Source organism: Sulfuritalea sp. (assembly GCF_031426875.1).
Classification (GTDB): Bacteria; Pseudomonadota; Gammaproteobacteria; order Burkholderiales; family Rhodocyclaceae; genus Sulfuritalea.
Window position 1 is genome coordinate 55,427 of sequence record NZ_JASJPC010000003.1, and the last position, 57,068, is coordinate 112,494.

Genomic DNA, 57,068 nt, shown 5'->3' on the forward strand with positions numbered 1-57,068 from the left:
TGAAGAGTTCCCCGGCCGTGGGCTCTTGGATGATCCTCGGCGTGTTCGTCTTCGCCTTCCTGACCTTCTTCGGCGTTCCCTTCATTTCGGAATCGCCGCACAAGGGCGCGGTATGAGGATCGATTGGTCATGAGGCTGGAGCACATGCTGGCGCCGGAGCGGGACGAGGCTGCGGCGCATCTGGCCCTCGGCTGGCTGTTGCTGGCCACGGCAGCGGTGGCGGCATCCAGCCTGTTCGCGATCCTGATCGTGATGGCGCGGGTTCCGGGGCTGGGTTCCCTGTTTCCGGGAACCGAGTTCTATCGCGTGGCGCTGACCCTGCATGTCGATCTTTCGCAATGGGTCTGGTTCATGGCCTTTGCCGGCACGCTGTGGAGCCTCGGCGCGCGCCGCGCACCGGGTGCGTGGCAATGGACCGCACTCGCGCTGGGCGCCCTGGGCGCCCTGTTGATGGCGCTTTCCCCGGTGCTCGGCGCGATTCGTCCGCTCATGAGCAATTACATTCCCGTGCTCGACAGCCCGTGGTTTCTTGCCGGGCTGGGGATTTACGGCGTCGCTGTGCTGATGGTGGCCCTGGCGGTGGCCACGGAGGGGGCGAACTTCGACCTGCGCCGTGTCGCCAGCGCCAACTCCTGGCCCGATGTCCTGCGCCTCGGCCTGTTTCTGGCGGCGGCCGTGGTGCTGACAGCGCTGGCGGTACTTATCCATGCCTATGCGACGATGCCCGCCGCCTTGGGCGGGCACGCCTTTTTTGAAGCCCTGTTCTGGGGCGCGGGCCATGTCTGGCAGTTTTGCCTGACGACCCTGATGCTGTTGGCCTGGCTGGGGCTTTGCTCGCCCAGGCTGGCATTGCCTTCCGGCCGAACGCTCAAGTTCCTGCTGCTGCTGGGCGCGCTGCCGGCGCTCGCGGCACCCTTGCTGCTGGCGCTGCTGCCGCCGCTGCCACTGAGTGCGGCGACTACCGAGTATTTCTCGGCCTTCACACACCTGATGCAATGGACCAGTTGGGAAGTGCCCTTGTTTCTCGGCGGCCTCCTGCTGATCCTGCATTGGCGCCAGCGGGCAGTGCCCGCCACGGGTCTGTCCCTGTCCATGTTGCTGCTGGTCTCCGGGATCGTGCTGGGCGCCGTGATCGACGGCCAGACCACCCTCGTCACCGCGCACTACCACGGCACCATCGGGGCGGTGACGCTGGCCTTCATGGGCCTCACCTATGGCGTTCTGCCGGCGCTGGGCTATGCCATGCCGCCCCGGCCGCGCATCGATCTGCAACTGCGTCTCTATGGCTATGGCATTCTGCTGATGATGTCCGGGCTGGCCGGCGCCGGCCTGATGGGCGCGCCGCGCAAGATGGCCGGCAACGTCGGCGTCGAATTCAGCGTCGAAGCTTTGTCGCGCATGGTTCTCGGCCTGGGCGGCAGCCTGGCGACGATCGGCATCCTGATGTTCCTGGTGCTGGTGCTGCGCCATCTTTGGCCCGCATTTTCTCCGCGGGCGGTGCGCCATGGCTGAGTCCACGCTGTCGGCAAGGCGCAGCCGCGACGCCAGGATCATCGGCCTGGTGGCGACGGTGCTCCTGGTGGTCGGCGGCGGATACTTTCTCGATCGATGGATCAACCAGGGCGACCGGCCCGATCTCCAGGCACATGTCGCCCAGAAGCGCAACGAGGAGATCGATACCCGCTTCAAGCAGGGCGTGGTGATGCTGCACGCCAAGCAGTACGAGCATGCGACCACCGCATTCCACCGCGTATTGCAACTGGCGCCGACCATGCCGGAAGCCCACGTCAACATGGGGTTTGCCATGCTGGGACAGAAACGCTATAAGGAAGCCCTTGAATTCTTTGACGGCGCCACCGCCCTCAATCGCAATCAGCTGAATGCCTACTATGGGATGGCGGAGGCTTACGAGGGACTTGGCGACTACCGTGGCGCGCTGGAATCGATGGAGGCCTGGCTGCACCGGGCACAGGCCGACGATCCGTTTCGCCGCCGCGGCGAGGCCGCGGTATGGGAATGGCGCGATCGCCTGACGCGGGATGCGCGCACCAAGTCCGTTCCCAAGTAGCCGCTGGCACGCCGTTTGCGTCTAAGTCGCCGGTCCAACAAGGTTTGCCCCTGCAATCCAACCTGCACGCGGAGTAATTGAATGTTCCCTGAACTTGGTCAGTTTTCGTTGATCCTCGCGCTGGCGGTGGCCCTGGTGCAGGGGATCGTGCCCATCGTCGGCAGCCTGCGCGGCGACGTGCGCCTGATGGGCATGGCGCGGCCCGCGGCAGCGGCACAGTTTCTGGTGATGTTGACGGCCTTTTCCTGTCTGGTCACGGCCTTTGTCACCAACGATTTTTCGGTGCTCTACGTCGCCCAGAACTCGAACTCGATGCTGCCCACGTTCTACAAGGTCACGGCGGTTTGGGGCGGTCATGAAGGCTCGATGCTGCTCTGGGTATTCATCCTGTCGCTGTGGACGGTGGCGGTGGCGGCGTTCTCCCAGCGCCTGCCCCTGCAGACGGTGGCCAATGCGCTGGGGGTGATGGGGTTGATCACGGTCGGCTTCGTGCTGTTCCTGCTGCTGACGTCGAATCCTTTCGAGCGCCTGCTGCCGGCTGCCATGGATGGCCGCGACCTGAATCCGCTGCTGCAGGATCCCGGCATGGCGATCCATCCGCCGCTGCTGTATATCGGTTACGTAGGATTTGCGGTGGCCTTTGCCTTTGCCATTTCCGCGTTGATTTCGGGGCGCCTGGATGCCGCCTGGGCGCGCTGGTCGCGTCCGTGGACCACGGTGGCCTGGCTGTTCCTGACCCTGGGCATCGCAATCGGTTCCTGGTGGGCCTATTACGAACTGGGCTGGGGCGGCTGGTGGTTCTGGGATCCGGTCGAAAATGCATCCTTCATGCCCTGGCTGGTCGGCACGGCGCTGATCCACTCCCTGGCGGTGACCGAGAAACGCGGCGGCTTCAAGAACTGGACGGTGCTGCTGGCGATCATGGCCTTCTCGCTCTCGTTGCTGGGTACTTTCCTGGTCCGCTCGGGCGTGCTGACCTCGGTGCATGCCTTCGCCACCGATCCGAAACGCGGCGTGTTCATCCTCGGCTTCCTGGTGGCGGTGATCGGCATTTCCCTGCTGCTGTATGCGTGGCGCGCGCCATCGGTCGGCCTGGGCGGCAAGTTCGAACTGCTGTCGCGCGAGACCTTCCTGCTGGTCAATAACGTGCTGCTGGTCGTGGCGGCCGGCGCGGTCTTCCTTGGGACGCTATATCCGCTGTTTCTCGATGCGCTCGGCCTGGGCAAGGTTTCGGTCGGGCCACCCTATTTCGAAGCGGTTTTTGCACCCCTGATGGCGCCCCTGGTGCTGCTGATGGGACTCGGCCCCTTTGCGCGCTGGAAGCAGGCGCGTCTCATCGATTTCTGGCCGCGTCTGCGCTGGGCTGTGGGTTTCGCTGTCGTCGCGGCGCTTGCGCTGCCCCTGCTGCTGGGGCGCTGGTCACCGTTGGTGGTGTGCGGCCTGCTGCTCGCATTCTGGGCGGTGGCTTCGAGCCTCACCCATCTGGTCGAGCATTTGCGCGAGCGCGGCGGCGATTCCAGTATTGCGCAGCGGCTGAAGTCCGTACCACTGGCGAAATGGGGCATGCTGACGGCCCACATCGGAATTGGCGTGTTCATCCTCGGCGTCACCATGGTCAAGGGCTATGAGACGGCGAGCGAGGTGAAAATGCAGCCGGGAGAAAAGGCCTCGGCGGGGGGCTACGAGTTCCAGTTGATGGAAATCGGCGAACGGCGCGGGCCGAACTACATGGCAGTGCGCGCGACGATGAACGTCACGCGCGGCGGTGTTCCGGTGACCGTCATGCATCCGGAAAAGCGCATGTATTTCGTGCAGAAAATGCCCATGACCGAGGCGGCGATCGATACCAATGTGTTTCGCGACCTGTATGTTTCCCTCGGCGAGCCGGTGGACAATGTCTCGTGGATCGTGCGCGTCCAGCACAAGCCCCTGGTCAGCTGGGTCTGGGTCGGCTGCCTGCTGATGGCGCTGGGCGGCTTGCTGGCGGCATCGGACCGTCGCTACCGGATTCGGCAGCGTGAAGATGTTGCGGACACCGGCGCCGCGGTTACGGTGTGACGCTCATGGCTCCGATGGACTACCCCGCATAATGAAATTCCGTAACGTCGTAATGCATCAAGCTGGCAAATGGGCCCGCCCCCTCCCATCCTCCCCCTCGCGGGGGAGGCTACTGATTCGCTCGCTGCGCTCGAACCTGACACAGCGCACTTGGCGATGTATTTCACGTTAAGGAGTCTTGATGCGGCGTTTCCTGTTTCCCCTGGCAGTCTTTATCGTTCTTGCGGGCTTTCTTGCCGCCGGCCTGCGCCTGAATCCGCGCGAGGTTCCGTCGCCGCTGATCGGCAAACTGGTACCGGCCTTCCGCCTGGCGCAGTTGCAGGCCAGCGACAAGTCGATCGGACCCGAAGACTTGCGTGGCAAGGTCTGGCTGCTCAATGTCTGGGCTTCCTGGTGCGTTTCCTGCCGGCAGGAACATCCCGTCCTGATCGAGCTGGATCAGCAGAAGAAAATCACCATCGTCGGACTCAACTACAAGGACGAAAGGGTGGCGGCGATCAACTGGCTCAACCAGCATGGCGGTGATCCTTACATGGTCTCCGCGGTCGATGCCGACGGCCGCGTCGGTATCGATTTCGGCGTATATGGCGTGCCGGAAACCTTTCTGGTCGACAAGAACGGGGTGATCCGCTACAAGCACATCGGTCCGGTCACGGCGGAGGCCTTGAAGACAAAGATTCTTCCCCTGGCGGAGGAGCTTGCGCGTGGTTAGGGAGATCATGAATTTGTCTGCCGGCTTGCAGAAGTTGGCGCTGGCGCTACGGCGATTGTTTATCGTGTTGCTGCTGATTCCGGGACTTCAGCCCGCGCTGGCGGCGGACGGCATGGCGCAGCCGATGGGCGATCCGGTAGTCGAGGCGCGGGTCAACAAACTGGCCGAAGAACTGCGCTGCCTCACCTGCATGGGACAAAGCATCGCGGATTCGCAGTCCTCGTTTTCCAGCGACATGAAGCGGGAAATCCGCAACATGATCAAGGCCGGTAAAAATGACAAGGAGATTATCGGGTTCATGGTTCAGCGTTACGGCGATTTCGTGCTCTACCGCCCGCCGGTGAAGAGCACCACCTGGCTGCTCTGGGGCGGGCCTTTCCTGCTGCTGATCCTGAGCCTGGTGTTCCTGCTGGCGAAACTGCGCAAACGCCGCGGGCAGGCTGCAACGGAACTCACGGAGACCGAACACCAGGCAGCAGTGCAACTGCTGGGCAAGCGCGAGGGTGATCGCCCATGACCTCATTCGTTATCGTCGCCATACTTTTGACTGCGGTAGTGCTGGCGCTGTTGCTGCTGCCCTTGCTGCTCAAGGAGCGCAAGCAGCGCGTCGGCAGCGCCAGCCAGTTGAGCATCGCCGTACTGCGCGACCAGTTGAGCGATCTCGAAGACCAGCGCAAGGCCGGATTGCTGGATTCCGAGCTGTTTGTCGAGGAGCAGGCGGAGCTTGAACGCCGCGCACTCGAAGACGGCGCCGCCACGCGTGCGACAGCGTCGTCGTCGCCGGCACGCAAACGGACGCTGGCGGCGGCCATCGGCCTGGCCCTGCCGGCATTGGCCGTCAGTTTGTACTTCCTGCTCGGTAGCCCGGACACCATGAAGCCGCAGCAGGCGGCGGATGCAGAGGGTAATCACGCCTTGTCGCCACAGCAGATCCAGGCCATGGCCGCCAAGCTGGCCGAAAGGCTGCAAAGCAATCCGGATGACGGCGAAGGCTGGCTGATGCTGGGGCGCTCCTACGCGGTCCTCGGCCGCTACCCGGAATCCGCGGCAGCCTTCGGGCGGGCGACCACCTTGCTGTCGCCCAGCGCCAACATGCTTGCGGACTACGCGGATATCATGGCCATGGCGCAGGGCCGCAAGCTCAGCGGAGAACCGGAAAAGATCATTGCCCGCGCCCTGAGCATCGATCCGCGCCACATCAAGTCGTTGGCGCTGGCCGGTTCGGCGGCGTTCGAGCGTGGCGATTTTGGCGGGGCGATCCAGCAGTGGCGCACCATTCTGACTTTGGTCCCGCCCGATTCCAGCGTGGCACAGAGCATCGGCAAGAGCATCGCGGATGCGGAGAACCGGATGGGAGTCGGCAGGGTGCCGACCGCCGGTGCCGCGGTGACGCCACCGGTTGCGTCGGCTGCCGCCACGGTCTCGGGCACGGTCGTGCTGGCACCGGAACTGGTCGGCAAGTTACCGGCGGATGGCACCTTGTTCGTGTTTGCCCGTGCCGTCGATGGTTCGCGAATTCCACTGGCAATGGCGCGGATGAATCCCGCCACGATGCCCCATGCCTTCAAGCTCGATGACTCGATGTCGATGGCGCCGACTATGCGCCTTTCGTCAGCAAAGTCCGTGATCATCGGCGCGCGGGTCTCCCGTAGCGGGGAGGCGCTGGCGAAGTCCGGCGATTTCGAGGGTTTTTCCGCACCGGTCACGGTGGGCGCCAGCGGCGTGGTGGTGACTATTCGCGGCGTCGTGAAGTGACGCGGGGCAGGGGATCGCGCAGTAGAGTGCTGCGCCAGCCGGATAAGGATCAGCGACGCGGCTTGGCGCGAGAGACAGGAGAGACGGATTTGTCGGCGGTCTCCATCGCCTTGCGTGCTTCAATATGACCTTTGCTGGCCGCGCTGCGAAACCAGCGCATGGCTTCGTTGCGGTCTTCGACGACGCCCTTGCCGGCGAGAAACAGCAGCCCCAGGGTGTACGCGGCTTCGGCATGGCCGGCACTGGCCGCCTGGAAGTACCAGATGGCGGCTTCCCGGTCGGGATCGGCGACGTTTTTCGCCGCACTGCTGCCAAACAGGTAAGCATGCGCGATCTGGTACATGGCTTCGGCATTGCCGCTGGCAGCGGATTTCTTCCACCAGTAGATGGCCATGTTCTCGTCTTCGGTGACGCTCTGGCCATGGTAATAAAGGCTGCCAAGACGAAACTGGGCCAGCGGGTTGCCTTCGTTGGCAAGCTTGAGCAGAACCTCCACCGCTTTGGGACTGTTACCGGCATCCAGCGCCTTGAGTGCGTCGTCGAGAGACGATGCATTCGCTGGAAGGTTCGGCAGAAGTGCGAAGAGAACTACCAGCGAAGCGACCCATTTGATGGGCATCGGGATTTCCTTGTCGAGAACGCATTGCAGACAAATCATACATTCTCGATAATTGTACCTTCCATCCTGACGGTTCTGGAACACGGACCCGTACTTTGATCAATGTCGCAGCGCGGCCAATCCTCTGTCAATGATCCGCAAGTACCGTCCGATTCCGAGGCAGGCGGGGTGTGGGGGACAAGCTTCGCCCAGAAGGGTTCCCGGGTCCTCGGCGGTCTGGTCATATACCTGATCCTGGCGACGGCGATAATCGGCTGGGAAAGAAAACTGCTCTTCGACGCGGTGAATCAGTTGGAGGTCGTCCATGCGCAGGAAGAGCAACAACTGGCGTTGAATTTTGCCGTCTCGCATGCGATTCTGACAATCAATGAAAACTACTTTTCGGAAGACCTGGCCGTCGCTGCGAGGTTGCTGAATCTGGAGATCGATGGCGTGATTTCGAAACTTGTCAGGATGGATGCGACCTCCGGAGGCTTGGGCGACCCCGTTGCCAGCCTGAATCGATTGAACGCGGAACTGCAACGTGATCCATCGCGTGCCACGATTGCCGACCTGCGGGAGCAATTCCATAAACTGGTGCTTCGTCTCGATAGTATGACGCTTGGGATACGCCAGCAGAAAGCGGAGGTGATGAGCGGCTATCGGGATGTCTTTGGGCGCTTGACCGCCGAACTGTTCGTTCTGATGATTATCGGTGTGGCGATGATGGGCGGTGTTAGTAGCTTTTTTTTCAGGCGGCTTTCCCGCGATATCGGTTTGGTCAAGCTGCGGGCTGGCGAAATAGTCAGGGGCTACAGGGGGGCGCCGCTCACGGTGACCCGCAAGGACGAGCTCGGAGTCTTGATGTCGGCCGTCAACGACATGGAGGCGGAACTCAGGATTCGCGACAACCAACTGGAATTGAGCCGACAACAGCACTTTCACACCGAGAAGATGGCCGCCGTGGGTTCGCTGGCAGCGGCTGTGGCCCATGAGATCAACAACCCCCTTGCCGCCATCGTCGGCCTTGCCGAAAATCTGGTCTTGGATCGGAAACAGGGGAACAACTCGGCGCGCAGCGCCGATCACCAGATCGACCTGATACTCGAGCAGGCGCGACGGGTAATGACGATTACCCGTCAGATCGGGGAGTTTTCATTGCAGCGCCCTCTCGAACCGACATATATCGACTTGAATACTTTGGTCAAAAGTACGTGTACCTTTATCAGTTTCGACAAGCGTTTTCGCGGTATAGCGCTCAAACATGAGTTCGCCGACAACCTGCCGGCCCTGCTTGTGGTTTCCGATCATATCGTTCAGGTATTGATGAATGTGTTGATCAATGCCGCCGATGCCCTGGAGGGACGAGAGGCGTTTGCGCCATCCATCGTCGTTTCGACACGGCCCGAGGATACCTCGGTGGTCCTCACCGTTTCCGATAATGGCCCGGGAATTGCTTCGGAAAACTTGGGTAGGGTCTTCGATACGCATTTCACCACCAAGCCGCCGGGGCGAGGTTCCGGATTGGGACTATCGTTGTGTCGCAGCCTCGTGCAGCAGGACGGAGGGGGTATCGAAGTGCAATCCGTCTACGGGCAGGGCGCCACGGTGCGGATCATTCTGCCGGTTCCGGCTGAAACAGTACATTAGGAGAAACTGGATGCATGTACTGATCATAGACGACGAGTTGGCCCTGAGGCAGATCATTGCAGTCACGGTGCGTCGCGCCGGGTACTCGGTAGATATGGCGGTCGGCGTCAAGGATGCGGCGGCCAAGCTGGTTCGTGGCGACATCGATGTGGCGATCTGCGATATCAGGATGCAGGATGGCGACGGTGTCGATCTGGTGCGCAGCATGAAAAGTGCCGGCGTTCCGACCCTTTTCATAATGGTTACCGCTTTCGCTTCAGTACAGACGGCGGTGGAAGCATTGCGTGCCGGCGCCATGGATTACATGGTCAAGCCGGTCGACAGCGAGGAACTACTGTACAGATTGCGTCAAGCGCAGACATTGCTGGGTTTGAAGGCTGAAAACGTAGCGCTGCGAAAATTTGTCAGTGGCGAACGGGGTAATGACCGGTTCAAGTTTACCTCGGCCTCCATGGCCGCCGTTGAGAGGCTTGCCACGCGGGTTGCAACAATTGACAGCACCGTCCTGATCACCGGCGAAAGCGGAACCGGCAAAGGAGTGTTGGCACGATTTATCCACGATCAGAGCTTGCGGGTGGAAGCGCCATTCATACCAGTGAATTGCAGCGCGATTCCCGAGAATCTTCTGGAAAGCGAACTGTTCGGACACACCAAGGGAGCCTTTTCGGGTGCCGCCCAAGCGCGCAAGGGCTTGTTTGCCCAAGCGGACACGGGAACGCTGTTCCTCGACGAGATTGGCGAGCTTCCCCTGCACATGCAGACCAAGATGCTGCATGTGATTGAAGACAAGGAAATCCGCCCGATCGGCGGCGAGCAGCTACGCAAGGTCGATACGCGAATCGTGGTGGCGACCAATCGGGATCTGTCGGCGATGGTGGCGGAGGGAACCTTCCGGGAAGATCTTTTTTTCCGGATTTCACAGTTCCACATCGACCTTCCGCCGCTGCGAAACCGCGGGGAAGATATTTTGCGTTTGATACATTTTTTCCTTCAGACTGCGAAGCTCAAGGGTGAAACCAACGTCGAGCTTGATCCGGCAGCCGAGGAACTCCTGCTCGAGTACCACTGGCCAGGCAATGTGCGTGAACTGGAAAATGTAATCGGCCGGGCCATCATCATGGCCGACGGAGGCCGCATTACCATCGGCGACCTGCCCCCCGGCCTGTCGGCCCGCAGTGGAAAATCGGCGCGCGAACAGAAAGCGGCTTCTGCGAGCGGAAGTTTGCGGGAGCAAGTTCGGCGCGCCGAAGCTGATATTATTTTCCGCGTGCTGAGAGAGTGCGGCGGAGATCGCAAAGTCGCTGCGCAGCAGCTTGAGATTGGGCTCTCCAGTCTTTACCGAAAACTGGAGGAGTTTGAGAATCTCGGCGTTACCTTGTAGTGTCGATCGTAGTGTGCAGGCTTGGCCGAATCTGGCGTTGAAGAGGTGAGTTGAATGATCGTGTTTAAATCGTGCAGGAATTTTTGGCGGGTAGCTGTTCTGGCGTTCCTGATGTTTGCGGCCGGCACAGCGTCGGTATTCGCCGGGCCGGATGAGGATTATGCGGCCGGTATGATTCAGTATGAAAGAAATGATTTCACGAATGCCATGCCCTTGATGCGCAAGGCTGCCGACGCCGGCCACGTCAAGGCCATGATCATACTGGCGACGATGCTCGACGCCGCCGAGGTCGATGACCAAGCAGCGACCTATTACCGCAAGGCTGCCGACGCAGGCAGTCTGGATGGAGTCTATGGATTGGCCACCATGTACGCTTCGGGAGATGGAGTCAAGAAAGACGTTCAGGAAGCACGGAACCTCATCATTCGCGCTGCCGAGGGCGGACATCAGCAGGCAACCTGGGTCCTTGCGCAAGCTTATATCCGCGGGGAACTGGGTATCCCCGAAGATCAACGGAGTGGCAAGGACGCGCTTAAATGGATCACGCTCGCAGCCGACAAGGAGTTCTTGCCGGCATTGGAGGCGTTGGAGAAAGCCTATCGTTCAGGCGGTTATGGCTTGGCGCAGGACATCGCCAAAGCCGACGAGCTGAAGCTGAAAATCAACAAGCATAGGGGAGTCACGGAGAAGAAACCTCGTCGTCGCGGAGAGAAGAAATGAGGTCGCGAGCCCTTGAATTAGCGGTTGCACTGGGTGTCGCCGCCATGGTGGTTCCGAGGATTTCGCTTGCGCTTGACCTGTTGCGAGGGCAGCGTGTATACAACATGCATTGTTCGGTCTGCCATGGCATGAACGGGGTCCCGGTAATTCAGCAGGCGCCAAGTTTCGCCACCAAGGAACGCCTGATGCAGCCGGATATGATGCTTGTCCAGTCGGTCAAGACCGGGAAGACCCTGATGCCGCCATTCATGGGGATACTCAAAGATGAGGAAATCCTCGAAGCCATTCACTATGCACGAACGCTACGCTGAAGGAATTCGCCAGATGATGTTCTGGAACACCCACAAAAAAACTGCATTCTTCACAGCATTCATATTCTTTTTCACGGGTGCAGCTTTCGCACAGGGAAATGAAAAGGTAGTCGACCGGTTCGAAACCGGAAGCGGTACCTATGTCCGTTCCCTGTTGCACGACAAGACGGCCAATTCGCTTTGGGTCGGAACTTCGGTAGGGGCTATGGAGATCGACCTGAAATCCAGTACTCCGCTGCGCACCTTTACGCGCAATGATGGCTTGGCGAACGAATATGTATTTGGGATGGGAATCGACTCGCAGGGCTACACCTGGTTCGGCACCAACGCCGGGGGCGCGTCGCGCTACAAGAACGGTAAGTGGAAAACCTATTTTCCTATGCACGGCTTGGCTGACTACTGGATCTATTGTTTCGCCAATGACAAGGACGGCAATCTCTGGATAGGCACTTGGGCTGGTGCAAATCTTTTCAACGTCAAGACCGGAAAATTCAAAACCTTCGTCAAAGAACTGATCAACGAGTGGGTGTATGGACTGGGTGTCGATAAGGATGGACGTGTCTGGTTCGGTACCGAAGGCGGCGTATCGATGTTCGATGGAAAACGCTGGAAATCGTGGACCCATAAGGACGGCCTGGGAGCCGACAATCCGGAAGGACTTCCGACAAGTCCGAATACCGGCCTCGGAACCCGCTCCCGCCATGACCTGACTACCGAAGTGCAGGGGATGGGAACCTACAACCCCAACTATGTATTCTCGATCCTCATCGCTCAGGACGGCAGCATTTGGGCGGGTACCTGGGGCGGTGGCGTCAGCCGCTGGGATGGAAAAAAATGGACGAGTCTGTCGTCCAAGAACGGACTTGCCGGAAATATCGTTTATTCGATTGTGCAAGACGATAGTGGCGTGTACTGGTTTGGCACCGACAAGGGCGTATCGCGATTCGACGGAAAGAACTGGAAAACCTTCGGAGTCAAGGATGGACTATTCGACGAGCATGTTTACGCACTTGCCCTGACTCCGGGGACCAATCTGTGGGCCGGTACGAAACGTGGTGTGGTGAGGATAGCGGCAAAGTGAAAACAATCAAATCTTCGGAGTTCAATATGGGTGTGGTTCAGCGTTTCCTGCTTGCTTCCCTGGTCTTAGTTGCTGCAGGGATCGCTGTTGCAGCTGACGCGCCGCCGCGCGCCCCGGTTGCAGGCGCCGCTGGCGGCGCAGTGCCCCATCCGCCGGTTGCTCCTCCCAGCCGTGAGGGCAAGGTGAATGTCGACCTGACACAGAAGTTCACCCACTTTCGCGTCGGCGGCAAGAACGTCAAGTCGCTGTACTTCGATCGCGGCATTGCCTGGGTCGGAACCTCGGGTGGCGTCGTACGCTATGACACGAAGAATGACAGTTTCAAGTTCATCGATACCAAGGATGGCCTGCTGTCCAACGGCATGTTCTACGTCGGCCGGGTCAAGGGCCGAATTGCTGTCGGCACCTATGGTGGCGGCCTTTCCTTGCTCGATGAAAATACCGGCAAATGGCAAACCTACAATATCCCGGAAGGGCTCGGGGACGCCTTCGTCTATGACGTGATCACTGCCAAGAACGGTGATATCTGGATCGCGACATGGTCCGGGGCGAACCGCGTTCGCGGTGGCGATCTCGACAACCGCAGCAAGTGGGATCTCTACACGGTCGAGAATACCAAGGGCGGGCTGCCCAATGACTGGGTTTATGGGCTTGCCGAAGGCAAGAATGGAGACATCTGGCTGGCCACCGAGGGCGGCATGGCGCGCTTCGCTAACAATCGCTGGGAAAACTGGAACCACGCCAAGGGCCTCGGTGCGTCCTATGATCGAGTAAAAAAGGACATTGCATTCAAGAACGATCCCGGCAAACAGTCGGTGCATCACGCCAAGCAGAAGGAAGAAATGGGCTTGCTGGACGTCGATGTTGCCTACAACCCGAACTATGTGGTTGCGCTCGAGGTTGATGCCAACGGACGAGTATGGGCGGGTACCTGGGGTGGCGGCTTGGCGCGGTTCGACGGGAAGCGCTGGCACAACTACACCACAACCGAGGGATTGCCCGGAAACCACGTCTTTTCCCTGCATCTCGATCCCAAGGGACAACTCTGGGTAGGCACCAACAATGGGCTTACACGGTGGCAGAACGGAAAATTTGCCAAGGCGCTGACTACAGCCGATGGCTTGTTTGCGAATAACGTGTTTGCCATGACCTCGTCTCCGGATGGGGCGCTTTGGATCGGAAGTTATGGTGGAGTGGCACACTTACGCCCTGGCAAGTAGCCTCGGCAGTTGAATCCGGGTTGGTCCGTCCTGGCCCGGATTGTTGCCAAAATTCGATGCAGGGCCTTTCCCGGTTGCTTGCTTGCATGAGGCCTCTGGCGGTTTTGTGCGGACTGCTTTTGATTCCGCCGGCTAGTTGGGTTCTCGAACCGGCGGCGGCAGCCGGCACCTCGGCATTTGTAAAGCCTGCGCCAAACGTGGTGCCCGTGGAGGATCCGCCGCGCGTCAGCGCCGAGAGTTCGACTGGAGAAACGCATCCAGCGCGCCTTGCCTTGGAACGAAACCCGATTCACGACGAGTCGAATCCGGATTACCTGCGGCTGCAGCGTATCGATGAGGCAATGCGCTTCGTCAAGCGTGACGCCATCGGATTCCCGGACTGGATGGCAGCCCTGCGTTCTGGCGCAATTTCGCCGCGCGCAGGACTTTCCGCGACTGAGAAAATGGACGTGTTCGATCTGGATATCGTGATGAAGAACACCAAGGAAATGCCTCATGTTCTTTTTCCGCACCAGTCCCATACGCTTTGGCTCGATTGTTCCAACTGCCATCCCCGGCCATTCTTGCCCAAGGCCGGATCCAATCCCGTTTCAATGAGCCAGATTTTTCGCGGCGAGTATTGCGGCATGTGCCATGATCGCGTCGCCTTCATAACCTTTTTCTCGTGCGATCGCTGTCACAGCGTGGCTCAAGGCGTTCCAGCACAAAAATGACTGACGTTGCAAATTCACCAGAAAACAGGTGACGCCATCTGGCGCCTACTCAAGGCCGCATAGAGAAGATATAAAAAACATGGTGTTGTGTAGGGTTATTGCGGTATAGGCTGCTGCCGATCAAGAAAACCACGATAGCTTGGGTTCTCATTTACAGGAAGCATTCCCGTACTTGGAAATCTCTATGCCGCGATGTATAGGCCGAAAGCTCAGATCAGGCCCAATATCCTTGTTTCGACCCTGACATGATTTTTGCTAAGCGTTAGTCGGCTCCCAATAACTGGGGGACTTTACTGGAGAGTTGAAATATGGATCTGTCTCGTCGCAACATGCTTAAGCTGGGCTGTGCCGCCCTGGCAATGATTCCCGTTGTCGCGCTGGCCGCGAAAAACGATGCAATGCGCTCGGCAATGAAGTACAAGGACACACCTGAAGGTGACAAGAGCTGCTCCACCTGCGTGCAGTTTGTCCCGGGCAAGTCACCGGCAGACGCAGGCGGCTGCAAGATATTCCCCGGCGACACCGAAGTTTCGCCGAAGGGTTACTGCGTGGCGTGGGCGAAGAAGCCATAAGAGTCCGCACCTGAAAATGAAAAGGGCGGCGACGTCCTTTTCATTTTCCGTCGTTTAAATATCCGACACTGTATTTGCTACCTCCGATTCTCAAGGTTTCGAGTCGGCACCCTGTAGGGACAATGACCCGTCAAGCAGATTGGATGCGTAGCCGACGAATTCGTCGCCACGCTGAATAATCAGGCTTGGCATACACCGGGACGGACGCTTTGGCGGCAGTCCAGGGCTGCACGTCAGATCAGGCTCCAGCAAAATTGCGGTCATTGCACGCTGCGCGTGGACGGCCGCTCGCTGAGCGCAAGGCTCCCATGGCTTGAACTTGGCAAAAGCACAAGTCTTGCGCTGCCGCGGCGGCGAAAGCCCATACAATAATAGTCAGCATCGATTTGACTGTCCTTTCCTCAGCCCGGATATTCCATGCATAGTCGTATCCGCCGTTTCTGCCGCCAAGCGTTGCGCGTGAGCAATCAGCGCCAATGTACGGGCTGGCCGACGGCGGGATGATGGCGATGCAGCGACCCCGCTTGCACGTCCGGGAAGCGGTTTTGGCGTCTTTGGTTTTTTTTCTGGCTGCCACTGTAGCAGCTGGCTTGATCTGGTATTCGGAGAAGCATCGCCTTGAGGTTGAACGCGCGCGAGTCTCCATTCTTGCCGGACACGCTCATGAACTTCAACGCAACATCGAGAACGCGCTCTCGGCCACCTATAGCCTCGCCGCGCTAATTCGCCAAGGCAGGGGCAATATCGAAAACTTCGAGGCCGTAGCGAGCCAGATGCTGCCGTTCTATCCCGGGGTGACGGCCCTGCAATTGGCTCCAGGTGGAGTGGTGCGGCATAGCGTGCCGCTCGCGGGGAATGAAAAGGCCATTGGTCACGAATTATTGAAGGACCCGGCGCGAACCAAGGAGGCTTTCCTCGCTCGTGACACCGGAAAGCTTACTCTGGCCGGGCCGTTCAATCTGATTCAGGGGGGGCTGGGCGTTGTCGGACGCTTGCCCGTATATCTTGACGGCGAACGAGGTACATCGACATTCTGGGGATTTACCACGGTCCTGATCCGTTTCCCGGATGTGCTCGAAGGCATCAATCTGGATAAGTTGATCGCGCAAGGTTTTGCCTATGAACTTTGGCGCATCCATCCCGATACCGGGTTGAGGCAGACCATTGCGACATCGTCGCCGGAGCTGCGGCTGAGCGATCCGGTCGAGGCTATGCTTCAGGTACCCAATGCGACCTGGACATTCAGTCTGGCACCGATCAAGGGATGGGGGGATCCACTCGGCCTCTCGCTCAAGCTTGCCCTGGGGCTGATCTTCAGTCTGTTGTTGGCGCTCCTCGCCAAGCTGGTGCTGCAACTGAAGGCGCACCAGCAAGGACTCGAACGGCTGATTGTGGAGCGCACCAGTCAAATTCTGGCGACCCAGACGCAGTTGCAGGCGACACTCGATGCCATTCCCGATGTCTTGCTGGAGCTAGGGCTGGATGGCCGCTGTTACGACTGTCATGTACCGCGTACAGGGCTGTGGGAGGGATTTGCCGACGATCCTGTCGGCAAGCGTGTGGCCGATGTCTTTCCGTCGACGGCTGCAGAATGCATTCTTTCATCATTACGGCAGGCGAACACGGCGGGCTACTCGCGCGGCGTGGAGTTCGAACTGCAGGATGCCGCGGATAGGCGCTGGTTCGAGTTATCGATTTCCGCCAAAGGCGGGGAGCAGGGTCAGGCGCCGCGCTTTGTGGCCCTGCTGCGCGAAACGACCATGCGCAAGCAGGCCGAGGAGGCATTCAAGGCCTCGGAGCAGCGCTTTCGGGACATGGTCAATACGACGGACGGAATTGTCTGGGAGGCCGATGCAGCCACGCTGACGTTCAGCTTCATCAGCAAACAGGTGGAGCGTCTGCTTGGCTACGCAGTCGACGATTGGCTTAATCCGGGTTTCTGGGTGGAGCACCTGCATGCCGAGGATAGGGGCTGGGTGCCGGCCTATTGCGCCGAGCACGCACGACGCCAGGAACCGTACGATTTCGAGTACCGGGTGATCGCAAAGGACGGACGTACGGTTTGGCTGCGCGATATCGTCACGGTCGTCGCCGAGAACGGCGAGCCGCGCTGGCTGCGCGGCATCAAGGTGGACATTACGCGCAGCAAGTGGACTGAGGTCGCTTTGCAGGAAAGCGCTGCACGTCATCACGCCATTACGCAATCAGCCAACGATGCCATTGTCACAGGTAACAGCGCCGGCAATATTGTGGGCTGGAATCGACGCGCTGAAGTCATTTTCGGTTACGCCGAGTCCGAGGTCATCATGCAACCGCTGACCCTGCTGATGCCGGAACGCTATCGTGAGCAACATCGCGCGGGCATGAGTCGGCTGCAAACCGGCGGTGAGGCGCGGATAATCGGCAAGGCCGTCGAATTGACGGGGCTGCGCAAGGATGGCAGCGAGTTTCCGATGGAACTTTCGCTGGCCAAATGGGAGGTTGCGGAAGGCCGGTTCTTCAGCGGAACCATACGCGATCTCACCGAACGCAAAATGGACGAAGCGAGCCTTCGCATCGCCGCTACCGCTTTCGATTCCCAGGAGGGCATGGTCGTCACCGATGCCGCGACCAGGATCCTGCGGGTGAATCGCGCCTTTACCGATATCACCGGCTACGCCGCGGAAGAAGCCGTTGGACAGACACCGCGCATGCTCAACTCCGGCCGGCACGGCAAGGCGTTCTATGTGGCGATGTGGGAGCATATCCAGCGCACGGGAGGATGGCGGGGAGAAATCTGGAATCGACGCAAGAACGGAGAACTGTATATCGAATGGCTCACGATCACTGCAGTGAAGGGGAGCTGCGGCGATGTGACTCACTACGTTGGGACCCTGACCGACATAACCCGGCGCAAGGAAGCTGAAGATGCGATCCAGCATCTGGCGTTCTACGATCCCCTGACGCAATTGCCGAACCGGCGCCTGCTGCTGGATCGGCTGCAGCAGGCTCTCGCCACATGCGCCCGTAGCGGGCGCGAGGGTGCGCTGCTGTTCATCGATCTGGATGACTTCAAGACGCTCAACGATACCCTCGGCCATGATATCGGCGATCTGTTGCTGCGGCAGGTTGCGGAACGCCTCGTCATCTGCATCCGTGAGGGCGACACGGTGGCCAGATTTGGTGGTGACGAGTTTGTGGTGATGCTCGAAGACCTTAGCGGGAACCCGCAGGAAGCGGCAATTCAGGCCGAAACCGTGGGCGGGAAAATACTGGCTTCCCTGAACCATGCCTACCGGCTCGCAGGCACCGAGCATCAGAGTACGCCGAGCATCGGCATCACCTTGTTCGGCAATCGCCGTGATACGGTGGAGGAACTTCTCAAGCGCGCGGACCTTGCCATGTACCAGGCCAAGGCGGCAGGCCGCAATACCCTGCGTTTTTTCGATCCGGACATGCAGGCCGTGGTCAGTGCCCGCGCAAGGCTGGAAGCGGACTTGCGCCAGGGTTTGCGGCAGCATGAGTTCCAGCTGCATTACCAGGCCCAGGTGGACAGCGGAGGACGTTTGACCGGTGTCGAGGCACTGGTCCGCTGGCAGCACCCGCAGCACGGACTGGTGCTTCCGGCCGAGTTCATTCCTCTGGCCGAAACCACGGGGCTGATTCTGCCTCTCGGCCATTTGGTGCTCGAAGCCGCCTGCCGCCAACTGGTCGCCTGGGAGCAGCGGCCGGAAATGTCCCATCTCACCCTGGCTGTGAACGTCAGTCCGCGCCAGTTTCGTCACAAGGATTTTGTGGAGCAGGTGATGGCCGTGCTGACAGACACAGGCGCCAATTCGAAACGACTGAAACTGGAACTTACCGAAGGTATTCTGGTGGTCGATGTGGACAACACCATCGCCAAAATGGCTGCTCTGAGGGCGGAAGGCGTCCGCTTCTCGCTGGATGACTTCGGCACCGGCTATTCCTCGTTGTCCTACTTGAAGCGCCTTCCCCTCGACCAGTTGAAGATCGACAAGTCATTTGTGCGTGATGTGCTTACCGGGTCAAACGATTCCGCGATCGCGCGAACGGTCATTGCCCTGGGACAGAACCTCGGTTTGTCGGTCATCGCCGAAGGTGTGGAAACCGAAGCACAGCGCGATTTTCTTGCGCTCAACGGCTGCCATGCCTATCAGGGTTATTTGTTCAGCCGTCCGCTGCCATTGGACAAGTTCGAGGAGTTCGCGCAGCGGGGTTGATCGTTGTCTTGAGGCGTCCCGATTATTAGGCGGCTTTGACAGCTGCGCCGGGTCGGTCGCTCCCGGCGCGCTTGTGAATTCGGTCCTTCGATTCGCCGCACCGCCAGCACCAACTTTCTCGCAAGCTGTCCTTTTGAGCTTGCCTGCCAAGACATCATGTTGACTCTTGCAGTCTTGCCGCGAGGCGGCTATCTTGTGCGCTTCCTTGACAACCACACACTGCCATGAAACTCGCTGCTTTGATCGCTTCCCTGACTCTCGTATTGCCGCTGTCTGCCGGCGCCCAGGACAACTACATACGCGATGCTCAGGACTACGTCGGCAAGGTCGACTGGAACGCCATGGAAACGGTCACCATCAACATCACCGAGCATCTCTATGAACCCACTGACCTGAAGTTCAAGGTCGGCAAGCCATACAAGCTCGAACTGAAGAACAAGGGCGCAAAGGATCACTACTACACTGCCCCTGAGTTCTTTCGTGGCGTGGCCTGGCGCAAGGCAATGGTGAACAGCCAGGCGGAGATCAAGGCGCCCTATTTTGCGGCGTTTGAGATATTGAAGAACGGCGGACAGATCGATCTCTATTTCGTGCCGGTAACCAAAGGCAGCTATCCGGTGTATTGCACCATCGAAGATCATCGGCAGCAGGGAATGGAAGGTTCCATCTCGATCGAATGATGCGACGTCTCGCAACAGCATGGGTTCTTGCCTCCCTGGGGCTCCCCTCCTGGGCGCAAGAAGTGACGGTGATACGGGTCGTACCGCTCGCTTCCGCCCCGATCGTCGACGGAGCTGCCGACGATTGGGGCGGTGCCGCATGGATCAAGGTGCCGATCAAGCCGGCCGTCGACAGGAATGATCGGGCGAAACTCGGGCTTGCTCCGGAAGACAACAACAACACCGGTGCGATCGTGGTTCAGCTGCGGGCCGGGGTGCATAACGGGCGCTTGTATCTGGCGGCGCGCTGGCCCGACGATGCGGCGAATACCGAGTACAAGGGCTGGGACTGGCAAGCGGACCGCTACGTCGAGTCGAAACGGCGCGAGGACATGTTCGCTGTGCGTTTCCATCTCGATGGCGATTTCGATCGCAGCATGCTGGCGGCCAAGACCTACCGGGTCGATGTCTGGCTATGGTCTGCAGCGCGCACCAATCCGCTGGGGCTGGCCGAGGATCTGCTGCACAGCATTTCCAACCGGCTGATCGAGGACGCGGCCGAGTATGCCACTCGCGATCACGGCGTGATCTATATCAAGAAGCAACGGGATGCGGGCACCTCCCTGTATCAACCGGTGCGGGCACCGAAGGAAAAGGGCGAGCAGCATCTCAGCGGCATAAAACTGAATCCTGGCGCCAACGGCAGCATTGCCGATGTCAAGGCCAAAGGGATGTGGAAAGCCGGGTTCTGGACCGTGGAACTCTCCCGCCAATTGGATACCGGCAACTCCGATGACGTGAAATTCAGGCCGGGCCAAAAGATAACCGGCCAGATCGCCGTTTTCAATCGCAGTTCCGACGAACACAAGAGTGTCTCGGAACCGCTCTTATTCGATCTTACGCAGGTCAGGTAGCTTCGGTCGCGACCGGTGTGGCAATCGTGCTGCGATTGCGTCCGCCATCCTTGGAACGGTATAGCGCGCCATCGGCCGCAAGAATCAGCGCTTCCGGTGCGGTGGCCGCAATGTCCGGATAGCAGGCGATGCCGAGGCTGATCGTGACCTGGAGATCGTCCACCCGCATCGACTCGACGTCGCAACGCAGGCGCTCGGCGACCGCCAGGGCGCCGGCTGCTCCGGTGGCGGGAAGCACGATGGCAAATTCCTCGCCACCGTAACGACATGGCACGTCATATTCGCGAAGCGCAGCTTTCATCACATGGCCGGTCATCTTGAGCACACGGTCACCCTGATCGTGTCCATAGGTATCGTTGAACTTCTTGAAGTGATCGACGTCCAGCATGATTACCGAAAGCGGCAGGCCGCTTTGTTTGGCCCGGTCCAGTTCCGTCTTGAGCGTGGCATCAAGGTGCCTGCGGTTGTATACGTCGGTGAGCGCATCCGTTGTTGCCAGTCGTTGCAACTCGCGAAGCAGGCTCTGCTCCTGGGTGACATCCCGGAACAATGCCGCCGAGCCAATGAAGTTTCCTGTGGCGTCGCGAATCGAGGAAGCGGCGCCGAACAGCCAGCGGCCGCGATACTCGATCAGCGTCGGATCCGGGCGCGCATCGCTTGCGTCGAGCATGCCGCGAAACAGGTCCGGACGATCCACCAGGTTAACTATGCCTTCAGCACAAATCTGTTCCTCGTTTTTCCCCAGCATTTCGCAGGCCGCAGCGTTTACCAGAACCACCTTTTCTGCGGCATCGGTAACGACTACGGCCTCTTGAGTACCCTGGATCAGGGTACTCAGCTTGCCTTTTTCGAGTTGCATTCCAAGGTGGGTGTTCCGCAGGTAGGTCCGCATCGCGTTGAAGCTTTCAGCCATTTCGCTGATTTCGCCTTTGCCTCGGGAGATCACTGCGGATTCGAAATCGCCGGACGAAATATTCGTCATGGCCTGAGTCACGGCTTCGATCGGGTCCGCTACCAGGCGGCCCAGCATGTAGCCGGTTGCGGCCATGGTGAGCGTCAGCGAGACGATCAGAATGATCAAGGATTGCATGCGGGCCGACATCATGTCGCGTTCGAGTGCCGCCATCGAACTTGTGACCTTGACCACACCGCGAATTTTCTGATCCGCACCATGGCAGCGCTCGCATTTCCTGCCGCCCGGGATGGTGTCGAACAATTGCATCAGGCTTCCCTGCGCAGGTGTGGTCTCGATGCGAGATACGGACTCTTGCCCCTCGAACAGCTTGGCGATCTCCGAGTCACCGGGAAGGAAGACCGGTGCAGGATGGCTTTCCCTGACGCGGGGTTTGAACGCCGTCTCGCCAAGCCGATCATTCACGGCATTGATGGTCCGGTTGTCCAGAAACGCCTCGGTACCGTCTATTCTGGCGATGCGAAAATCGATCACGCCGGGCAGGGTCTTCAGGCGCTTGGTGAATTCCGGCATGATCTCGGCATGACTTTCGCTCATGATCGTTTCGACGCTCACGATCACGGAGTCGGTGAGTCGATGCAGCGTCCGCCGGTATTCGTTGTGTATCGAGCTCTCCACTGCCTGGTTATAGAAGTAGGCCATGGCGACGAAGCCGAGAAGCAGGACGGCGGCCAAGGCGGCCAACAGCCGGTGCCGGATGCGACGGAACTTCATGACGCCGCCTTCGCGACGACCACTCGATTGCGCCCGCCTTCCTTGGCCTCATACAGGGCGGCGTCGGCCGCCTCGATCAGCGACGCCCCGCTGCCGACGGGCAGTTCGGAGAACGAGGCAACACCGAGGCTGATCTGTACATGAATCCCGTCTACCGCGGTTGTTTCCACCGTCTTGCGCAGGCGTTCGGCGATTTCCTGCGCCGCAAGCGACTTCAGCCCGGGCATTATCGCGACGAATTCCTCACCGCCGTAGCGGCAGGGAAAGTCAAAGCTGCGCAAGCTTTCCCGCAAACAGCGGGCAACCATCTGCAGCACCCGGTCGCCCTGATCGTGGCCGTAAGTGTCATTGAATTTCTTGAAGTGATCGACATCGAACATGATGACCGATATCGCATCATGGGAACGCGTGGCCCGATGGAACTCGGTATCCAGGGTGAGATCGAGGAAGCGACGATTGAACAGACCGGTAAGACCGTCAACCGTGGCGAGGTGCCGCAAGTCGTTTTCCAGCCGGTTCTCTGCCGTAATGTCGCGGATCATCGCCAGAGAACCGGTGACCTGATCGTCGGCGCCGCGGGTGACCAAGGCATGGATGCGCAGCACGCGGTCGTTGTACTCGACGGTAATCGAGTTGCCGCTGTTGATGCAGCCGTTGATCAATTCGGGATTGTCCACCAGGCTAAGAAAGCCGTCGGCAACGATCTTGCCGAGGCTCTTCCCCAGAAGGCGGGTTGCCGCGGTATTGGCCATCACCACCACGCCTGCAGCGTTGGTTACCACCATGCCCTCGCTGGCGCTTTCGATGACGGTCGTCAGTTTATCCTGCTCGAGCCGGAGGCCCTGGTAGGTCTCCGTCAGTTCCTCGGTCATCCGATTGAAGTTCATGGCCATGCGTCCGATTTCGTCATGAGTGGTTATTGCCACTCTATGATCGAGGTCGCCGTTTGAAATCCGTGTCATGGCGCGAGTGACCTTTTCGATGGGTCTCACCACGGTGCGTCCGAACATGTAGCCGGTTAGCAGCAGCGTCCCGGCGAGTGACAGAACCAGTACCAGCAGTGATTGTTGGCGCGCTGTCAGAATGTCCCGTTCCACTGCGGCCAAACTCGTGGTCAGGCGCATGACGCCCCGTATCGGCTCGGCTCTGCCATGGCATTTGTAGCAAACATCGATGTTGAGGATGGGGGCGAGGAACGTCAGCATGCGGTTGCCCTTGTCATCCGTGGCATAGATCGAAACAGGGGCTTTCTGGCTCAGGATCTTCTGGAAATCCGCATCGATCGGGTCCATGACCTTTATCGAGTCCTTCTTCTCCCGCGGTATGAAAATGTCATCACCTCGCCGCTGGTTTACTTCCAGAATTGTCTTGTTGTCGCGAAATGCCTCGGTGCCGTCCCTGCGCATGATGCGAAATTCCAGGACCTCGGGCACCAGTTTGAGGCGATCGGCATAGACCTGTGCAATATCCGCGGAACCGGCGAGCATGACGCTTTGCAGACCCTGGACGACGCCGTGGGTAAGCTTGCGCATGGCAAGTTCGTTTTGTGCCATGACGGTACGCTCCTGGTACAGGGAATAGAATGCAGCCGTCGCAACCTGACCCAGAGTGGCCGCGATACCGACCACCAGTAGCACGCGATAGCGTATTCGATTCCGCAAAGAGCTTTTCCTCCGTTCGATTACCTATGTCGTCGCATGGGTTGTGCAGGCCCGGGCAGGCGGGAGTATGGCTCTTCGGCCCCACAATGCCAAATATTGGTAGGCCTCAAATTTGCTTGTATAAATAACAAGCCCGCCCGGTCGAGTTTTCTGAGCGACGATTTGACTATGGATGCTATGGTAACGGGTCATCGAGAGGCATCATCGATTGTCGACGGCTTTCGTTAGTAGCTATTTCTGACTCAGTTTTCTCATAATTTGGAAATTCGTTGCCAAACTTGATAAGTACTTTCCGTAAACTCGGGGCCGGGCGGGTAGGTGCGCAGGTCCTTGCGGTATTGGCCGGGATTCTGTTCATGATTCCGGTGGGAAGTTATTACACAAGGGATCACCCAGGATTGGACGATCGGTCGCAGGACATCGCGCGGGATCTCCGGTGGCGGGAGTCTGTCCTGGAAACCCTGGTCAAGCAGGCAATGCTTGCACCGGGATCGCTGATGGCTGGTGGACAGTCCGTGTTCATTGCACCCGAACGGGCACACGCTTCTGCGCGGCTTGTGTTCCAGATGCATGAAACGATCAGCAGGCTGGAAATCGCTCCCGAGGGGAAGCCCAGCATCTTCTATACGCGGAACGAGGCCGGCCATGGTGCCGATTTCGCGGCCTTTCAGTCGCCGATTGCCGGAAGTCCGCAACTCAGCCTTGAAAGTCGCGGTGATCCGACCGTTACCATCGACAACGAATCCCTCACCGTGACGCAAGCCATGCAGGTGCGTCGCGGGCGCGGCCAGGCGGAACTCTGGGGCCATGTAGCGGCCACCGTCAGATTCGCGGATCTCGCCAAGGCCTTGCGGCTCGAAGAGCTGGTGCAACAAGGCTATTCCGTTAGCCTCGATTATTTCCAGCGCGACACCGCTGCAGGGAAACCACTTATCGCTATGGGTGGCAGCATGCGCGATACCGTGATCACGCACGAAATTCGTTTGCCTCAAGGGGACCGAATCCACCTGCACGCAAGCCCGCCAGTCAGTTGGAACGCGCCGCCGATCGCGTTGCCCGAGTTGCTTCTGCTGCTCGCCGCAAGCGCGCTCGTCGGTCTTCTGACCTATCTGCTATTGCGTCGGTCGGCAGAGATGGCCGAACAGGTCGCCGTGCGCACATTGCAGTTGGCATTGGACAAGGAAGTGCTGAAATCGGAGGTCGAGCGGCGCAAACAGATCGAGTTGCTGCTACAGAACTCGCATGCCTTGCTCGACTCGATTTTTGAGCATATCCCGAGCATGGTCGTTCTGAAGCGCGCCTCGGATTTGAAGGTCGTGCGCGTAAACCGCTTGGTCGAGGATGTCCTGGGCAAGTCGAAGGCGCAGTTGCTCGGACTTTCGAGCGGGGAATTGTTCCAGGGCGAGCAGGCGGACCGCGACACCGAAACCGACTTGACGGCGATTCGCGACGGGAATCTTGTCGAGTTGCCGGAACAGTTGATCCAGATTCCGGGAGGCTCCGCGCGGTGGGTGAGGATCAAGAAGCTTGCCCTCTTCGATACCGAAGGAAACGTGTCGCATGTGCTGGAAATCGGCGAAGACATTACGGCCCACAAGCAGCTTGACGAGGCGCTGACGGAGAACCTGAATTTTGTCGAGCAGTTGCTGGTCGCTATTCCGTCGCCGGTTTTCTTCAAGGATGCCAGCGGACGCTACATTGGAGTCAACAAGGCTTTCGAGGACTTCTACGGAACCACCAGCGAGGCCATGATCGGCAAGACGGTTTATGAAATAGCCCCCCGGGAACTCGCCGAGGTCTATGACAAAGCCGACCGGGATCTGCTCGAAAGTCGCGGTAAGCAAACCTACGAGGCCCACGTCAAGTGCGCCGACGGTTCGGAGAAGGACGTGGTGTTTTTCAAGGCGGTGTTTTCAACAAGCCATTCCGAAGTGGGTGGAATTGTCGGCATCATCCTCGACGTCACTGGCCACAAGGAAGCAGAGCGTCATATTCTTCGCCTGAACAGAACCTTGGCCGTGATCAGCGAGGCCAACGAGGTCATACTCCGGACCAAGGATTGTCAGACCTTGATTCAGGAAACCGTCGGTATTCTCCACAAGATTGGCGGGTTCCCGCTGGCCTGGGTGTATGCAAGCGATGATCAGTTGCCGACGATGGTGGTTCTCGGCGAACACCCCGAACTGGCCGCGACGATCACATCGGCCCTGCGCTCGGACGCCGCCGGCAAGCCTGCGCAGCAGGATGCCATCGAAATGGGGCGCTGCAGCTTCTTCGCTTCGCTTTCCGATTGCGACAACGCGCTGGTGGAACGCCCGCGAGGTTTCGAGGCGCACGGCCTTGCGCATTTGCCCCTGCGGGTGGCCGGCAAGCTCTCAGGAGGAATCTGCATCGTTGGACTGGCGGAGGATTTGGTCGACGTCGAGGAGCAGACTCTGCTCGCGAGTCTCGCCGATAACCTGTCCCACGCCATCGATTCGCTGGAGCAGGAGCGTGCCCGGCAGATCGCGGAGCGCAAGCTCGAATTGGCGTCCCACGTATTCGAGAACAGCGCAGAAGGCGTAATGATCACCGATCGGGACAACAAGATTTTGATGGTCAACCGAAGATTTTCGGAGATCACCGGCTACACGGCGGAGGAAGTTACCGGCAATACGCCGAGCGTGCTGAATTCCGGCCAGCAGGACAAGTCCTTCTACAGCAACATGTGGCGCTCGCTGATGAATCGCGGGGAGTGGCACGGCGAGATTCGCAACCGGCGCAAGGATGGCGAGGTCATCGTCGAGTGGATGAACATCAGCGCAGTCAAGAACGACCTCGGTGAAATTGTCAACTTCGTCGCGGTGTTCTCGGAAATCACCGTGCATAAGACGATCAAGAAGCGGATGCAGTTCCTCGCTCACTACGATGCCCTGACTTCATTGCCGAACCGCATCCTGTTCAGTGACCGGCTTGAGCAGGCCATCATCGCGGCCCGCAGGAACAAGCGCTCCACGGCCTTGATGTTGATCGACCTTGATCGCTTCGATCAGATCAACAAGACAGTGGGACATAGCGCCGGGGATATGCTGTTGCAGGAGGTTTCGGCGCGACTGATGGCATCCGTTGACCCCGGCCATTGCGTTGCCAGACTTGGCGGCGACGAATTCGCGATCGTCCTCTCCGATATTGCGTCAATTGACGAAGCCGCGACGGTGGCCGACCGCGTTCAGCGGGAGCTGAGCCGGGCGCTTTATGTCGATAGCGCGGAGTTGTACATTTCTGCCAGCATCGGTATCAGCATTTACCCTAAGGACGGGGAAGATGCAGAAACGCTAACCAAGAGTGCGGATGCAGCAATGTATCTGGCCGCGGAGGCGGGAGGCAACACCTACCGCTTCCCGCAAACCAATGAAAAGCTTTCCGACCAGATCAGGCTCAGGGAGCGTCTGCATCGGGCAATCGAGCGCGACGAACTGAAGGTATTCTATCAACCGCTCGTATCGGGAGAGACCGGTCGTATTGTCGGCGCAGAAGCCCTGCTGCGCTGGGTCAGGCCGGAAGCCGGCTATGTCAGCCCCGAATTTTTTGTTCCCATGCTGGAGCAAGCCGGGCTGGCGGTGAGGGTCGGCGACTGGGTGCTGCGCACCGCATTGGCCAACAACATCGCGTGGCGCAAGGATTTCGACAGTGAGCTGTTCATTGCCGTAAACTTCTGTGCCGATCAAGTCGCGGACGAAAAGGCAGTCGAGAAAGTCGATGCCGTGATGAAAACCCTGGGTTTCGACTCGCGTTACTTGCATCTGGAAATCTCGGAAAGCACTCTGATGCGCGACGCGCCGACCGGTCTGGCCCTGCTGCATCGGCTCAAGAGTCTTGGCGTCGCACTTTCGATGGACAACTTTGGAACCGGATATTCCAGTTTGAGTTATCTCAACAGATTCCCCATCGACAACCTCAAGATCGACCGTTCCTTTGTTCAGGATACGCCCAACGACGCAGAGGCAGTTGCGATAACCCGGACCATCATCGCCATGGGCCATGCGCTGAAGTTCAAGATCGTGGCATCGGGCGTGGAATCCGCAAGCCAGGTCAACTTCTTGCGCCGGAATCGCTGTGACATCCTTCAGGGCTATCGGTTTTCGCAGGGCGTAAGCGCCGATGAGTTTTCCGTGTTGCTGGCGGAGAACCGGAAGAACGGATCTCTTTTCCCGGAGCCGGACACAACGGACCGCCTGCACTTGGTTGGATGACGGGCTGACTTCGCAGCCAGGATTGTCCAATCATTCTTGACCCCATAATCGATTGAACCCGGACTCGCTCCCTGTCCCGCGGCCCGCCTCCCTGGAGGCAGAAGTCAAGCGCTTGCGGGCCGAACTCGCCAACATACGCGAGCAGTTGGTCGATACCGAAAAGGCCTTTGGCCGTTTCGTGCCCCGTGAATTTCTGCATTTCCTGGACATCGACAACGTTCGGGGCGTTCGACTCGGCATGCAGACCGAACGCAAGATGACCATCATGTTCGCCGACATTCGAAATTTTACCGGCCTCTCGGAAACGATGACGCCGCAGGAGAATTTCGATTTTATGAATTCCTATTTATCGCAGATGGAGCCGATGATTGTCCCGTTTCGCGGACTGATCGACAAATACATCGGCGATGCGATCATGGCGCTGTTCCCCGAAGGCACGGATGATGCGGTACAGGGCGCCCTGGCGATGCTTGAACGACTGAAAGTCTATAACGAAGGCCGTGCGCGCGCAGGCTACTTGCCGATCCGGATCGGCATCGGCATCAATACGGGCATCGTCATGCTGGGGACGGTCGGCGGCATCGGACGGATGGAAGGGACGGTCATCAGCGATGCCGTCAACCTCGCTTCGCGGCTGGAGGGAATGTCGAAGGTTTACGGTGTGCCGATGCTGATCAGCGAGCACACTTTGCACAGCCTTGAAGATCCGTCGCGATACTGCATCCGGTTTCTTGCCCGAAGTCGAGTCAAGGGCAAGCTGGAGGCTCAATCCGTGTATGAGGTCTTCGACGCGGATCCGCCGCGCATGCTGGCGGCAAAGAAGCGCACACAGAAACGCTTCGAGGAAGCATTGGCCTTCTATTTCGTCGGAGACATCTCCCGCGCCAGGACGCGATTGGCGAGATGCCTGGAAGAGGTGCCGGAAGATGCCCCGGCGCGCCTCTATCTGAACCGCTGCGACGATTACTTGCGCAACGGTCACGCCGAAGGTGTCGAGGAGAATGAGCTGACCCAGACCTGGAGCGAGGAATGCAGTTCCGGCGTGGCCGAGATCGACAGCCGCCACCGGACCCGCTTGAGCCAGATGAATGCCCTGGCCACCGCAGTCCGCGAGAGGCGCACCAACGACACCCTGCCGATACTCGACCTCATCGAGAGGGGCGCGCAGGAGCAATTCGCCATGGAGGAAACGCTGATGCAGGAATCGCGCTATGCGTTTCTTGCGGAGCACTTGCAGCAGCACCGGCGGTTCCAGACGAACCTGCAGCGCCTGAGCGAGGAAATAAAGTCGGAGACGGAAAACCCCGTATGCATGGCTTTCCGCATCAAGCTGTTGTTGATGGACTGGACGGTCAATCACAGTACCAAGACCGATCGCCACCTCGGGCATCACCTGAAGTCGAGGAGCGGCGGCTAGGCGCCCAGTTCGTCCCGATGGCGGCTTGAGCCGCCGCACCAATGCACCAATTCGGTAGCTGCAGCAAAGCAAAAAGGCCGGAAACCTTGACAAGGTTTCCGGCCTTCGATTACGTGAATCCTGGTGGGCGGTACTGGGATCGAACCAGTGGCTTCCACCGTGTGAAGGTGGCACTCTACCGCTGAGTTAACCGCCCGCGAAAGAGCCGCGCATTTAACCACAAAGGACGGGCGGCGGTCAATCGCGCCGGCGCCGTGGCGTAGAATTCGGGCCTTTCCCCCATCATCGAATTCCCATGAAGGTTCGCACCCGCTTTGCGCCGAGTCCCACCGGCTTCCTGCACATCGGCGGCGCCCGCACGGCGCTGTTTTCCTGGGCCTATGCCCGTCGCCATGGCGGCAGCTTCATCCTGCGCATCGAGGATACCGATGTCGCGCGTTCGACGCCGGAGGCGGTGCAGGCGATCATCGACGGCATGCAGTGGCTGGGACTGAGTCATGACGAGGGGCCGTTCTACCAGATGCAGCGCATGGACCGCTACCGGCAGGTGATCGGCGAAATGCTGGCGGCGGGCACGGCCTATCACTGCTATACGTCGAAGGAGGAGCTCGACGCCCTGCGCGCCGAACAGGAGGCGCGCAAGGAAAAACCCCGCTACGACGGCCGCTGGCGACCCGAAGCGGGCAAGACCTTGCCGTCGCCGCCGGCCGGCGTGGCGCCGGTGGTGCGCTTCCGCAACCCGACGGAAGGCGTGGTGGCGTGGCAGGACCAGGTCAAGGGGCGCATCGAATTTGCCAACGGCGAACTCGACGACTTCATCATCGCCCGTGGCGACGGCACGCCGACCTACAACTTCTGCGTCGTCGTCGATGACCGCGACATGAACATCACCCATGTCATCCGCGGCGACGACCATGTGAACAACACGCCGCGCCAGATCAACCTGCTGCAGGCGCTCGGCGCACCGGTTCCCCAGTACGCGCACCTGTCGATGATTCTCGGCGACGACGGACAGAAGCTGTCCAAGCGTCACGGCGCGGTGTCGGTGATGCAGTACGACGACGACGGCTATCTGCCCGAGGCGGTGCTGAACTATCTGGCGCGTCTTGGCTGGTCGCATGGCGACGAGGAAGTGTTCAGCATGGAGCAGTTCGTGCAGTGGTTCGATCTGGATCACATCACCGCTTCAGCGGCACAGTTCAATACCGAGAAGCTGAACTGGCTCAACGCGCACTACCTTAAACTGGCCGCTCCGCAGCGACTCGCCGCCGAGGCAACGCGCCGCCTGGCGCGCCAGGGCGTGGCGGTCGCCGGCGGGCCGGATGTGGCGCAGGTGGCCATGCTGTACCGGGATCGCGTCGGCAATCTGAACGAACTGGCCGATGCCTTGCATCCCTATTTCCTTGCGCCGCGGCCTGGCGCCGAGATGGCGGCTCAGCACCTGACCGAGGTGGCGCTCAAGGGCCTGCACGCCTTGCGCGAGCGGCTGGCGGCATGCGATTGGCAGGCGGCCGAACTGGGCCAGGCCGTCAAGCAGAGCGCTGCCGAGTCCGGGCTGAAAATGCCGCAGCTGGCGATTCCCCTGCGCGTCGCCCTGCTGGGTCTGCCGCAGTCGCCTTCGATCGACGCCGTGCTGGAGGTATTGGGACGCGAGCGCGTGTTGCAGCGGCTGGCGGCGGCGCTGTCCACCTGAATCGCCGCCTGAAGCGGATTGACATTCGCCCGCGACAGGGCGAAAGTTAGCGCAGCTCATTTCGGCACGAACCATGTCCCGCGTTCTGCTCCTGCTGCTCCTGCAGTTTTTCGTGACCGCATGCGCCACCTCGCCCGGGGGCCGCACGCAGGTGATGGCGCCGGCCGCCTTGCAGGGCTTCAGTGCGGTCTATTCGGAATTCGACATGAACCTGCTGTTGGTGACTGCCGCCGATGCGCCGTCATGCGTAGCGGCCGAGTGCCTCGCGGATCGGGCTTTCGACCAGCGAATTCTTGCCCTGGGACGTCGCCTTGCCGATACGGCGTTTCGCCAGCACGCCGATCTGCAACTGCGCTTCCCGCGCTTCGAATTCATCGTCGCCGACAAGCTGGATGCCGGGGCGGCGTCCAGCGCCGCCGGAACGGTGGTGATCTTTCGCGGCGTGCGCCGCCTTGAACTCGACGATGCGGCGCTGGCCTTCGTCCTGGCGCGGGAAATGAACCATATCATCGCCGGCCATCACGACGAAAACGTGACCACCAGCATTCTGGTGGCAGTAGCCGCCCAGATATTTCTGCCGGTACTCAATATCGGGTCCCTGTTTTCCGCGACCACGGCTGCCGCCACGACCGCGGCGAGTTCAACGGCGACAAGCAGCGCGGTGGCGTCGGTCGCTTCCTTTGCCGGTTCGCGGGTGCTACGCGCCAACGATCGTCCGCTGCAGGTGCGGGAGGCTGAAGCGATGGCCATGAGCCTCCTGGCGGCAGCCGGCTGGGACGGCCACGAGGTCAGCGATCAGCTGCAAGCCCTGCGTCCGGCTTTGCAGGAAGAAGCCGAGTGGACTACAGAACTGCGCGAGTCGACGCTGCGCATTGCCAGCCTGATGCAAGGTCCGGCGCTTGTGGAAGATACGCCGGCCGTCGGCATCCTCAGTCGGGTCGAGCCGGGCTTGTCGCTCGATCTGCCGCCGCCCATGGTCAGCAAGCCGTTTTAACTGCGGCAGCTGCAAGAGTTGGCGCTGGCGACACGGCGCGGCTATTACAAACCGGCCTTGCCGCGACGCAGGTCGCGCAGATGGAAGCGCGCCGGGTCCACGGCGCGGGCCAGTTCGCGCTCGACCGGCAGCGGATCGCCGGCGAGCTGGCTGGCGAGCAGTTCCGCGGCCAGCGGCGCCCAGACCATGCCGCGGGCGGATAGCCCGAGCAGGGCGTGCAAGCCCTTCAGGCGCGGCAGCTTCTCCAGCGTCGCCGCATTCCCGACAATTGCCGACGTATCGGGCAGGGTACCGATCAGCGGCAGCCGATCGGGCGTGGCCGCGCGCAGGCCGACGCGGCCATCCAGCAGCGCCGCATCGATGTCCGTGGCGGCGCCCGGCAGGAGTTCGTCCAGGCGTTGCAGATTGCCTGCATGGTCCGCGGTGCGAATTCTCAAATCGCTGTCGCCACTGTCGAAGCTGGCCCCGATGCAGACCGTGCCGGCTTGCGGTGGCGTGATGTAGCCGGAGCGGCAGATGACGTGATGCAGCGGCGGCATCATCGCATCGGCAATGGCAGGCGGCAGATAGCTGACCTGGCCGCGGATCGGGGTCAGCGGCAGCGCCTGCGCCAGCAGCCGGTTCGCGTCATGGGCGTTGGCGAGAACCACGTGAGCTGCGTCGGCCAGCATACGGCCGGCGGCATCGAATGCCTGCCAGCCGTCCGCCGTCCGGCGCAGCGAGGAGACCTCGGTGTCGAAGTGCGCATCGACCGCGTCCCCGGCAGCAGCCAGCAGGGCGCTGCAAACACTGGCCGGATTGACCCAGCCGCCGCCGGGAAACCACCAGCCGCCATGTGCCAATGGTCGGCCGATCAGGGCCGCGGCGGCGTCTTGTTCGAAAAATGCGGCAAAGTCGGGCGGCAGTCCGAGTTGATCCACCGTGGCGCGTTGCAGGGATTCGTGGGCCGCGTCGCGGGCGACCTGCAGCACGCCGCAGGGCGACCAGCGTAGATCGGCCAGATCGGCAAAGCGCCGCAGCGCATACAGGTAACAAGCGCGCGACAGGCGCGCCGCCAGCGCATCATCCTTCGCCAGGTGCGGCAGCAGTATGCCGGACGGGTTGCCCGAGGCTTCCTGGGCGGGGGCGCCGTGGCGCTCGAAGAGTTCGATCTGCCAGCCGCGGTTTGCCAGCCGTTCGCTGATGGCGATGCCGGCGAGCCCGGCGCCGATGACGATGGCGCGGCGCTCGGCGGGCGCGCAGGGCAGATCAAGAGTTGGCGCTGGCGACCCGGCGACGCCGCGCAGCATCTCGCGCTTGCCGGCAAAGCCGGGGCGGCGCTCCACCTGCCAGCCGAACTGCTGCAGCGTGCGGCGCAGCTCGCCGGCGACGCTCCAGGTCGCCAGCGTTGCGTGACTCCTGCACAGACGGCTGACCGCGGCGAGCAGGGGCGGTGACCACAACGCGGGATTCTTCGCCGGCGCGAAGCCGTCGAGATAGACCGCATCGACATGCGCCGCCAGTTGCGGCAGCAGTGTCTGCGCGTCGCCCAGCAGGAGCGTCAGCGTGACGCGGCCCGCATCGAAATGCAGGCGATGAAAGCCCGGCGTCAGCGGCGGCCACTGGCGCAACAATTCGCCGGCGAGGGCGCCGAGTTCGGCATGGGCGGCCAGCAGCGTCGCGAGAGCATCGCGGCGGAAAGGATGTTTTTCGACAGAGACGAAGCACAGCCGGCCTCTGGCGCCGGACTCGCGCCACGCCTGCCAGGTGGCGAGAAAGTTCAGGCCGAGGCCGAAACCGGTTTCAAGGATGACGAAGCGTTCGGCTTCCATCCAGCGCGCCGGCAGCGTATTGCCGGCGAGGAAGACGTGGCGGGCCTGGGCCAGCGCGCCGTGCGCGGTGTGATAGACGTCGTCGTAAAGCGCCGAATACGGCGTACCGTCGCCGGTTGCCGCCGGTTCGGCGGGAACCAGCGGAGATGACATCACTCCGGCATCATTCCGGCCGCATCTGCGGGAACAGGATGACGTCGCGGATCGAGGCCGAGTTGGTCAGCAGCATCACCAGGCGGTCGATGCCGATGCCGCAGCCGCCGGTGGGCGGCAGCCCATATTCGAGGGCGCGGATGTAGTCGGCGTCGTAGTACATCGCTTCCTCGTCGCCGGCTTCCTTGGCCTTGGCCTGCTGCATGAAGCGCGCCGCTTGGTCCTCGGGGTCGTTCAGCTCGGAGAAGCCGTTGGCGATTTCACGGCCGACGATGAACAGCTCGAAGCGTTCGGTGATGTCCGGGTTGTCGTCGTTGCTGCGGGCCAGCGGCGAGACTTCGGCCGGGTAGTCGATGATGTAGGTCGGGTCCCACAGCTCGGCTTCGGTAGTCTCTTCGAACAGCGCCAATTGCAGCGTGCCCAGGCCGGCGCGCGCCATGTGCGGCGATTTCATGTCGACCCTGAGGTCGGCGAGCTTCTGCCGCAGCCAATCGATGTCGTTCAGTTGCTCGAACGTGTAACCGGGGTGGTAGTGGTGAATTGCGCCGACGATGGTCAGCCGGGCGAAGGGTTTGGACAGGTCCAGCGTGCGTCCCTGGTATTCGAACACCTCGGTGCCCAGCGCCTCGCGCGCCGAGTGGCGCAGCAGGCCTTCGGTGAAGTCCATCAGCCGCCGATAATCGGTGTAGGCCTCATAGAACTCCATCATGGTGAACTCGGGGTTGTGGCGCGGGCTGAGGCCTTCGTTGCGGAAATTGCGGTTGACCTCGAACACCTTCTCGAAGCCGCCGACCACCAGGCGCTTCAGGTACAACTCCGGCGCGATGCGCAGGAACAGTTCCATGTCCAGCGCATTGTGGTGGGTCGTGAAGGGCTTGGCCGCGGCGCCGCCGGGGATGGGATGCATCATCGGCGTTTCCACTTCGAGGAAGCCGTGGTGCATCATGTAATTGCGGATCGACTGGATCATCCGGCTGCGTGCGACGAAGGTGAAGCGCGTCTGCTCGTTGGTGATCAGGTCGAGTTCGCGGCTTCGGTATTTTTGTTCGACGTCGGTCAGGCCGTGGAATTTCTCCGGCAGCGGCCGCAGCGACTTGGTCAGCAGGCGGATGCTGCTGCATTGCACGGTCAGTTCGCCGGTCTTGGTCTTGAACAGCGTGCCCTCGCAGCCGACGATGTCGCCCAGATCCCAGCCCTTGAACTCCTTGTGCGCCTCTTCGCCCGTGCCGTCGTTGCTGACGAAAATCTGGATGCGGCCGGAAACGTCCTGGATGCTGGCGAAGCTGGCCTTGCCCATCACCCGCTTCAACATGATGCGACCGGCCACCTTGACCTCGATCGGCGCCGCTTCGAGTTCTTCGCGCGTCTTCGCGCTGTAGAGTTCGTCGAGCTTGCCGGCGAGGTTCTCGCGCGAGAAATCGTTGGGGAAAGCCTTGCCGGCGGCGCGCCAGGCCGCGAGTTTTTCGCGGCGCTCGGCGATCAGGCGGTTTTCGTCGGCGGGTTGCTGTTGCGGGTCGCTCATGATGATGGTCCGATAGCGGAGATGGATTGTGGATCAGACGCCCTGCTTCAGGCTGGCTTCGATGAACTGGTCGAGGTCGCCGTCGAGCACCTTCTGCGTCGCGGAGATTTCGACGTTGGTGCGCAGATCCTTGATGCGCGAGTTGTCCAGCACGTAGCTGCGGATCTGGTGGCCCCAGCCGACGTCGGTCTTGCCGGCTTCGAGCTTGTCGGCCTCGGCCTGGCGCTTGCGCAGTTCGAGTTCGTAGAGGCGCGACTTGAGCATGGCCATGGCCTCGGCGCGGTTGCGGTGCTGCGAGCGGTCGCTCTGGCACTGCACGACGATGCCGGTCGGGACGTGGGTGATGCGGATCGCCGAATCGGTCTTGTTAATGTGCTGGCCGCCGGCGCCGGAGGCGCGGAAGGTGTCGGTGCGCAGGTCGGCGGGGTTGATCTCGACCTCGATCGAATCGTCGATCTCGGGATACACGTAGAGGCTGGCGAAGCTGGTGTGGCGCCCGCCTGAGGAATCGAAGGGCGATTTGCGCACCAGTCGGTGCACACCGGTTTCGGTGCGCAGGAAGCCGTAGGCATAGTCGCCCTCGACCTTGATCGAGGCACTGCGGATGCCGGCCACGTCGCCGTCGGTCTGTTCCAGCAGTTCGGTCTTGAAGCCCTTGCGTTCGCAATACTTCAAATACTGACGCAGCAGCATCGAAGCCCAGTCGCAGGCTTCGGTGCCGCCGGCGCCGGCCTGGATGTCGATGAAGCAGTTGTTGGGATCGGCCGGGTTGTTGAACATGCGGCGGAATTCGAGATCCGCCACGAGCTTTTCCGCTTCGTCGAGATCGCTTTCGACGGCCATCATGGTTTCGTCGTCTTGTTCTTCCCGCGCCAGTTCGAACAGGTCGCGGGCTTCGGTGAGTCGCGAACCGACTCCGGAAAGCGTGCCGACTACGGCTTCGAGGGATTTCTTTTCGCGGCCGAGTGTCTGGGCGCGCTCGGCGTCGTCCCAGAGCTTCGGGTCTTCGAGTACCTGATTCAGTTCAGCGAGTTTTTCCGCTTTTCCGTCGTAGTCAAAGATACCTCCGCAGTTGCTCGCCACGACCGGTAAGGTCGGCGATACGGTTGGCGACGGCGTTGATGCGTTCGGCTTCCATGACTGTTCCTGCGCGGGGCGAAAGCGGGGAATTATACGCGCTGCACTCCCGGTCTTCATGGGCTTCTGGCGGGCAAAATGTGCGCCGTGACGCGATGTGATAGCCTCGGTTTTTTGCGAATGGATTCCATTGCGATGTCCGAAATGATCTTCTACGAGCGCGTCGTGGCGCTCAGCGACCAGGCGCACGCAGCGCTCAAGGTGCGGCCGGCAAAGAATTTTGCCTACGCCGCGAAGACCAATTCCGTGCCCCTGCTGGCCGGCGAATTCTTCGATTGCGCGCGTGAATACCCGATTGTCTTTGCCCGCAGCGCTGCCGGTGTCTTGCCGGCGGCGCTGCTGGGCCTGCGCGAAAACGAAAACCTCTACGTCGACGCCGCAGGGAAATGGGATGCGCGCTACATACCGGCTTTCGTGCGGCGTTACCCATTCGTTCCCGGCAAAGGGGCACAGGGCGAACTGCTGGTCTGCATCGACGAAGCCTCGCCCTGCTTCGACCATAGCGAAGGCGATGCGTTGTTTGCCGACGGCAAGCCCACCCCGCAACTGGAACATGCGATCAAGTTTCTTTCCGAGTTTCATCAGGCGGCTGCCGCGACGGAAGCGCTCGGGCAGCGGCTGGAAGAGCTGGGCTTGTTGCGGCAGGCCGATTCCGTGGCGCAGCTCAATGACGGCAGCCAGTTCCGCCTCAATGGCCTCAATGTGGTGGATGAGACCAAATTGCGTGCGCTGGATCGCGATACGGTCCAGGAACTGTTTGCCAACGGCAGCCTGGCCGTGATTTATGCCCATCTCATGTCGCTGGGGAATCTGGCTGCGCTGGTCGACCGCCTGAGCCGGCGCGATGCGCGCGGCAAGCCGCCGCAACGTCCCTGATCGCTGCCTGAGCGCACCCAGAGCGCACCCAGAGCGCACCCGGGGCGCGCCGAATCGCCCGCCCGGCGCGGGGCTTCTAAAGGGCGGGAAATTTCCGCTATCATTGGAATTTCCCGCTCCTGCATTTCCATGGCCAAATACGTTTTCGTTACAGGCGGTGTCGTGTCCAGTCTGGGCAAGGGCATCGCAGCCGCCAGTTTGGGCGCGATCCTTGAATCCCGCGGCATCAAGGTTACCCACCTCAAACTCGACCCCTACATCAACGTCGACCCCGGCACCATGTCGCCATTTCAGCATGGCGAGGTGTTCGTCACCGAGGACGGCGCCGAGACCGACCTCGACCTCGGCCATTACGAGCGCTTCACCAGCGCCAAGATGGGCAAGCGCAACAACTTCACCACCGGCCAGATCTACGAGTCGGTGATCAAGAAGGAACGCCGCGGCGAGTACCTCGGCAAAACCGTCCAGGTCATTCCGCACATCACCGACGAAATCAAGATATTCATCAAGCGCGGCGCCGAAGGCGCCGACGTGGCGATCGTCGAAGTCGGCGGCACGGTGGGCGACATCGAGTCGCTGCCCTTCCTCGAAGCCATCCGCCAGATGGGCATCCAGGAAGGCAAGAACAACGCCTGCTACATCCACCTCACGCTGGTGCCCTGGATTCCCACCGCCGGCGAACTGAAGACCAAGCCGACCCAGCATTCGGTCAAGGAACTGCGCGAGATCGGCATCCAGCCCGACATCCTGCTGTGCCGCGCCGACCGCGAGATACCGGCCGAGGAAAAGCGCAAGATCGCGCTGTTCACCAATGTCCAGCCGGAGGCGGTGATCTCCGCCCTCGATGCCGACAGCATCTACAAGATTCCGGCCATGCTGCACGACCAGATGATCGACGAGATCGTCTGCCACAAGCTGGGCATCCTGGCGCGCGCCGCCGACCTCTCGGTGTGGAAGAAGCTGGTCGAGGCCCTCGAACATCCGCAGCACGAAGTGAACATCGCCTTCGTCGGCAAGTACGTCGATCTGACCGAATCCTACAAGTCGCTGACCGAATCGCTGGTGCATGCCGGCATCCATTGCCGCAGCAAGGTGAACATCCAGTACATCGATTCCGAAGACATCGAGAAGAACGGCCCCGGCGTACTGGCGACGATGGATGCCGTTCTGGTTCCGGGCGGCTTCGGCCGGCGCGGCACCGAGGGCAAGATCGCCGCGATTCGCTACGCGCGCGAGAACAAAGTGCCTTACCTCGGCATCTGCCTCGGCATGCAGCTCGCGACCATCGAGTTTGCCCGCCATGTCGCCGGTTTCGAGGGTGCCAACAGCACCGAGTTCGATGCCGACACGCCGCATCCGGTGGTTGCGCTGATCACCGAGTGGCAGGATCGCGAGGGGCGCGTCGAAAAGCGCGACGCTAGCTCCAATCTCGGCGGCACCATGCGCCTCGGTGCCCAGCGCTGCCCGGTCAAGGCCGGCACGCTGGCGGCGAAGTGCTACGGCGCCGAGGTGAATGAGCGGCATCGTCACCGTTACGAGGTCAACAACACCTACGTGCCGAAGCTCGAAGCCGCCGGCATGGTGATTTCGGCGCGCACGCCGACCGAGGATCTGCCCGAGATGATGGAGTTGCCGGCCGAAATCCATCCGTGGTTCGTCGGCGTGCAGTTCCACCCCGAATTCACTTCTAACCCGCGCACAGGCCATCCCCTGTTCATCGCCTATGTCAAGGCGGCGCTGGCGCACAAGGGCATCAAGTGAAGCTGTGCGACCCAACACGGAACGTCGCATCATGAAGCTGTGCGACCCAACATGGAACGCCGCGCCATGAAGCTGTGCGGCTTTGAGGTCGGCCTCGACCATCCGCTGTTCCTGATCGCCGGTCCCTGCGTCATCGAATCGCGCGAGATGGCCTTCGACACCGCGGGACAATTGCGGGAGATCTGCCGCAAGCTGGGTGTGAACTTCATCTACAAGTCGTCCTACGACAAGGCCAATCGCAGTTCCGGCAAGTCCTTCCGCGGACTGGGCATGGAGCAGGGCCTGGCCATCCTGGCCGACGTCAGGCAGCAGCTCGGCGTGCCGGTGCTGACCGACGTGCATGCCGAACATGAAATCGCTGCCGTCGCTGCCGTGGTCGATGTGCTGCAGACGCCGGCATTTCTCTGCCGGCAGACCGACTTCATCCAGGCCTGCGCGGCTTCGGGCAAGCCGGTGAATATCAAGAAGGGCCAGTTCCTCGCGCCGGGCGATATGAAACAGGTGGTACTGAAGGCCAAGGAAGCCAACAATGGTGCCGACAGCATCATGGTCTGCGAGCGCGGCGCCTCCTTCGGCTACAACAACCTGGTGTCCGACATGCGCAGCCTGGCGATCATGCGCGAGACCGGCTGCCCGGTGGTGTTCGACGCCACGCATTCGGTGCAACTGCCGGGCGGGCAGGGCGATCGCAGCGGCGGTCAGCGCGAGTTCGTTCCCGTGCTGGCGCGGGCGGCGGTCGCCGTAGGCGTTTCCGGCCTGTTCATGGAAACCCACCCCGATCCCGCCAAGGCGCTGTCGGACGGCCCCAACGCCTGGCCGCTGGGTCAGATGGCGGCACTGCTCGAACAATTGATGGAACTCGATGCACTGATCAAGCAAAAGGGAATGACGACATGAGCAAGCCTGCCTACATGGTGGTGGACGCGCGTTCCAGCGATCCGGAACGCATGGCGGAATACCGTCGCCTGTCGCAGATCGCCGTCAATGCCTACGGCGGCCGCTTTCTGGTGCGCGGTGCGCCCTATGTCACGCTGGAAGGCAGTTGGCAGCCGCAGCGCGTGGTTGTCGTCGAGTTTCCGAGCATGGACGCCGCCAGGACCTTCTACGATTCTCCCGAATATGTGGCTGCGCGGACGGCGCGCGCCGGCGTGTCGGATTTCGACATGCTGCTGGTCGAAGGCTTCTGAATTTAACAAAAGGAAATAGCCATGAGTGCAATCGTTGATGTCGTCGCCCGCGAGATTCTTGACTCACGCGGCAATCCCACCGTCGAGGCCGACGTCCTGCTCGAATCGGGTGTCATGGGCCGCGCCGCAGTGCCTTCCGGTGCTTCCACCGGTTCGCGCGAGGCAATCGAGCTGCGCGACGGCGACGCCGGCCGCTACCTCGGCAAGGGCGTGGTGCAGGCGGTGGAGAACGTCAATACCGAAATCTCCGAAGCCGTCATCGGGCTCGACGCCGAGGAGCAGGCCTTCATCGACATGGCGCTGATCGACCTCGACGGCACCGAGAACAAATCGCGCCTGGGCGCCAACGCCATCCTCGCGGTGTCGATGGCCGTGGCCAAGGCCGCCGCCGAGGAGGCCGGCCTGCCGCTGTACCGCTATTTCGGCGGCTCGGGACCGATGCAGATGCCGGTGCCGATGATGAACGTCATCAACGGCGGCGCGCACGCCAACAACAACCTCGACATCCAGGAATTCATGATCCTGCCGGTGGGCGCAGGCAGCTTCCGCGAAGCCCTGCGCTGCGGCGCCGAAGTCTTCCATCACCTGAAGAAGCTGGTGGACAAGAAGGGCTACCCGACCACGGTCGGCGACGAAGGCGGCTTCGCGCCGAACGTCGCGGGCAATGACGAAGCCATCGAGCTGATCCTGCGCGCCATCGAATCGGCCGGCTACACGCCGGGCCAGGACGTGGTGCTGGGCCTCGATTGCGCGGCGTCCGAGTTCTATCGCGACGGCCGCTATGTGCTGGCCTCGGAGAATCTGGAACTGACGTCGGAGGCCTTCACCGACTATCTGGCGACTCTGGCCGATCGCTACCCGATCATCAGCATCGAGGACGGCATGGCCGAAGGCGACTGGCCGGGCTGGAAACTGCTCACCGACCGCCTGGGCAAGCGCGTGCAGATCGTCGGCGACGACATCTTCGTCACCAATCCGAAGATCCTCAAGGAAGGCATTGCGCAGGGCATCGCCAATTCCATCCTGGTCAAGATCAACCAGATCGGCACCCTGACCGAAACCTTCGCCGCCGTCGAAATGGCCAAGCGCGCCGGCTACACCTCGGTGATTTCGCATCGTTCCGGCGAAACCGAGGACTCGACCATCGCCGACATCGCGGTGGGCCTCAACGCCATGCAGATCAAGACCGGCTCGCTGTCGCGTTCGGACCGCATCGCCAAGTACAACCAGTTGCTGCGCATCGAGGAAGACCTCGGCGATACGGCGGGCTACCCCGGTCTCGACGCCTTCTACAACCTGAGGAAGTAGGCCCCCCGCGGCGATTCGCAATGAAGTGGCCGACGCTGGTGCTGGTCGCCCTCATTGCCCTGCTGCAGTATCCATTGTGGCTGGGCAAGGGCGGTTGGCTCCGCGTCTGGGACTACGAGCGCCAGTTGCAGGCGCAGCGCGAAGTCAATCAGGCGCTGGAGCAGCGCAATGCCGGACTGGATGCCGAGGTGCGCGACCTCAAGGCGGGCTACGAGGCGATCGAAGAGCGCGCCCGCTATGAATTGGGCATGATCAAGGAAGGCGAGGTTTTCGTCCAGGTGCCGCAGAAGACGCAGCCTGCGCCCGCCGCAGGCAAGCCTGCCGCAGCGAGATAATGGACTGCAGCGCGAACACCTGGGGCGGACCGTAGGGCGGACTTCAGTCCGCCATCCACCGTTGGCCGACTGAAGTCGGCCCTACAACACAATCCACCCTCAGCCGGTCGGCGCCAGCAGCGCGCGGTAGCGCCGCGCGTTTTCCACATAGCCTTGTGCGGCAAGTATGAGCCGCGCGACTTCCTCGTCTGTCAATTCGCGCACCACCTTGCCCGGCGAGCCCATCACCAGCGATCGTTCGGGAATCACCTTGCCTTCGGCGATCAGCGAGTTGGCGCCGATGATGCAATGGCGGCCGATCACCGCCTTGTTGAGGATCACCGACTTGATGCCGATCAGGCTTTCCTCGCCGATGCTGCAGCCGTGCAGCATCACCAGGTGGCCGACGGTGACGCGGGCGCCGAGGGTCAGCGGCACGCCTTCATCGACATGCAGCACCGAGCCATCCTGGATGTTGCTTTCGGCACCGATGGTGATCGTGTCGTTGTCGCCGCGCAGCACGGCATTCCACCAGATGCTGGCGTTGTCGCCGAGGCGCACATCGCCGATGACCGTGGCGTTGGGGGCGACCCAGGCGTCGCGTCCCAGGCTGGGCTGGCGCTCGCCAAGGCTATAGACGGCCATGAAAACTTCTCCTCGTCCCGAATGCCGGCGCAGGGCTCAGCGTTCGCGCTTCTTCCATTCCGGCTTGGCGCCGGCGGGTTTTTTCCAGTCCGGCTTCTTGCCGTCGCGGGCAGGCGGCGCGCGGCGCGGCGGGCGGGTGTCGACGAACTCGCCCGCTTCCATGACGCGTGTCTTGAGCGCGAACTGGCGCACGCGGATGCGGCGCAGGATATCCATCAGATCGTCCGACAGATTGGCCGGCAGTTCCACCGAGCTGTAGTCTTCGAACAGGTTGATCTGGCCGATGTCCTTGCCGGCGATGCCTGCTTCGTTGGCGATGGCGCCGACGATTTCCTTGGGCAGCACGCCCTGGTTGCGGCCGATCTCGATGCGGTAGCGCTGCATCGTGGCGCCGTCGGCGAACGTGCGCTGCTTGACCGGCGTATCGCTGCGGCCGGCCGGGCGCTCGCGGCGCGGCTCGGCGGCCGGATAGCTTTCGGCCGGCTTGGTGCGGGCCTTGAAATCCGGCTTGCGTTCGAAGTCGCGCGCAGGAGTTGGCGCTGGCGCTACGGCAGGAGTTGATCCCACCTCACGCGGCGCATGGTCGTTGGCGCCGGGCATTTGCAGCGGACGCTCGCGCGTCGCCAGCCAGGCCAGCGCGGCGGCGATCTCGCGCGCCGCGATGTCGTTCTCGCCTTCGATGCGGCGCACCACGTCGAAGAAGAAGTCCAGCTTCTCGGTCTTGATGATGTCGACGATCTGCTGGGTGAACTGCGCGACGCGGCGGTTCGCCACCTCGCCCGGCGTCGGCATGGTCAGTGCGGTGATCTTCTGCTTGGTGGCGCGCTCGATCAGCTTCAGCATGTACATCTCGCGCGGCGCCAGGAACAGGATGGCGCGGCCGGTGCGGCCCGCCCGGCCGGTGCGGCCGATGCGGTGCACGTAGGCCTCGGTGTCGTAAGGCACGTCGTAGTTGATGACATGGCTGACGCGCGCCACGTCGAGGCCGCGCGCGGCGACGTCGGTGGCGACCACGATGTCGATGGTGCCGGCCTTGAGCCGTTCGATCACCTGCTCGCGCAGGCCCTGGGTCAGGTCGCCGTTGAGCGCCGCAACGGAATAGCCGCGCGCCTCCAGCTTGTCGGCGATTTCGACGGTGGCGGTCTTGGTGCGGACGAAGACGATGGCGGCATCGAAGTCATCTTCGACTTCGAGGATGCGCGTCAGCGCTTCGAGCTTCTGCCCGCTGTGGGTCTGGCAGTAGGACTGGCTGGTGGTAACGACCGTCGAGGTGGCCGAGCGGATCTTGATTTCCTGGGGCTCGCGCAGGTGCTCGCGCGCCACGCGGCGGATCACGTCGGGCATGGTGGCCGAGAACAGCGCGGTCTGGCGCTCCGCTGGCGTGTGTTCGAGGATCCACTTGACGTCGTCGATGAAGCCCATGCGCAGCATTTCGTCTGCTTCGTCGAGCACCAGCATCGATAGGTTGTTGAGCACCAGGCTCTTGCGCTCCAGGTGGTCCATGACACGCCCCGGGGTGCCGACGATGACGTGGGTGCCGCGCGACAGGGCGCGCAACTGCACCACCATGCTTTGTCCGCCGTAGATCGGCAGCACATGGAAGCCGGGCATGTGGTGGGCGTATTTCTGCAAGGCTTCCGCGACCTGGATCGCCAGTTCGCGCGTCGGCGTCAGGATCAGGGCCTGCGGCACGGCGCGCTTGAGGTCGATCTTCTGCAGCAGCGGCAGGGCGAATGCCGCCGTCTTGCCGGTGCCGGTCTGCGCCTCGCCCAGCAGGTCGTGGCCGGCCAGCAGCACGGGGATGCAGGCGGCCTGGATCGGCGAAGGGGTTTCGTAGCCGACGTCGGCCAGGGCTGCAAGCAATGGTGCTGCGAGCCCGAGGGTGTCGAACCCGGCGGCATTAAGATCTGGGGAGGTGGTCATGGCGTGCCTGCGCTGGGCAGGGAATTTCGGGGAAAAGGCGGGCCGGGCATGCTGTAACCGGCCGGAGAACCGCGCATTATCGCAGAGTTTGGGCGAAATTGCCCGATTTTGTTGGCCCGTGACAGACACTCGCCCGGAGCAGGCCGAGACGGCCGCGCAAATCACGCGGCGACCGACGCGGTGATGCGGGTTCGGGCAGGACTTATTGCTGCAGCCAGCGTTTCAGGCGGCGCAGCACCAGGGCCGTGACGATGAAGACGACGCCCAGGGTGCCCGTGGCATCGGTCAGGTTGTTCAGTGCCGGGCCCTGCGCCGGATCGACGCTCAGTTCGACCACCCGGTAGGCCCTGCCTTCGGCAGCGCGCGACAGCAACTGGTGCACCTCGTCGGCGGACAACCCGCTTACCGTGAAGCTGCGGTCGACGCTGCCGGCGGATACTGTGACGAGGTAGGTGTTGTTACCGATCGCTGCCATGCCACAAAGTCTAGGCAGAGGCGCGCGCTACCGCTATCGCGGGCCCTGTGGACTTCATGTCGTCGGCGAACTACGCCGGACTCGATTTGCCGCGGCGGTGCGGCGGTGCGGCGGCGCGGCGGGCCGCGGCCTACACGCGCAGCAGGGCGATCTTGAGCGGCGGCTGGCCGTCGGAACTGGGGAAATCGGCCTCCGGCATGATCCACTCCATCTCGCGGATCGGCCGTCCGGCCTTGGCGGCGCTGCGCTGCAGTTGGTCGAGCCAGGCATCGCGTTGCACGTCGGCGACGTTGTTGGTGCAGATCAGCGTGCCGCCCGGGCTGGTGCACAGCAGGGCCGGCTTGAACACCGAGGCGTAGTCGTTGATCAGGTCCACCACGCCGAAGGGGCTCTTGGCGTAGCGCGGCGGATCGAGGAAGACCAGGTCGAAGCTCTGCGCGTCGAGCTTGGGGAAGGGCGGCATGCGCTTGCCGCGCACCCGTTCGGCCTGGCCCAGCCCGGCGTACTGGCGCATCGCGGCGAAAGCGTCGCTGAGGACGAAGCGCGGGCGCACCGGCAGATCGTTGAGGCGCGCATTTTCCTTGCCGACTGAAATGCTGGATTCGGCGAAATCGACATTGACCACGAAGCGCGCGCCGGCCTTGGCCGCCGCGATGCCGACGCCGCAGGTATAGGCAAACAGGTTCAGCAGCGATTTGCCCGGCACTTCCTGCATCACGCGCCGCCGCGCCGCGCGCAGGTCGAGGAACAGCCAGGGGTCCTGGCCCGCGTGACGGCCGGCGATGCGGTAGTTGACGCCCATTTCGTGGATTTCGCGCGGCATCATCGCCGCGTCGATCTGCTCCGCCGGCAGCGGATTGCCGATACGCGAATTGGCGTGGCTGCGATCGTTGTAGACCGTGATCAGGCCGGGCAGCAGCGGGGTGTAGAAGGCCTCCACGGCGGCCAGGGTTTCCGGCGCCAGCGGGCTGTGGAAGCACTGCACCAGCAGCAGGTCGCCGTAGCGGTCGATGGTCAGGCCCGGATGGCCCTCGACGCTGCCGTGGAACAGGCGGTAGGCGTCGGTCTGCTCGGCGTGCAGGCGCGGCAGGAGTTCCGCGCGCGCATCGAGCGCGGCAGCAAGCAGGGGGACCAGGGCATCGGACATGGGGGATTCTCGGCTGGGGCTCCGCGCTCGCCAGGCTTGGCAATCGCGGAAAAGGGCGACATCTTACGCGCATGCGGGATTTGCGTCGCCGCTGCCTGCCCGCGCAGGGGAATCAGGTCGTTTCGGGGGGAATCAGATCGACCCGCAAATAATCCGGGCAGGTCCATTTCGCGTCTATGCTGCGCTCATAGTGCCGTTCGAGCCGGCCTTTGGCTTGGTCGAACAGCGGCGAATCCGTTTGATGCTTGGGTTTGAAGGCGCCGGTCGCGGCATGTTCCACCAGCGGCATGGGCTGGATCCAGAAGGCGCGCACCCCGCGCCGCGCCAGCACCGTCTGCGCAAAGGCCCGCGCCAGGGGCGTACCGAGCCCGTGTCCCTGATGTTCGGGCGGGGAGGCGATCAGCGCCAGCAAGGCTATCGCGCCCGCCTCCATCAACGAGGGCGGGCATTGCTCGCAGTTTCTCCTGAGGCAGGCCGCCCAGTCGTCCCCCACCGGAGAGTGCGATTCGAGCGCTTCCAGCGTGCCGTCCTTGCCGCCGGTGACGCCCATGTCCACCAGCAGCCAGCGCATGTACACCAGATCGTTGCCGGCCGCGTCGTCCACGCGCACGGCGTACTCCGTGATGCCGGGCACCTCGACGTAGCCCGCGGATACCTCCCACGTCGCGACATAGGGGCAGCCGTCCACCTGCAGGGTTTCGCGCCGGCTGTCTGCCGTGAATTCACCGATTACCTTCATGCCCTTGCCTCGTCAGTTTGAGGACCGCCCAGCGGGAAATGTACATTATGACGCGCGTTTTTTGGTTCCCGTCGGTACCGGGCGGGTAAGCGGGTGGGTAGCGGTCCGGCAACGACGGCGTTGATCTTTTCGGCGATCGGCGCGACGATTGACATATGAACAATCTGTCTTTCCGCGAATCGGCACGGCCCGCCGCGAGCGAAGCCTCCGTTGCGGCCATCGGCGCCACGCTGGAGGCCGTCTACCGCAATGAATCGCGGCGCGTGCTGGCGACGCTGATCCGCCTGCTGGGCGATTTCGACCTGGCCGAGGAGGCGCTGCACGAAGCCTTTCGCGCCGCGCTGGAGCACTGGCCGCGCGACGGGCTGCCCGCCAATCCGCGCGCCTGGCTGGTGTCGGTGGGGCGTTTCAAGGCCATCGACGGCATCCGCCGCGGTGCGCGCTTCGCCTCGATCGAGGACATGGCCGAGCAGATCGAGGCGATTCCCGACCAAACCACCGACGAAACCGCCGACAACTCCGGCGATGGCATCGAAGACGACCGCCTGCGCCTGATCTTCACCTGCTGCCATCCGGCGCTGGGGCCGGATGCGCAGGTCGCCCTGACGCTGCGCGAGGTCTGCGGCCTCACCACCGAGGAAATCGCCCATGCCTTCCTGACGCCGGCGCCCACCCTGGCGCAGCGCATCGTGCGCGCCAAGGCCAAGATCCGCGATGCCGGCATTCCCTACCAGGTGCCGTCCGTCGAGGAACTGGCGGAACGGCTCGACAGCGTGCTGCGGGTGATCTACCTGGTCTTCAACGAAGGCTATTCGGCCTCGCTCGGCGCCGACCTGACGCGGCACGATCTCTCGGCCGAGGCGATCCGCCTCGGCCGCCTGTTGCTCGAACTGCTGCCCGAGCCGGAGCCCGAAGCGGCCGGCCTGCTGGCCCTGATGCTGCTGCACGAATCGCGGCGCAGCGCACGCGCCTCGCCCGGCGGCGAATTGATCCGGCTCGAAGACCAGGACCGCACGCTGTGGCAGCGCGAGCTGATCGGCGAGGGCGCCGCGCTGGTCGAAGTCGCCCTGCGCACGCGCCGCTTCGGCCCCTATACGCTGCAGGCCGCGATCGCCGCGGTGCTGGCCGAGGCCCCCAGCCCCGGCGCCACCGACTGGAAAGAAATCGTCGGCCTTTACGACCTGCTGCTGCGCGCCGAACCCTCGCCGGTGATCGAGCTGAACCGCGCCGTGGCCGTCGCCATGGAGGACGGCGCCGCGGCCGGGCTGGCGCTGGTCGAGGCCCTGCTGGCGCGCGGCGACTTGGCCGACTACCGTTTCGCCCACGCCACCCAGGCCGACCTCTGCCGCCGCCTGGGCCGGAAGGACGAGGCCCGCGCCGCCTACCGGCGCGCCCTGGAGCTAACGCAGCAGGCGCCCGAGCGGCGCTTTATCGAACGCCGCCTGGCCGAACTGGACCGGCCATGAACAAATTTTCACAACGCTGTCGATTTCGGCGCCGCGCGTTCGACCAGTGAGCAGGAGCGGCTCAAAGCGAACCGCAATCCCCCACCCAGCCAAGGAGAAACACCATGCGCTTCATGATCATCGTCAAAGCCAGCGCCGACTCGGAAGCCGGCGTGATGCCCGAGGAAGCCCTGTTGACCGAGATGATTCAATTTCACCAGGAAATGGCGCAGGCCGGCGTCCTGATCGACGGCTCGGGCCTCAAGCCCACCAGCAAAGGCTGGCGCATCCGCTACGGCGGCGGCAGCCGCAGCGTCGTCGATGGGCCCTTCGCCGAGACCAAGGAGCTGATCGCCGGCTACACCATCATCCAGGTCAAGTCGCGGGAGGAAGCCCTGGCCTGGAGCAAGCGCTTCCCCAACCCGGTCGGCCCCGACCGCGATGGCGAGATCGAGGTGCGCGAATTCTTCGAAATGGACGACTTCGTCCAGTGTCCGGCAATCGAGCTGGCCCGCGAACTCGGCCTCGGCGAAAAGGTCTGAATCCCTCCGGCGCGGCTTGCGCGCCAACCATCGAAAGGAGAAGCAATGACCGAGAATCCCGTCCGCTGGTTTGAAATCTACGTGCAGGACATGGCGCGCGCCCGGCGCTTCTATGAAACCGTGTTCGCCACTACGCTGCAGCAGCTCAAGGCGCCCGCCGGAGAACTGGAAATGTGGGCCTTCCCCATGGCCATGGACCGCGGCGGCTGCGCGGGTTCGCTTGTGAAAATGGAAGGCTTCCCCTCGGGCGGCAACAGCACGCTGGTGTATTTCGCCTGCGAGGATTGCACGGTCGAGGCCGCGCGCGTCGCCGGCGCCGGCGGCAAGCTGTTCCGCGAGAAAATGTCCATCGCCGAACACGGCTTCATCGCGCTGGCGATCGACACCGAAGGCAACATGCTGGGCATGCATTCCATGAAATAGCCGCGCGCCGGGCCGCCGCCACGCTCGGCGGCCCGGCCCGGGCCTGTCTCATCCACGGGAGCACACGATGAAATATCTCTGCCTGGTCTATCTCGACGAAAACCGGCTCGACGAACTGCCCGACGCCGAGTGCGTCGCCTATGACGAAGCGGTCCGCAGCAGCGGCCACTGCCTTGCCTCCGAGGCACTGCAATCGGTGCATACCGCCAGCACCTTGCGCGTGCGCAACGGCAAGCTGGTCATCACCGACGGCCCCTTCGCCGAGACCAAGGAACAGCTCGCCGGCTTCTACCTGATCGAAGCCCGCGACCTCAACGAAGCCATCCAGGTCGCCGCGAAAATTCCGCCCGCGCGTGTCGGCAGCATCGAAGTCAGACCGATCCGGCCGATCCGCGAGGACGTCGCCGCCGCGGCGGGGCAGCGGGGGCGCTGACGCGGCCGGCGGTCGAGGTTGGGCGCCACCTCGGCGTGTCGCCAGCGCCAACTCTTGGGGAATAGCCGCGCTCGCGCGGCTCAGGTGGATTGTTCGGCGGATGGCTTGTGGCTTGAACGACCGCCGGTTTTTTATCCGTGCAACCGTTCGCTGGAAGTCGTGAGCCAGAGTGAGTCAACGGCCGGTCGCAACACTGCTATCGGTGCTTTGTGCCCATAGCAGACCCGGGTAGTTAGAGAATGCGGGCGCTCAGAAACGTATAGCTAACCAGCGCTGGGCGGCCTCATTGCGTAGCCTCCATGTTGACCGATGGGCTACGCCTCTGCGGGGTCAATGTTAGTGGCGAGTTTCATCAGGTGGCGTATGGGAAGGAGACTTCACAACTTCTTCGAGCCACTGCCACAAGTTTTCCTCTTCGGCACTTTGGCGCGTGGCTTGGGCCAGCAGACGGTCGCGGACTTCGGCGGGAAGAAGCCTTATTGAAGCAAGCGCTCGGTCAATGGCCTGACCATCGCGAGACACGAGGGCCTCGTGAATAATCTCCTTGGTTCTATCGGGAATAACTTCCTCTTGATCGAGCAATCCCGATAGGGCTTGAATTAGCGGAAGGCGTTGGTCTGACATCGAAGCTCTCCATTGGACAGTGAATCGCTTAACTGCTGCTAAGGCAATCGGGTTCCTTTCGCCTCGACAATGAGCCACTCATGTTTTTGGCTTGCAGGCCAATTGACGCTAATGAAGAAGTCGTGGCTTGATAACGGTTGAACTGTAACGGTGACTTTATACCGCTCCATTCTCTGCGCTGCATTGCCCTGAGACATTTCTTTGCCTCCGATCTTGTTCTTTAACTCGATCGGGTCTGCAAGCAGGATTGTTATTTCTTCGACGATCCAGTCCTCATTCCCGTTGTAGATATTGCCGCTCCCACCAAGATTAGAAATACCAAAGCGACCATCGATCTTTCTCGAGGCATCTGGAGGGAGCTGCGTCAATGACTTTGCCCCCAACAATTCTGGAAACTTGCTTCGGCATGCGCTAGCAATAGTAGCTGCGACAGCCTTGTCCATTCCCGCCTTTACCTTCTGAAGAATGCAGTCATCGTAGGTAGTTGGTTCAGCCGTGCATGCAGCAAGTGCGAGGAGGACCAACAATGCTGCTTGGCAACGAAGTCTAGCGGGGGTCATTGCGGGGCGCTCCAGTGAGGTGTGGCCTAGCGTTCAGTGTTCCCTGTGTCACAGGGTTAGAGCCGGGGTCTCGCGGGCTTCATTTTCGCTTTCATCTTGCTGATTGAATACGTCGCAGATAGCAATTAGCGCTTTAGCGAGAAAATTCCAATGTCCCATTAGGTCACGCATCGGCTTTTTATCGAGTCCTTCCATTGTGAGCGACCATTTACGAAGTGCGCCTGCCCCATGAGCTTCTGCCGTGCGGTAGGTGTTGTCGAATTGCTCCAGAGCTGACAGGAGGCCAGCCACGAACTCCTGCGGTAGGTTGTCTATTCTTGATGCAACCTCTCGAAAGTATTTCTTTCTGCTCTTCGCATTCGAAAATCCATCGTAGGCCTCGGGCAAAAAAAGGAGGAGAAGGAATCCCATGATCTTGTCCCATAAGGCGCGGTATCGAAGAATGTATGCAGAGGAGTAGCGGTGAATGTCCATTTTTCCGAAGAACTTGGCGCTCGAGTCGAGCACCGAGCCTCCCTCAAGCTTTCCTTTCGAGAAGCGGGAGTTCCATATTCCGCCCACCGAAGTGAGGTCCAGATGAAGCATGTGCAGGTTGAGATAAATGTCGAGTAGCGCCGAAAATACTCGACCGCCATCCGTTTGTTGATGAAGTTGGTCCCACGCTCTCACCAAAGGGATGTAGTTCAGCGCCACGTCGGCTCTTACTTCGGAGTACTGACGCATCAGTTCCTCGAAGCGCTCAACCTCCTCCCGCGACTTAAGTTTGAAGGCGTTGCCAGTCATTGTGTATGGAGGCTCTCGAGCTGCTGTTCAACGGACCCACTGGTCCGTACTATTGAAATTCGCTGAACATGCCGGTTCGCCGTAACTGCCTGATTCATCGTGGGTGTGCCCAAGTTGCCTGCCCGCATATGCAATGATAATACTGACAGAGAATTCGAGTGGCTGCCACCGGGAAAATATTCGACTGGCCGGAGTTAGCCGGAAATGTGAATCCCACAAATTTCCACAATGAAGCCATTGTCCAGCTCGCCACGATGCGGTGGCCGTCAATGACTAGTTGCTTTCAGGCAAGCTCAAGCTGGGTCCGGCTACCCATTTGCGCAGATCAGCCCAGCCGAAGCTTTCTTGTTTCGCGAAGGGAACCAGGCGTGCCACGGGTTTCCCGCGGCGGGTGATGCGCACTTGCTGACCAGATTCGACGGCGACGATCAGGGCGGATAGTTGCGACTTGGCGCTGGCAATGCTCACAGTCTTCATGCTGCGGAACCCCATGGATGCTTATCCGATGCAGGATTATTGATCGAGATGGTCGCTTTGCATAGGAGCCGCAGAACCTCGATACGCCTTGCATGACGAAGTTCGATGCGACGTGGTGGCGCGGCGCCTGCAGCGAGTCAGGCCGCCGTAGCGCCAGCGCCAACTCTTGCCGGCATCGCCAGCGGTGAACGGAAACTCGACTTAACCCTTCTCACACAATGGATTTGCTCAGTAGCCGGCGCTTCCTTATTCCCGGATGACATGGCAACATGCGGATCGGATGGCAAGCAGAATGCATATTGCACTTGTCGTTGTTGTGGGCAAGCGGTGGCGCGATCCGCTCTCCCGTCATTTCGTTTATCAGGAGGTTTGCAGGTGCTCAAGTTTTATGTTTTCTGGGGATTGTTTGCCCTGGTCCTGATCGGCGTTGCGGCGACCCTGATCCGTGACCGGCAGCGGCGCCTGAAGCGGGAGGCGGAGGAGGCGAAGTCCCGCGCAGTCGCTGCGCCGCCCCACAAGCCTGTCGTTCGTTCCGTGGAAGCGCCTTACGATCCGACTGCGACGCGGGTTCATGTCCGCTCGACGCCGGTCGGCACGCACAGCGAGTTGCCGGATCGCGAGGAAGCGCGGCTGCCGAGCGAAGCCGTGCCGCGGCTGGTGTGCGTGGGCGGCAGCCAGAAGGACCACAGTTTTCCCGTGACGGTCGCCGGGGTCACGGTGGGACGCAGCAAGGACAACACCGTCGTCATCACCGATCCGCGGGCGTCAAACCACCACGCCTGGGTGGGCATCGTCGATCACAAGGTGGTGCTGCGCGACCTGGAGTCGACCAACGGCACTTTCCTCAATGCCCAGATCGACGCGCCGGTGGGCGAGGTGGTGCTGAGTCCGGGCGACACGATTTTCTTCGGCGGGCACGGGCGCGACCAGTTCCGTTTCGTCGTGGATTGAGATTCATCGACGGCGCGGCGGCCGCCAGTCCGGATTCGCGGCGGGCTGGCGTATGCAGCGGGGCGCTGGTCGCCGTGTCGCCAGCGCCAACTCTTGAAGCTATCCGTGTATCCCGTCCCAGCCCAATGCCCCGAGCACAGCGGCGAAGCTTTGCTCCGGCGGCGCGCTGATGATGAGCGCGCGGCCGTCCTGCGGATGCTGGAGTTCGAGCCGGGTGCAGGCCAGCAACAGCCGCCCGCAGCCGAAGCGTTGCTGGAAGAAGCGATTGTGTATGCCCTTGCCCCAGGTGGCATCGCCGATGATGGGATGGGCGATGTGCTTGAGATGGCGGCGCAACTGGTGCTGGCGGCCGGAGCGCGGCGAGAGTTCGACCAGCGCGTAGCGCGTGCTCGGGTAGCGGTCGACCGCATCGGGCAGTTCGACCCTCGCCAGGCGGCGGTACTCGGTGACCGCCGGCAGCGCTGCGGCGGCGGCGCTGTCGGCGCCCAGCTTGCGGCCGTAGTCGTCGAACTGGCGCGACAGCGGATGGTCGATGAGGCCGGCTTCCGGCGGCCAGCCGCGCACGACGGCGAGGTAGCGCTTGGCTATTTCGTCGCGCTGGAACTGCCCGCCGACTTCGCGCGCGCAGTCGGCATCGAGGGCGAACAGCAGCACGCCCGAGGTGCCCTTGTCGAGCCGGTGCAGCGGATGCACGCGCTGCCCGATCTGGTCGCGCAGCAATTGCACGGCGAAGCGCGTTTCGTGGCGATCGATGTTGCTGCGATGAACCAGTAGCCCGGCAGGCTTGTTGATCGCGACGAGGCGGTCGTCGCGGTAGAGGATTTCCAACATGCCGCGCGGCGGCTAATACTGGACGCCCTGCGCCTCGCAGAGGAATTTCATCAGCGGCGCGGCGGCGGCGAAGCGCTCGCTGGCGAGCTTGACCAGGCCGGGGCCGGTGGCGTCGCTGAAGGACAGCGCGGCGAGGCCGATGAAGTCCTTGCGCTTCAAGTCCTCGATCGCCGCGTGGTCGGCCGCGTAGCCGCGCGGCGGTCGCGTCAGGCTGTCGCCGGCCAGGGCCCAGTGCGAGGAGAACTTCTTGTCATCGCGCGCCGCGAGCCAGCGTTTCGGCTGCGCCGCGATCAGGTCGCGGATGCGTCCCAGCGCGTCGGCCTCGGGATGCCAGCAGCCGGCACCGAAGAAGCATTCGTTCGTCGCGATGTGCAGGTAGAAGCCCGGCGCATGGACGTCCTTGCCCAGCTCGTGGCGCAACTGGATGCCGATGTTGGTCTTGTAGGGGCTCTTGTCGCGGGCGAAGCGCGTGTCGCGGAACACGCGCATCAGCGAGCCGCCCATCTTGCGCGGCTCGGCGCGGAAGTGCGGGGCGAACTTCGCCAGCGGGGCCGCCATCGCGGCGATGAATTCCAGCGCGGGTTCGCGCACCAGTTCTTCATAGCGCGGCTTGTTCTCCTCGAACCAGGCGCGCTCGTTGTTGGCGGCGAGTTCGTCGAGGAAGCCGAGGGTGGCTTTGCTGAACATGGCTTACTCCTCTCTGCGCGACGCTCGATTCAGGCTGCCGCTGCGACTTTCAGGCCGAGGCGGCGCGTCATCCAGTTGTCGATTTTGGCCGCCGCATCGGTCCATTGCGGCTCCATCATCAGCATGTGTCCGGCGCGCGGCACGACGCAGGTTTCGGCATTCCAGCCGGTGGCGGTGTACAGCAGCAGGTTGGCGGGGAACACCTGGTCGAGTTCGCCGCCCATGACCAGCGCCGGGATTTTCGGCCGGCGTACCGGCGGGCGCCAGGCCAGGGCCATCATCTCGGCGATCGCGGTGCGCGACTCGTCCTGCACCAGCGGCTGGAAGGCGACAAATTCCTCGTGGCTCACGTCGGGTGAAAAATACACTTCGCGCATGACGCGGATGGTGTTCGCGGTGTATTTGCCGCGCACGGCGTAGGCGGCTTCGCGCAGGAAATCCGGATGTTTGCGGGTGAGCTGGATGCTGCTGGCCGAGAGCCCGGTGGCCGGCACCGGCGCCATCATGATCACGGCCGCGGCCTTGCCCTTTTCCAGATAGCGCTGCACCACCGCGGCGCCCATCGAATGCCCGATCAGCACCGGCGGTGCCGGCAGTTCGGCCACCGCCTGGGCGACGTCGGCGGCATAGTGGTCGAGGTCGTAGCTGTGCAGATCCTCGCGGCCCTCGCTGGCGCCATGGCCGGAAAGATCGATGGCGTGGCAGCTGTAGCCAAGTTCATTGAAATGCCGCATGAAGTTCACATCCCAGCAGCCGCCGTGGATGTAGCCGCCGTGCACGAAAAGCAGCGGAGGAAGGCCGTTCGGCTGCTTGGCGGGCCGATGCAGGGTATGCAGTTTGCGGTGTTTCAAGGGCACGCTCCGTGGATGAAAATTCAGGTCAGAACAATATCACGCCGCGTGCATTGCGCCCTGCGGCGAGGTCGGCGAAGGCCTGCGGCGCTTCCTCGATGCCGTAGGTGCGGGTGATCAGTTCGTCGAGCTTGAGCCGGCCGCTGCGATACAGGCCGATCAGGCGCGGAAAGTCCTGCTGCGGGCGGGCCGAGCCGAAGTAGCTGCCCTTCAGCGTCTTCTCTTCGAAAGTCAGCGTCGCGGTGCGGATGGTGGTGGTGTCCTTGGGGCCGGCGACGCCGACCACCACCGCCGTGCCGCCCTTGCGCAGGCAGCCGTAAGCCTGTGCCGCGACTTCGCCGAAGCCGACGCATTCGAAGGCGTAGTCGGCGCCGCCCTCGGTGAGCTTCTTCAGCGCCTTGACCACGTTCTCTTCGTTCTTCGGGTTCACCGTGTGCGTGGCGCCGAAAGCCCTGGCCATTTCCAGCTTGGCATCCGAGGTGTCGACCGCGACGATGATGCGCGCGCCGGCGATGGCGCAGCCCTGGATGGCGTTGAGGCCGACGCCGCCGCAGCCGAACACCGCCGTCGCCGAACCCGGTTCGACTTTCGCCGTATTGACCGCGGCGCCGACCCCGGTCATCACGCCGCAGCCGATCAGCGCGGCCTTGTCGAGCGGCATCGCGGCATCGATCTTGACCACGTTGTCGACGTGCAGCGTGGCGTATTCGGCCATCACGCCGCAGCCGGAGAAAATGTTGAGCGGCTTGCCGGCGGCATCCTTGAAGCGCGTGGTGCCGTCGGGCAGCGTGAAGCCGGCCTTGGCGGCCTGGTCGCAGAGCTGCGGGCGCCCGGTCTGGCAGTAGCGGCATTTGCCGCACATGCTGACGAAGGAGCTGACGACGTGATCCCCGATGGCGAAGCCCGTTACGCCTTCGCCGACCGCGACGATGCTGCCGGCGCCTTCGTGGCCCAGCACTACCGGCGGCGGCAGCGGCAGCGTGCCGTTGGTGGCGGACAGGTCGCTGTGGCAGACGCCGCAGGCAGCGAGCTTGATCATCACTTCGCCGCGTTGCGGCGCATCGACGCTGACGGTTTCGACGACGACGGGTTTGCCGACTTCGCGGCAAATGACAGCACGGGCTTGCTGGGTCATGGCGATGCTCCT

The 57,068-nt window shown here is 61.9% G+C and carries 52 protein-coding genes and 1 tRNA gene (1 of these 53 cut by a window edge); 33 read left to right on the top strand and 20 right to left on the bottom strand.

What is annotated here, in order from left to right; translation table 11 throughout:
• The 7 genes from ccsA to ccmI form a co-directional block, all read left to right on the top strand.
• Positions 1 to 116: the end of a cytochrome c biogenesis protein CcsA gene (ccsA, locus tag RMO95_RS01225; RefSeq protein ID WP_310448761.1), read on the top strand. The gene continues 700 nt to the left of window position 1, outside the view; the window shows 116 of its 816 coding nt (coding positions 701-816); the start codon falls outside the window, past its left edge; its stop codon occupies positions 114 to 116.
• 13 nt (positions 117 to 129) lie between these two features.
• Complete coding sequence (locus RMO95_RS01230; protein WP_310448762.1) at positions 130 to 1,512, top strand: cbb3-type cytochrome c oxidase subunit I; 1,383 nt, start codon at positions 130 to 132, stop codon at positions 1,510 to 1,512.
• Positions 1,505 to 2,068: a tetratricopeptide repeat protein gene (locus tag RMO95_RS01235; RefSeq protein ID WP_310448763.1), complete on the top strand. Its 564-nt coding sequence runs from the start codon at positions 1,505 to 1,507 to the stop codon at positions 2,066 to 2,068. Before RMO95_RS01230 ends, RMO95_RS01235 begins: the two co-directional genes overlap by 8 nt.
• Before the next feature lie 81 nt (positions 2,069 to 2,149).
• On the top strand, positions 2,150 to 4,126 hold the full coding sequence (locus tag RMO95_RS01240; protein ID WP_310448764.1) for a heme lyase CcmF/NrfE family subunit: 1,977 nt from the start codon (positions 2,150 to 2,152) through the stop codon (positions 4,124 to 4,126).
• Positions 4,127 to 4,307: 181 nt separating this feature from the next.
• Positions 4,308 to 4,838, top strand: a complete 531-nt coding sequence (locus RMO95_RS01245; RefSeq protein WP_310448765.1) for a DsbE family thiol:disulfide interchange protein — start codon at positions 4,308 to 4,310, stop codon at positions 4,836 to 4,838.
• A gap of 7 nt (positions 4,839 to 4,845) precedes the next feature.
• On the top strand, positions 4,846 to 5,355 hold the full coding sequence (locus RMO95_RS01250; RefSeq protein ID WP_310448766.1) for a cytochrome c-type biogenesis protein: 510 nt from the start codon (positions 4,846 to 4,848) through the stop codon (positions 5,353 to 5,355).
• Positions 5,352 to 6,593, top strand: a complete 1,242-nt coding sequence (ccmI, locus tag RMO95_RS01255; protein ID WP_310448767.1) for a c-type cytochrome biogenesis protein CcmI — start codon at positions 5,352 to 5,354, stop codon at positions 6,591 to 6,593. The genes RMO95_RS01250 and ccmI overlap by 4 nt, the downstream gene beginning before the upstream one ends.
• 49 nt (positions 6,594 to 6,642) lie before the next feature.
• Here ccmI and RMO95_RS01260 read toward each other — a convergent pair whose 3' ends face one another.
• A complete protein-coding gene (locus RMO95_RS01260) occupies positions 6,643 to 7,212 on the bottom strand; it encodes a tetratricopeptide repeat protein (protein WP_310448768.1) in 570 nt (189 codons plus the stop codon).
• Between the two features lie 102 nt (positions 7,213 to 7,314).
• Here RMO95_RS01260 and RMO95_RS01265 point away from each other — a divergent pair, with 102 nt between their 5' ends.
• The 11 genes from RMO95_RS01265 (at position 7,315) to RMO95_RS01315 (ending at position 20,632) form a co-directional block, all read left to right on the top strand.
• Complete coding sequence (locus RMO95_RS01265; RefSeq protein ID WP_310448769.1) at positions 7,315 to 8,841, top strand: ATP-binding protein; 1,527 nt, start codon at positions 7,315 to 7,317, stop codon at positions 8,839 to 8,841.
• 10 nt (positions 8,842 to 8,851) lie between these two features.
• On the top strand, positions 8,852 to 10,222 hold the full coding sequence (locus tag RMO95_RS01270; protein ID WP_310448770.1) for a sigma-54 dependent transcriptional regulator: 1,371 nt from the start codon (positions 8,852 to 8,854) through the stop codon (positions 10,220 to 10,222).
• A 54-nt stretch (positions 10,223 to 10,276) separates the two neighbouring features.
• Positions 10,277 to 10,942, top strand: a complete 666-nt coding sequence (locus RMO95_RS01275) for a tetratricopeptide repeat protein (RefSeq protein WP_310448771.1) — start codon at positions 10,277 to 10,279, stop codon at positions 10,940 to 10,942.
• On the top strand, positions 10,939 to 11,253 hold the full coding sequence (locus tag RMO95_RS01280; protein WP_310448772.1) for a cytochrome c: 315 nt from the start codon (positions 10,939 to 10,941) through the stop codon (positions 11,251 to 11,253). Before RMO95_RS01275 ends, RMO95_RS01280 begins: the two co-directional genes overlap by 4 nt.
• On the top strand, positions 11,234 to 12,334 hold the full coding sequence (locus tag RMO95_RS01285; protein ID WP_310448773.1) for a two-component regulator propeller domain-containing protein: 1,101 nt from the start codon (positions 11,234 to 11,236) through the stop codon (positions 12,332 to 12,334). Before RMO95_RS01280 ends, RMO95_RS01285 begins: the two co-directional genes overlap by 20 nt.
• Complete coding sequence (locus RMO95_RS01290) at positions 12,331 to 13,554, top strand: two-component regulator propeller domain-containing protein (RefSeq protein ID WP_310448774.1); 1,224 nt, start codon at positions 12,331 to 12,333, stop codon at positions 13,552 to 13,554. The genes RMO95_RS01285 and RMO95_RS01290 overlap by 4 nt, the downstream gene beginning before the upstream one ends.
• 56 nt (positions 13,555 to 13,610) lie before the next feature.
• Positions 13,611 to 14,267 (top strand): c(7)-type cytochrome triheme domain-containing protein, encoded by a 657-nt coding sequence (locus tag RMO95_RS01295; protein WP_310448775.1) that lies wholly within the window; start codon positions 13,611 to 13,613, stop codon positions 14,265 to 14,267.
• 329 nt (positions 14,268 to 14,596) lie between these two features.
• Positions 14,597 to 14,839 carry a high-potential iron-sulfur protein gene (locus RMO95_RS01300; RefSeq protein ID WP_310448776.1) on the top strand — a complete coding sequence of 81 codons (243 nt, stop codon included), beginning with the start codon at positions 14,597 to 14,599 and terminating at the stop codon, positions 14,837 to 14,839.
• 476 nt (positions 14,840 to 15,315) lie between these two features.
• Positions 15,316 to 19,059, top strand: a complete 3,744-nt coding sequence (locus RMO95_RS01305) for an EAL domain-containing protein (protein WP_310448777.1) — start codon at positions 15,316 to 15,318, stop codon at positions 19,057 to 19,059.
• A 224-nt stretch (positions 19,060 to 19,283) separates the two neighbouring features.
• Positions 19,284 to 19,739, top strand: coding sequence for a cupredoxin domain-containing protein (locus RMO95_RS01310; protein WP_310448778.1), 456 nt, complete (start codon positions 19,284 to 19,286; stop codon positions 19,737 to 19,739).
• Between the two features lie 62 nt (positions 19,740 to 19,801).
• Positions 19,802 to 20,632, top strand: a complete 831-nt coding sequence (locus RMO95_RS01315) for an ethylbenzene dehydrogenase-related protein (protein WP_310448779.1) — start codon at positions 19,802 to 19,804, stop codon at positions 20,630 to 20,632.
• Here RMO95_RS01315 and RMO95_RS01320 read toward each other — a convergent pair.
• Together RMO95_RS01320 and RMO95_RS01325 are read right to left on the bottom strand one after the other, a co-directional pair.
• Positions 20,625 to 22,079 carry a diguanylate cyclase gene (locus RMO95_RS01320; RefSeq protein ID WP_310448780.1) on the bottom strand — a complete coding sequence of 485 codons (1,455 nt, stop codon included), beginning with the start codon at positions 22,077 to 22,079 and terminating at the stop codon, positions 20,625 to 20,627. The two genes, RMO95_RS01315 and RMO95_RS01320, sit on opposite strands and share 8 nt — an antisense overlap.
• A 236-nt stretch (positions 22,080 to 22,315) precedes the next feature.
• Positions 22,316 to 23,956: a diguanylate cyclase gene (locus RMO95_RS01325; RefSeq protein WP_310448781.1), complete on the bottom strand. Its 1,641-nt coding sequence runs from the start codon at positions 23,954 to 23,956 to the stop codon at positions 22,316 to 22,318.
• A 422-nt stretch (positions 23,957 to 24,378) separates the two neighbouring features.
• On the opposite strand from RMO95_RS01325, the gene RMO95_RS01330 reads away from it, so the two are divergent.
• Together RMO95_RS01330 and RMO95_RS01335 are read left to right on the top strand one after the other, a co-directional pair.
• The gene (locus tag RMO95_RS01330) at positions 24,379 to 28,212 is read left to right on the top strand and encodes an EAL domain-containing protein (protein ID WP_310448782.1); all 3,834 of its coding nucleotides are present in this window, start codon (positions 24,379 to 24,381) and stop codon (positions 28,210 to 28,212) included.
• Positions 28,213 to 28,357: 145 nt separating this feature from the next.
• Entirely contained in the window at positions 28,358 to 29,629 is a 1,272-nt protein-coding gene (locus tag RMO95_RS01335; protein ID WP_310448783.1) for a hemerythrin domain-containing protein, read from the top strand.
• 121 nt (positions 29,630 to 29,750) lie between these two features.
• Here the strand turns inward: RMO95_RS01335 and RMO95_RS01340 are convergent.
• Positions 29,751 to 29,825: transfer RNA gene (locus RMO95_RS01340), tRNA-Val, on the bottom strand.
• A 99-nt stretch (positions 29,826 to 29,924) separates the two neighbouring features.
• Here RMO95_RS01340 and gltX point away from each other — a divergent pair.
• Complete coding sequence (gltX, locus tag RMO95_RS01345) at positions 29,925 to 31,322, top strand: glutamate--tRNA ligase (RefSeq protein WP_310448784.1); 1,398 nt, start codon at positions 29,925 to 29,927, stop codon at positions 31,320 to 31,322.
• 73 nt (positions 31,323 to 31,395) lie between these two features.
• On the top strand, positions 31,396 to 32,316 hold the full coding sequence (locus RMO95_RS01350; protein WP_310448785.1) for a M48 family metalloprotease: 921 nt from the start codon (positions 31,396 to 31,398) through the stop codon (positions 32,314 to 32,316).
• Positions 32,317 to 32,360: 44 nt separating this feature from the next.
• Here the strand turns inward: RMO95_RS01350 and mnmC are convergent, their stop codons facing one another.
• The 3 genes from mnmC to prfB all read right to left on the bottom strand — a co-directional run bounded on the left by mnmC (position 32,361) and on the right by prfB (position 36,940).
• A complete protein-coding gene (gene mnmC, locus RMO95_RS01355) occupies positions 32,361 to 34,280 on the bottom strand; it encodes a bifunctional tRNA (5-methylaminomethyl-2-thiouridine)(34)-methyltransferase MnmD/FAD-dependent 5-carboxymethylaminomethyl-2-thiouridine(34) oxidoreductase MnmC (protein WP_310448786.1) in 1,920 nt (639 codons plus the stop codon).
• Positions 34,281 to 34,290: 10 nt separating this feature from the next.
• On the bottom strand, positions 34,291 to 35,802 hold the full coding sequence (gene lysS / locus RMO95_RS01360) for a lysine--tRNA ligase (RefSeq protein ID WP_310448787.1): 1,512 nt from the start codon (positions 35,800 to 35,802) through the stop codon (positions 34,291 to 34,293).
• A gap of 33 nt (positions 35,803 to 35,835) precedes the next feature.
• Positions 35,836 to 36,940 (bottom strand): peptide chain release factor 2 gene (gene prfB, locus RMO95_RS01365; RefSeq protein WP_310448788.1). Its coding sequence is split into 2 segments (ribosomal slippage): positions 35,836 to 36,858 and positions 36,860 to 36,940, totalling 1,104 coding nucleotides; the frame shifts between segments, so codons are not numbered across the junction.
• A 134-nt stretch (positions 36,941 to 37,074) separates the two neighbouring features.
• Here prfB and RMO95_RS01370 point away from each other — a divergent pair.
• The 6 genes from RMO95_RS01370 (at position 37,075) to ftsB (ending at position 42,406) form a co-directional block, all read left to right on the top strand.
• Positions 37,075 to 37,815 carry a SapC family protein gene (locus RMO95_RS01370; protein ID WP_310448789.1) on the top strand — a complete coding sequence of 247 codons (741 nt, stop codon included), beginning with the start codon at positions 37,075 to 37,077 and terminating at the stop codon, positions 37,813 to 37,815.
• A gap of 129 nt (positions 37,816 to 37,944) precedes the next feature.
• Positions 37,945 to 39,576 (top strand): CTP synthase, encoded by a 1,632-nt coding sequence (locus RMO95_RS01375; RefSeq protein WP_310448790.1) that lies wholly within the window; start codon positions 37,945 to 37,947, stop codon positions 39,574 to 39,576.
• Positions 39,577 to 39,642: 66 nt separating this feature from the next.
• Positions 39,643 to 40,473 (top strand): 3-deoxy-8-phosphooctulonate synthase, encoded by an 831-nt coding sequence (kdsA, locus tag RMO95_RS01380; protein ID WP_310448886.1) that lies wholly within the window; start codon positions 39,643 to 39,645, stop codon positions 40,471 to 40,473.
• A complete protein-coding gene (locus tag RMO95_RS01385; RefSeq protein ID WP_310448791.1) occupies positions 40,470 to 40,763 on the top strand; it encodes a DUF1330 domain-containing protein in 294 nt (97 codons plus the stop codon). Before kdsA ends, RMO95_RS01385 begins: the two co-directional genes overlap by 4 nt.
• 21 nt (positions 40,764 to 40,784) lie before the next feature.
• On the top strand, positions 40,785 to 42,071 hold the full coding sequence (eno, locus tag RMO95_RS01390; protein ID WP_310448792.1) for a phosphopyruvate hydratase: 1,287 nt from the start codon (positions 40,785 to 40,787) through the stop codon (positions 42,069 to 42,071).
• A gap of 20 nt (positions 42,072 to 42,091) precedes the next feature.
• Positions 42,092 to 42,406: a cell division protein FtsB gene (ftsB, locus tag RMO95_RS01395; RefSeq protein WP_310448793.1), complete on the top strand. Its 315-nt coding sequence runs from the start codon at positions 42,092 to 42,094 to the stop codon at positions 42,404 to 42,406.
• Between the two features lie 99 nt (positions 42,407 to 42,505).
• Here ftsB and RMO95_RS01400 read toward each other — a convergent pair whose 3' ends face one another.
• The 5 genes from RMO95_RS01400 to RMO95_RS01420 all read right to left on the bottom strand — a co-directional run bounded on the left by RMO95_RS01400 (position 42,506) and on the right by RMO95_RS01420 (position 47,314).
• Positions 42,506 to 43,030: a gamma carbonic anhydrase family protein gene (locus RMO95_RS01400; protein ID WP_310448794.1), complete on the bottom strand. Its 525-nt coding sequence runs from the start codon at positions 43,028 to 43,030 to the stop codon at positions 42,506 to 42,508.
• Positions 43,031 to 43,066: 36 nt separating this feature from the next.
• Positions 43,067 to 44,953 carry a DEAD/DEAH box helicase gene (locus RMO95_RS01405; RefSeq protein WP_310448795.1) on the bottom strand — a complete coding sequence of 629 codons (1,887 nt, stop codon included), beginning with the start codon at positions 44,951 to 44,953 and terminating at the stop codon, positions 43,067 to 43,069.
• 202 nt (positions 44,954 to 45,155) lie between these two features.
• Positions 45,156 to 45,428: a hypothetical protein gene (locus tag RMO95_RS01410; RefSeq protein WP_310448796.1), complete on the bottom strand. Its 273-nt coding sequence runs from the start codon at positions 45,426 to 45,428 to the stop codon at positions 45,156 to 45,158.
• A gap of 130 nt (positions 45,429 to 45,558) precedes the next feature.
• The gene (locus RMO95_RS01415; RefSeq protein ID WP_310448797.1) at positions 45,559 to 46,575 is read right to left on the bottom strand and encodes a class I SAM-dependent rRNA methyltransferase; all 1,017 of its coding nucleotides are present in this window, start codon (positions 46,573 to 46,575) and stop codon (positions 45,559 to 45,561) included.
• A gap of 112 nt (positions 46,576 to 46,687) precedes the next feature.
• Positions 46,688 to 47,314, bottom strand: coding sequence for a hypothetical protein (locus RMO95_RS01420; RefSeq protein ID WP_310448798.1), 627 nt, complete (start codon positions 47,312 to 47,314; stop codon positions 46,688 to 46,690).
• Positions 47,315 to 47,469: 155 nt separating this feature from the next.
• Here RMO95_RS01420 and RMO95_RS01425 point away from each other — a divergent pair, with 155 nt between their 5' ends.
• The 4 genes from RMO95_RS01425 (at position 47,470) to RMO95_RS01440 (ending at position 50,157) form a co-directional block, all read left to right on the top strand.
• Positions 47,470 to 48,780 (top strand): RNA polymerase sigma factor, encoded by a 1,311-nt coding sequence (locus RMO95_RS01425; protein ID WP_310448799.1) that lies wholly within the window; start codon positions 47,470 to 47,472, stop codon positions 48,778 to 48,780.
• Between the two features lie 104 nt (positions 48,781 to 48,884).
• A complete protein-coding gene (locus tag RMO95_RS01430) occupies positions 48,885 to 49,301 on the top strand; it encodes a YciI family protein (RefSeq protein ID WP_310448800.1) in 417 nt (138 codons plus the stop codon).
• 45 nt (positions 49,302 to 49,346) lie between these two features.
• Positions 49,347 to 49,724, top strand: a complete 378-nt coding sequence (locus tag RMO95_RS01435; protein ID WP_310448801.1) for a VOC family protein — start codon at positions 49,347 to 49,349, stop codon at positions 49,722 to 49,724.
• Positions 49,725 to 49,791: 67 nt separating this feature from the next.
• Positions 49,792 to 50,157 carry a YciI family protein gene (locus tag RMO95_RS01440; RefSeq protein WP_310448802.1) on the top strand — a complete coding sequence of 122 codons (366 nt, stop codon included), beginning with the start codon at positions 49,792 to 49,794 and terminating at the stop codon, positions 50,155 to 50,157.
• A gap of 336 nt (positions 50,158 to 50,493) precedes the next feature.
• Here RMO95_RS01440 and RMO95_RS01445 read toward each other — a convergent pair whose 3' ends face one another.
• The 4 genes from RMO95_RS01445 to RMO95_RS01460 form a co-directional block, all read right to left on the bottom strand.
• Complete coding sequence (locus RMO95_RS01445; protein ID WP_310448803.1) at positions 50,494 to 50,781, bottom strand: hypothetical protein; 288 nt, start codon at positions 50,779 to 50,781, stop codon at positions 50,494 to 50,496.
• A 38-nt stretch (positions 50,782 to 50,819) separates the two neighbouring features.
• On the bottom strand, positions 50,820 to 51,224 hold the full coding sequence (locus tag RMO95_RS01450; protein ID WP_310448804.1) for a hypothetical protein: 405 nt from the start codon (positions 51,222 to 51,224) through the stop codon (positions 50,820 to 50,822).
• A 165-nt stretch (positions 51,225 to 51,389) separates the two neighbouring features.
• Positions 51,390 to 52,124 (bottom strand): hypothetical protein, encoded by a 735-nt coding sequence (locus RMO95_RS01455; protein WP_310448805.1) that lies wholly within the window; start codon positions 52,122 to 52,124, stop codon positions 51,390 to 51,392.
• A gap of 273 nt (positions 52,125 to 52,397) precedes the next feature.
• A complete protein-coding gene (locus RMO95_RS01460; protein ID WP_310448806.1) occupies positions 52,398 to 52,616 on the bottom strand; it encodes a type II toxin-antitoxin system prevent-host-death family antitoxin in 219 nt (72 codons plus the stop codon).
• A 360-nt stretch (positions 52,617 to 52,976) separates the two neighbouring features.
• Here RMO95_RS01460 and RMO95_RS01465 point away from each other — a divergent pair, with 360 nt between their 5' ends.
• On the top strand, positions 52,977 to 53,552 hold the full coding sequence (locus tag RMO95_RS01465; protein ID WP_310448807.1) for an FHA domain-containing protein: 576 nt from the start codon (positions 52,977 to 52,979) through the stop codon (positions 53,550 to 53,552).
• Positions 53,553 to 53,651: 99 nt separating this feature from the next.
• Here the strand turns inward: RMO95_RS01465 and RMO95_RS01470 are convergent, their stop codons facing one another.
• From RMO95_RS01470 to RMO95_RS01485, 4 genes are read right to left on the bottom strand one after another with little or no spacing between them, the layout of a single operon-like run.
• On the bottom strand, positions 53,652 to 54,383 hold the full coding sequence (locus RMO95_RS01470; protein ID WP_310448808.1) for a pseudouridine synthase: 732 nt from the start codon (positions 54,381 to 54,383) through the stop codon (positions 53,652 to 53,654).
• 12 nt (positions 54,384 to 54,395) lie between these two features.
• Positions 54,396 to 55,070 (bottom strand): DUF2461 domain-containing protein, encoded by a 675-nt coding sequence (locus RMO95_RS01475; protein ID WP_310448809.1) that lies wholly within the window; start codon positions 55,068 to 55,070, stop codon positions 54,396 to 54,398.
• 29 nt (positions 55,071 to 55,099) lie between these two features.
• Entirely contained in the window at positions 55,100 to 55,921 is an 822-nt protein-coding gene (locus tag RMO95_RS01480) for an alpha/beta hydrolase (protein ID WP_310448810.1), read from the bottom strand.
• Positions 55,922 to 55,949: 28 nt separating this feature from the next.
• A complete protein-coding gene (locus tag RMO95_RS01485; RefSeq protein ID WP_310448811.1) occupies positions 55,950 to 57,056 on the bottom strand; it encodes a Zn-dependent alcohol dehydrogenase in 1,107 nt (368 codons plus the stop codon).
• Positions 57,057 to 57,068: the final 12 nt, after the last annotated feature.

Coding starts and splice junctions, on each gene's coding strand:
- RMO95_RS01230 (WP_310448762.1), top strand. CDS start 130: ATGAGGCTGGAGCACATGCTGGCGCCGGAGCGGGACGAGGCTGCGGCG.
- RMO95_RS01235 (WP_310448763.1), top strand. CDS start 1,505: ATGGCTGAGTCCACGCTGTCGGCAAGGCGCAGCCGCGACGCCAGGATC.
- RMO95_RS01240 (WP_310448764.1), top strand. CDS start 2,150: ATGTTCCCTGAACTTGGTCAGTTTTCGTTGATCCTCGCGCTGGCGGTG.
- RMO95_RS01245 (WP_310448765.1), top strand. CDS start 4,308: ATGCGGCGTTTCCTGTTTCCCCTGGCAGTCTTTATCGTTCTTGCGGGC.
- RMO95_RS01250 (WP_310448766.1), top strand. CDS start 4,846: ATGAATTTGTCTGCCGGCTTGCAGAAGTTGGCGCTGGCGCTACGGCGA.
- ccmI (WP_310448767.1), top strand. CDS start 5,352: ATGACCTCATTCGTTATCGTCGCCATACTTTTGACTGCGGTAGTGCTG.
- RMO95_RS01260 (WP_310448768.1), bottom strand. CDS start 7,212: ATGCCCATCAAATGGGTCGCTTCGCTGGTAGTTCTCTTCGCACTTCTG.
- RMO95_RS01265 (WP_310448769.1), top strand. CDS start 7,315: ATGTCGCAGCGCGGCCAATCCTCTGTCAATGATCCGCAAGTACCGTCC.
- RMO95_RS01270 (WP_310448770.1), top strand. CDS start 8,852: ATGCATGTACTGATCATAGACGACGAGTTGGCCCTGAGGCAGATCATT.
- RMO95_RS01275 (WP_310448771.1), top strand. CDS start 10,277: ATGATCGTGTTTAAATCGTGCAGGAATTTTTGGCGGGTAGCTGTTCTG.
- RMO95_RS01280 (WP_310448772.1), top strand. CDS start 10,939: ATGAGGTCGCGAGCCCTTGAATTAGCGGTTGCACTGGGTGTCGCCGCC.
- RMO95_RS01285 (WP_310448773.1), top strand. CDS start 11,234: ATGCACGAACGCTACGCTGAAGGAATTCGCCAGATGATGTTCTGGAAC.
- RMO95_RS01295 (WP_310448775.1), top strand. CDS start 13,611: ATGCAGGGCCTTTCCCGGTTGCTTGCTTGCATGAGGCCTCTGGCGGTT.
- RMO95_RS01300 (WP_310448776.1), top strand. CDS start 14,597: ATGCTTAAGCTGGGCTGTGCCGCCCTGGCAATGATTCCCGTTGTCGCG.
- RMO95_RS01305 (WP_310448777.1), top strand. CDS start 15,316: ATGTACGGGCTGGCCGACGGCGGGATGATGGCGATGCAGCGACCCCGC.
- RMO95_RS01310 (WP_310448778.1), top strand. CDS start 19,284: ATGAAACTCGCTGCTTTGATCGCTTCCCTGACTCTCGTATTGCCGCTG.
- gltX (WP_310448784.1), top strand. CDS start 29,925: ATGAAGGTTCGCACCCGCTTTGCGCCGAGTCCCACCGGCTTCCTGCAC.
- RMO95_RS01350 (WP_310448785.1), top strand. CDS start 31,396: ATGTCCCGCGTTCTGCTCCTGCTGCTCCTGCAGTTTTTCGTGACCGCA.
- mnmC (WP_310448786.1), bottom strand. CDS start 34,280: ATGTCATCTCCGCTGGTTCCCGCCGAACCGGCGGCAACCGGCGACGGT.
- lysS (WP_310448787.1), bottom strand. CDS start 35,802: ATGAGCGACCCGCAACAGCAACCCGCCGACGAAAACCGCCTGATCGCC.
- RMO95_RS01370 (WP_310448789.1), top strand. CDS start 37,075: ATGTCCGAAATGATCTTCTACGAGCGCGTCGTGGCGCTCAGCGACCAG.
- RMO95_RS01375 (WP_310448790.1), top strand. CDS start 37,945: ATGGCCAAATACGTTTTCGTTACAGGCGGTGTCGTGTCCAGTCTGGGC.
- kdsA (WP_310448886.1), top strand. CDS start 39,643: ATGAAGCTGTGCGGCTTTGAGGTCGGCCTCGACCATCCGCTGTTCCTG.
- RMO95_RS01385 (WP_310448791.1), top strand. CDS start 40,470: ATGAGCAAGCCTGCCTACATGGTGGTGGACGCGCGTTCCAGCGATCCG.
- eno (WP_310448792.1), top strand. CDS start 40,785: ATGAGTGCAATCGTTGATGTCGTCGCCCGCGAGATTCTTGACTCACGC.
- ftsB (WP_310448793.1), top strand. CDS start 42,092: ATGAAGTGGCCGACGCTGGTGCTGGTCGCCCTCATTGCCCTGCTGCAG.
- RMO95_RS01400 (WP_310448794.1), bottom strand. CDS start 43,030: ATGGCCGTCTATAGCCTTGGCGAGCGCCAGCCCAGCCTGGGACGCGAC.
- RMO95_RS01405 (WP_310448795.1), bottom strand. CDS start 44,953: ATGACCACCTCCCCAGATCTTAATGCCGCCGGGTTCGACACCCTCGGG.
- RMO95_RS01410 (WP_310448796.1), bottom strand. CDS start 45,428: ATGGCAGCGATCGGTAACAACACCTACCTCGTCACAGTATCCGCCGGC.
- RMO95_RS01415 (WP_310448797.1), bottom strand. CDS start 46,575: ATGTCCGATGCCCTGGTCCCCCTGCTTGCTGCCGCGCTCGATGCGCGC.
- RMO95_RS01420 (WP_310448798.1), bottom strand. CDS start 47,314: ATGAAGGTAATCGGTGAATTCACGGCAGACAGCCGGCGCGAAACCCTG.
- RMO95_RS01425 (WP_310448799.1), top strand. CDS start 47,470: ATGAACAATCTGTCTTTCCGCGAATCGGCACGGCCCGCCGCGAGCGAA.
- RMO95_RS01430 (WP_310448800.1), top strand. CDS start 48,885: ATGCGCTTCATGATCATCGTCAAAGCCAGCGCCGACTCGGAAGCCGGC.
- RMO95_RS01435 (WP_310448801.1), top strand. CDS start 49,347: ATGACCGAGAATCCCGTCCGCTGGTTTGAAATCTACGTGCAGGACATG.
- RMO95_RS01440 (WP_310448802.1), top strand. CDS start 49,792: ATGAAATATCTCTGCCTGGTCTATCTCGACGAAAACCGGCTCGACGAA.
- RMO95_RS01445 (WP_310448803.1), bottom strand. CDS start 50,781: ATGTCAGACCAACGCCTTCCGCTAATTCAAGCCCTATCGGGATTGCTC.
- RMO95_RS01450 (WP_310448804.1), bottom strand. CDS start 51,224: ATGGACAAGGCTGTCGCAGCTACTATTGCTAGCGCATGCCGAAGCAAG.
- RMO95_RS01455 (WP_310448805.1), bottom strand. CDS start 52,124: ATGACTGGCAACGCCTTCAAACTTAAGTCGCGGGAGGAGGTTGAGCGC.
- RMO95_RS01460 (WP_310448806.1), bottom strand. CDS start 52,616: ATGGGGTTCCGCAGCATGAAGACTGTGAGCATTGCCAGCGCCAAGTCG.
- RMO95_RS01470 (WP_310448808.1), bottom strand. CDS start 54,383: ATGTTGGAAATCCTCTACCGCGACGACCGCCTCGTCGCGATCAACAAG.
- RMO95_RS01475 (WP_310448809.1), bottom strand. CDS start 55,070: ATGTTCAGCAAAGCCACCCTCGGCTTCCTCGACGAACTCGCCGCCAAC.
- RMO95_RS01485 (WP_310448811.1), bottom strand. CDS start 57,056: ATGACCCAGCAAGCCCGTGCTGTCATTTGCCGCGAAGTCGGCAAACCC.